Annotated in this window: 42 protein-coding genes and 1 riboswitch (1 of these 43 running past the window's edge); of the genes, 12 read left to right on the top strand and 30 right to left on the bottom strand. The window is 72.7% G+C overall.

Going from position 1 to position 57,671, the window contains the following annotated elements:
- The 4 genes from AC07DW_RS26710 to AC07DW_RS26695 form a co-directional block, all read right to left on the bottom strand.
- A protein-coding gene (locus AC07DW_RS26710) for a GntR family transcriptional regulator (protein WP_478860236.1) crosses the window boundary here: on the bottom strand, positions 1-470 show its 5' portion. Its footprint begins 229 nt before the window's first position; only the first 470 of its 699 coding nucleotides appear in the window; its start codon is at positions 468-470; the stop codon falls past the left edge of the window.
- Positions 471-674: 204 nt separating this feature from the next.
- Positions 675-1,463 carry a M23 family metallopeptidase gene (locus AC07DW_RS26705; RefSeq protein WP_478860235.1) on the bottom strand — a complete coding sequence of 263 codons (789 nt, stop codon included), beginning with the start codon at positions 1,461-1,463 and terminating at the stop codon, positions 675-677.
- Positions 1,464-1,476: 13 nt separating this feature from the next.
- Positions 1,477-1,640, bottom strand: a riboswitch (cyclic di-AMP (ydaO/yuaA leader).
- Between the two features lie 210 nt (positions 1,641-1,850).
- Positions 1,851-3,215 carry a M16 family metallopeptidase gene (locus tag AC07DW_RS26700; RefSeq protein ID WP_478860240.1) on the bottom strand — a complete coding sequence of 455 codons (1,365 nt, stop codon included), beginning with the start codon at positions 3,213-3,215 and terminating at the stop codon, positions 1,851-1,853.
- Positions 3,216-3,241: 26 nt separating this feature from the next.
- Complete coding sequence (locus AC07DW_RS26695) at positions 3,242-4,579, bottom strand: M16 family metallopeptidase (RefSeq protein WP_478860239.1); 1,338 nt, start codon at positions 4,577-4,579, stop codon at positions 3,242-3,244.
- 266 nt (positions 4,580-4,845) lie between these two features.
- Here AC07DW_RS26695 and AC07DW_RS26690 point away from each other — a divergent pair, with 266 nt between their 5' ends.
- On the top strand, positions 4,846-7,299 hold the full coding sequence (locus tag AC07DW_RS26690; RefSeq protein WP_478860234.1) for a DNA gyrase/topoisomerase IV subunit A: 2,454 nt from the start codon (positions 4,846-4,848) through the stop codon (positions 7,297-7,299).
- A gap of 78 nt (positions 7,300-7,377) precedes the next feature.
- Here the strand turns inward: AC07DW_RS26690 and AC07DW_RS26685 are convergent, their stop codons facing one another.
- Positions 7,378-8,460, bottom strand: a complete 1,083-nt coding sequence (locus tag AC07DW_RS26685; protein WP_478860238.1) for a CobW family GTP-binding protein — start codon at positions 8,458-8,460, stop codon at positions 7,378-7,380.
- Between the two features lie 181 nt (positions 8,461-8,641).
- Between AC07DW_RS26685 and AC07DW_RS26680 the strand changes: the two genes are divergently transcribed.
- On the top strand, positions 8,642-10,582 hold the full coding sequence (locus AC07DW_RS26680; protein WP_478860233.1) for a sensor histidine kinase: 1,941 nt from the start codon (positions 8,642-8,644) through the stop codon (positions 10,580-10,582).
- Complete coding sequence (locus AC07DW_RS26675; RefSeq protein WP_478860232.1) at positions 10,579-11,256, top strand: DUF7342 family protein; 678 nt, start codon at positions 10,579-10,581, stop codon at positions 11,254-11,256. Before AC07DW_RS26680 ends, AC07DW_RS26675 begins: the two co-directional genes overlap by 4 nt.
- Positions 11,257-11,277: 21 nt before the next feature.
- Here the strand turns inward: AC07DW_RS26675 and AC07DW_RS26670 are convergent, their stop codons facing one another.
- The 3 genes from AC07DW_RS26670 to AC07DW_RS26660 all read right to left on the bottom strand — a co-directional run bounded on the left by AC07DW_RS26670 (position 11,278) and on the right by AC07DW_RS26660 (position 15,623).
- Positions 11,278-12,873, bottom strand: a complete 1,596-nt coding sequence (locus AC07DW_RS26670) for a solute symporter family protein (protein WP_478860231.1) — start codon at positions 12,871-12,873, stop codon at positions 11,278-11,280.
- On the bottom strand, positions 12,870-13,343 hold the full coding sequence (locus AC07DW_RS26665) for a DUF485 domain-containing protein (protein ID WP_478860230.1): 474 nt from the start codon (positions 13,341-13,343) through the stop codon (positions 12,870-12,872). Before AC07DW_RS26665 ends, AC07DW_RS26670 begins: the two co-directional genes overlap by 4 nt.
- Before the next feature lie 162 nt (positions 13,344-13,505).
- On the bottom strand, positions 13,506-15,623 hold the full coding sequence (locus tag AC07DW_RS26660) for a DNA gyrase/topoisomerase IV subunit B (protein ID WP_478860229.1): 2,118 nt from the start codon (positions 15,621-15,623) through the stop codon (positions 13,506-13,508).
- A 440-nt stretch (positions 15,624-16,063) separates the two neighbouring features.
- Between AC07DW_RS26660 and AC07DW_RS26655 the strand changes: the two genes are divergently transcribed.
- The gene (locus AC07DW_RS26655) at positions 16,064-16,291 is read left to right on the top strand and encodes a DUF7455 domain-containing protein (RefSeq protein WP_433113307.1); all 228 of its coding nucleotides are present in this window, start codon (positions 16,064-16,066) and stop codon (positions 16,289-16,291) included.
- 209 nt (positions 16,292-16,500) lie between these two features.
- Here AC07DW_RS26655 and AC07DW_RS26650 read toward each other — a convergent pair whose 3' ends face one another.
- Together AC07DW_RS26650 and AC07DW_RS26645 are read right to left on the bottom strand one after the other, a co-directional pair.
- Positions 16,501-17,325 carry a serine protease gene (locus AC07DW_RS26650; protein ID WP_478860228.1) on the bottom strand — a complete coding sequence of 275 codons (825 nt, stop codon included), beginning with the start codon at positions 17,323-17,325 and terminating at the stop codon, positions 16,501-16,503.
- 152 nt (positions 17,326-17,477) lie between these two features.
- Entirely contained in the window at positions 17,478-19,025 is a 1,548-nt protein-coding gene (locus tag AC07DW_RS26645) for an RNA polymerase sigma factor (protein ID WP_478860227.1), read from the bottom strand.
- Between AC07DW_RS26645 and AC07DW_RS26640 the strand changes: the two genes are divergently transcribed.
- Positions 18,958-19,125: a hypothetical protein gene (locus AC07DW_RS26640; protein ID WP_189553811.1), complete on the top strand. Its 168-nt coding sequence runs from the start codon at positions 18,958-18,960 to the stop codon at positions 19,123-19,125. The two genes, AC07DW_RS26645 and AC07DW_RS26640, sit on opposite strands and share 68 nt — an antisense overlap.
- A 311-nt stretch (positions 19,126-19,436) precedes the next feature.
- Here AC07DW_RS26640 and AC07DW_RS26635 read toward each other — a convergent pair whose 3' ends face one another.
- The 5 genes from AC07DW_RS26635 to AC07DW_RS26615 form a co-directional block, all read right to left on the bottom strand.
- Complete coding sequence (locus tag AC07DW_RS26635; protein WP_478860226.1) at positions 19,437-20,378, bottom strand: FadR/GntR family transcriptional regulator; 942 nt, start codon at positions 20,376-20,378, stop codon at positions 19,437-19,439.
- Positions 20,379-20,517: 139 nt separating this feature from the next.
- The gene (locus AC07DW_RS26630) at positions 20,518-22,401 is read right to left on the bottom strand and encodes an ATP-binding cassette domain-containing protein (RefSeq protein WP_478860225.1); all 1,884 of its coding nucleotides are present in this window, start codon (positions 22,399-22,401) and stop codon (positions 20,518-20,520) included.
- Positions 22,402-22,509: 108 nt separating this feature from the next.
- Positions 22,510-23,280, bottom strand: a complete 771-nt coding sequence (locus AC07DW_RS26625; RefSeq protein WP_478860224.1) for an NUDIX hydrolase — start codon at positions 23,278-23,280, stop codon at positions 22,510-22,512.
- Positions 23,281-23,398: 118 nt separating this feature from the next.
- Positions 23,399-25,438 carry a glycogen debranching N-terminal domain-containing protein gene (locus AC07DW_RS26620; RefSeq protein WP_478860223.1) on the bottom strand — a complete coding sequence of 680 codons (2,040 nt, stop codon included), beginning with the start codon at positions 25,436-25,438 and terminating at the stop codon, positions 23,399-23,401.
- A 115-nt stretch (positions 25,439-25,553) separates the two neighbouring features.
- Positions 25,554-26,924: a DUF4192 domain-containing protein gene (locus AC07DW_RS26615; protein ID WP_478860222.1), complete on the bottom strand. Its 1,371-nt coding sequence runs from the start codon at positions 26,922-26,924 to the stop codon at positions 25,554-25,556.
- A gap of 202 nt (positions 26,925-27,126) precedes the next feature.
- Here AC07DW_RS26615 and AC07DW_RS26610 point away from each other — a divergent pair, with 202 nt between their 5' ends.
- Positions 27,127-29,307, top strand: a complete 2,181-nt coding sequence (locus AC07DW_RS26610) for a RecQ family ATP-dependent DNA helicase (RefSeq protein WP_478860221.1) — start codon at positions 27,127-27,129, stop codon at positions 29,305-29,307.
- Positions 29,308-29,523: 216 nt separating this feature from the next.
- On the top strand, positions 29,524-30,153 hold the full coding sequence (locus AC07DW_RS26605) for a hypothetical protein (RefSeq protein WP_478860220.1): 630 nt from the start codon (positions 29,524-29,526) through the stop codon (positions 30,151-30,153).
- A 374-nt stretch (positions 30,154-30,527) separates the two neighbouring features.
- Here AC07DW_RS26605 and AC07DW_RS26600 read toward each other — a convergent pair whose 3' ends face one another.
- The 6 genes from AC07DW_RS26600 to AC07DW_RS26575 all read right to left on the bottom strand — a co-directional run bounded on the left by AC07DW_RS26600 (position 30,528) and on the right by AC07DW_RS26575 (position 37,328).
- Positions 30,528-31,172 carry a hypothetical protein gene (locus AC07DW_RS26600; RefSeq protein ID WP_478860219.1) on the bottom strand — a complete coding sequence of 215 codons (645 nt, stop codon included), beginning with the start codon at positions 31,170-31,172 and terminating at the stop codon, positions 30,528-30,530.
- A 128-nt stretch (positions 31,173-31,300) separates the two neighbouring features.
- A complete protein-coding gene (locus tag AC07DW_RS26595) occupies positions 31,301-32,011 on the bottom strand; it encodes a ribonuclease HII (RefSeq protein WP_478860218.1) in 711 nt (236 codons plus the stop codon).
- A gap of 646 nt (positions 32,012-32,657) precedes the next feature.
- The gene (locus AC07DW_RS26590) at positions 32,658-34,415 is read right to left on the bottom strand and encodes a DUF4153 domain-containing protein (protein WP_478860217.1); all 1,758 of its coding nucleotides are present in this window, start codon (positions 34,413-34,415) and stop codon (positions 32,658-32,660) included.
- 565 nt (positions 34,416-34,980) lie between these two features.
- On the bottom strand, positions 34,981-35,895 hold the full coding sequence (locus tag AC07DW_RS26585) for an ADP-ribosylglycohydrolase family protein (protein ID WP_478860216.1): 915 nt from the start codon (positions 35,893-35,895) through the stop codon (positions 34,981-34,983).
- A gap of 12 nt (positions 35,896-35,907) precedes the next feature.
- A complete protein-coding gene (locus tag AC07DW_RS26580) occupies positions 35,908-36,567 on the bottom strand; it encodes a histidine phosphatase family protein (protein ID WP_478860215.1) in 660 nt (219 codons plus the stop codon).
- 155 nt (positions 36,568-36,722) lie between these two features.
- On the bottom strand, positions 36,723-37,328 hold the full coding sequence (locus tag AC07DW_RS26575) for a YdbC family protein (RefSeq protein ID WP_478860214.1): 606 nt from the start codon (positions 37,326-37,328) through the stop codon (positions 36,723-36,725).
- 119 nt (positions 37,329-37,447) lie between these two features.
- Between AC07DW_RS26575 and AC07DW_RS26570 the strand changes: the two genes are divergently transcribed.
- Positions 37,448-38,407: a DUF1152 domain-containing protein gene (locus AC07DW_RS26570; protein WP_478860213.1), complete on the top strand. Its 960-nt coding sequence runs from the start codon at positions 37,448-37,450 to the stop codon at positions 38,405-38,407.
- 73 nt (positions 38,408-38,480) lie between these two features.
- Positions 38,481-39,011 carry a TerD family protein gene (locus AC07DW_RS26565; protein ID WP_478860212.1) on the top strand — a complete coding sequence of 177 codons (531 nt, stop codon included), beginning with the start codon at positions 38,481-38,483 and terminating at the stop codon, positions 39,009-39,011.
- 148 nt (positions 39,012-39,159) lie between these two features.
- Here AC07DW_RS26565 and AC07DW_RS26560 read toward each other — a convergent pair whose 3' ends face one another.
- Together AC07DW_RS26560 and nrdR are read right to left on the bottom strand one after the other, a co-directional pair.
- The gene (locus tag AC07DW_RS26560) at positions 39,160-42,060 is read right to left on the bottom strand and encodes a vitamin B12-dependent ribonucleotide reductase (protein WP_478860211.1); all 2,901 of its coding nucleotides are present in this window, start codon (positions 42,058-42,060) and stop codon (positions 39,160-39,162) included.
- Between the two features lie 153 nt (positions 42,061-42,213).
- A complete protein-coding gene (nrdR, locus tag AC07DW_RS26555; protein WP_478860210.1) occupies positions 42,214-42,726 on the bottom strand; it encodes a transcriptional regulator NrdR in 513 nt (170 codons plus the stop codon).
- A gap of 597 nt (positions 42,727-43,323) precedes the next feature.
- Here nrdR and lexA point away from each other — a divergent pair.
- Complete coding sequence (lexA, locus tag AC07DW_RS26550; RefSeq protein ID WP_478860209.1) at positions 43,324-44,109, top strand: transcriptional repressor LexA; 786 nt, start codon at positions 43,324-43,326, stop codon at positions 44,107-44,109.
- A gap of 90 nt (positions 44,110-44,199) precedes the next feature.
- On the opposite strand, the gene AC07DW_RS26545 is transcribed toward lexA, so the two are convergent.
- From AC07DW_RS26545 to AC07DW_RS26520, 6 genes are read right to left on the bottom strand one after another with little or no spacing between them, the layout of a single operon-like run.
- A complete protein-coding gene (locus AC07DW_RS26545) occupies positions 44,200-44,748 on the bottom strand; it encodes a GNAT family N-acetyltransferase (protein WP_478860208.1) in 549 nt (182 codons plus the stop codon).
- Positions 44,749-44,795: 47 nt separating this feature from the next.
- Complete coding sequence (locus tag AC07DW_RS26540) at positions 44,796-46,775, bottom strand: ATP-dependent DNA helicase (protein WP_478860207.1); 1,980 nt, start codon at positions 46,773-46,775, stop codon at positions 44,796-44,798.
- Between the two features lie 37 nt (positions 46,776-46,812).
- Entirely contained in the window at positions 46,813-48,723 is a 1,911-nt protein-coding gene (locus AC07DW_RS26535) for an IucA/IucC family protein (protein ID WP_478860206.1), read from the bottom strand.
- 60 nt (positions 48,724-48,783) lie between these two features.
- Entirely contained in the window at positions 48,784-49,518 is a 735-nt protein-coding gene (locus AC07DW_RS26530) for a GNAT family N-acetyltransferase (RefSeq protein WP_478860205.1), read from the bottom strand.
- Between the two features lie 39 nt (positions 49,519-49,557).
- Positions 49,558-51,453, bottom strand: a complete 1,896-nt coding sequence (locus AC07DW_RS26525; protein WP_478860204.1) for an IucA/IucC family protein — start codon at positions 51,451-51,453, stop codon at positions 49,558-49,560.
- A gap of 29 nt (positions 51,454-51,482) precedes the next feature.
- Positions 51,483-52,850, bottom strand: coding sequence for a diaminobutyrate--2-oxoglutarate transaminase family protein (locus AC07DW_RS26520; protein WP_478860203.1), 1,368 nt, complete (start codon positions 52,848-52,850; stop codon positions 51,483-51,485).
- A 297-nt stretch (positions 52,851-53,147) separates the two neighbouring features.
- Here AC07DW_RS26520 and AC07DW_RS26515 point away from each other — a divergent pair, with 297 nt between their 5' ends.
- Positions 53,148-54,323, top strand: coding sequence for a trypsin-like serine peptidase (locus tag AC07DW_RS26515; RefSeq protein ID WP_478860202.1), 1,176 nt, complete (start codon positions 53,148-53,150; stop codon positions 54,321-54,323).
- Positions 54,324-54,738: 415 nt separating this feature from the next.
- Positions 54,739-55,914 (top strand): trypsin-like serine peptidase, encoded by a 1,176-nt coding sequence (locus AC07DW_RS26510; protein ID WP_478860201.1) that lies wholly within the window; start codon positions 54,739-54,741, stop codon positions 55,912-55,914.
- A 73-nt stretch (positions 55,915-55,987) separates the two neighbouring features.
- On the opposite strand, the gene hflX is transcribed toward AC07DW_RS26510, so the two are convergent.
- Positions 55,988-57,481 carry a GTPase HflX gene (gene hflX / locus AC07DW_RS26505; RefSeq protein WP_478860200.1) on the bottom strand — a complete coding sequence of 498 codons (1,494 nt, stop codon included), beginning with the start codon at positions 57,479-57,481 and terminating at the stop codon, positions 55,988-55,990.
- Between the last annotated feature and the right edge of the window lie 190 nt (positions 57,482-57,671).

The following is a 57,671-nucleotide window of genomic DNA, read 5'->3' as shown; positions in this document are numbered from 1 at the left end:
ATCCACGCGATCTTGTGCCGCAGCTGAGTCAGCAGCGCCGTCAGCGCGGGGCTGCCGGACGCCTGGGCGAGCGTCTCGTGGAACCAGCCGCCCAGCGAGCGCAGATCCTCCCCCTGGCCGCGGCGCGCCCGCTCCTGGCCCAGCCTGACCAGCCCCCTGAGCACCTTGAGATGGGCATCGGTCCGGCGCTGGGCGGCGCGGGCGGCGCCCAGCGGCTCCAGCAGCGTCCGCATCTCCAGCAGGTCGGCGGCCTCCTGCTCGGTGGGCTCGGCGACGCACGCGCCGACATGGCGGCGGGTGGTGACGAACCCCTCCGACTCCAGGGTGCGCAGCGCCTCACGGACCGGTACCCGCGAGACCCCGTAGCGGCGGGCCAGCTGCTCCTCGGTGAGCCGGCTGCCGCGCGCGAACACCCCGGTGACGATGTCGTCGCGGATCGCCGTGCATACCGAGGGCGCGGGAATGCGCATACCAGAACCCCCAACTTTATCCGCGCGAAACTCCGCCGATTGACGCCTGTCGAGTGACTCTATTGCAGAGAACCGCACTTTCCGACAGCCACCCGGAATCCATTGAGTTCTTTTTGGCCAGCAGGCCCGCACCGGGAGACCCCGGCACGCCGAAGGCCCCGGTTCGGGTCATGAACCGGGGCCTTCGGCGACGGGCGGAAGGGGTCAGACGTTGACGCCGTGGGAGCGGAGGTACGCGACGGGGTCGATGTCCGAGCCGTAGTCGGCGCTCGTGCGGGCCTCGAAGTGGAGGTGCGGCCCGGAGGAGTTGCCGGTGGAGCCGGACAGGCCTATCTGCTGGCCCGGCATCACGGTCTGGCCGGCCGACACGCTGACGGAGGCGAGGTGGCCGTACTGGGTGTAGGTGCCGTCGTTCATCCGGATCACGACGTTGTTGCCGTACGCGCCGCCCCAGCCCGCCTCGACGACGGTGCCCGCGCCCACGGAGACCACGCGGGAGCCGGAGGCGGCGTGGAAGTCGACGCCGGTGTGGCTGCCGGAGGACCACATGGCGCCGCCGGTCTGGTACCCGGTGCTGACGTAGCTGCCCTCGACCGGCAGCTGGAAGGCGTTCAGCCGCCGGCGCTCGGCCTCGCGGTCGGCGCGCTCCTTGGCCTCCCGGGCGGCCTCCACCCGGATCTCGGCCCTGCGCTTGGCCTCGGCCTCCGCCTTCGCCTGGGCGGCCGCCTTGGCGGCGGCCTCCTGGGCCTCCAGCTCCTGGGCCTCGGCCTGGGCGTCGATCTGCTCGGCGAGGGTGTCCGTGATGACCGCCTGGGTGAGGCCGGTGTCCTCGAGCGAACCGGGAGCGGTGTCCGGGGCGGCGGCGAGGGCCGGGGAAGCGAGGGTTCCGATGACGCCGGTGGTGGCGAGGGCGGCGACTCCGGCGACGTGTGCGCTCTTGCGGCTCAGACGGCTCGGGGCACGGTGCTTCCCGGTGGCACGGGTGAACGCCATGAAGTGGCTGATCCTTTCCTTCCTTCTCGCCTACCGGGTTAGCTGACGGGTTCGGAGCAGGAAGGTCTCCTACGGGCCCCTCCGCACGGGTGCGAAGGCGTCCGATTCACCCCAGGGACTACGTGGGTCCCCGGCTCCCCAGGCTCGCGCCTGACGGGGACTCGGCGATGGCTGCCCGGTGCCGCGGGTGCGACGGGTACCGGTCGGGCAGCGCATCAGACGCTAAGCGGCCGATCTTTCAATCACCAAACAGACACGGTTTTTTGTAGCGCACGCCACAGGTCAGACACTGAATCTCCGCAACAAACCGGACATACGACAGGGCCCCGGCACCGAACGGTACCGGGGCCCGCAACGCGTTCCGCCCAGGGGGCGAGGCCGCGCCAATCAGCCGGAGACGACCGTCACTTCGCCGATCCCGAGCGCTTCCACGGGCTCCTTGATCTGAGCCGCGTCACCGACGAGGACCGTGACCAGACGGTCCGTCGGGAACGCGCTGACGACCGCCGCGGTGGCCTCCACGGTGCCCGTCTCCGCGAGCCGGGCGTACATCTGGGCCTGGAAGTCGTCCGGGAGGTGCTGCTCGACCTGGTCGGCGAGGGTGGCCGCGACGGAGGCGGCCGTCTCGTACTTGAGCGGGGCGACGCCCACCAGGTTCTGCACGGCCGTCTCCCGCTCGGCGTCGGTCAGGCCCTCGGCGGCGAGGGTGCGCAGCACCTTCCACAGGTCGTCGAGGGCGGGGCCGGTGTTCGGGGTGTCGACCGAGCCGCTGATGGCGAGCATCGCGGCGCCGCCCTCGGGGCCGGAGCGCAGCACCTGGCCGAAGGCCCGTACGCCGTAGGTGTAGCCCTTCTCCTCGCGCAGGACCTTGTCCAGGCGGGAGGTGAGGGTGCCGCCCAGGCAGTAGGTGCCCAGCACCTGGGCCGGCCACACCCGGTCGTGCCGGTCGGCGCCGATACGGCCGATGAGCAGCTGCGTCTGCACCGCGCCGGGGCGGTCGACGATGATGACGCGGCCGGTGTCGTCCGCCGTCACGGGCGGGACGGGGCGGGGCTCGGCCGTGTCGCCGGTCCAGGCTCCGAGCGTGTCGGCGAGCACCGCGTCGAGGTCGACGCCGGTGAGGTCGCCGACGACCACGGCGGTGGCGGTCGCGGGCCGTACGTGGGCCTCGTAGAAGGCGCGCACGGCCGCGGAGTCGATGCCCGCGACGGTCGCCTCGGTGCCCTGGCGGGGGCGCGACATGCGGGAGGTGGCCGGGAACAGCTCCTTGGAGAGCTGCATGGCGGCACGGCGGGCCGGGTTGGCGATCTCGTGCGGGATCTCGTCGAGCCGGTTGCGGACCAGGCGCTCGACCTCGCTGTCGGCGAAGGCGGGGGCCCGCAGCGCCTCGGCGACCAGCCCGAGGGCCTTGGAGAGGCGGGAGACCGGCACCTCGAGGGAGATCCGGACACCGGGGTGGTCCGCGTGCGCGTCGAGGGTGGCGCCGCATCGCTCCAGCTCGGCGGCGAACTCCTCCGCCGAGTGCTTGTCGGTGCCCTCCGACAGGGCCCGCGCCATGATCGTGGCGACGCCGTCGAGACCCTCGGGCTCGGCCTCCAGCGGCGCGGCGAGGAAGATCTCGACGGCCACGACCTGCTGACCGGGGCGGTGGCAGCGCAGGACCGTCAGGCCGTTGTCGAGAGTGCCGCGGTCGGGGGCGGGGAAGGCCCACGGCCTGGCGGTCCCGGGCCGGGGCTGCGGGTGGAACTCCATGGACGTCAGGGACACAGCTGCGTCGCTCACTGGTCGGCCCCCTCTTCTTCCTGGTCGCTGTGGGCGGTGCCGGCGGGTTCGTAGACCAGCACCGCGCGGTTGTCGGGGCGGAGGCGGGCCTGGGCGACCGCCTGCACCTCCTCGGCCGTGACGTCCAGGACGCGCTGGACGGCGGTCAGGGCGAGCTGCGGATCGCCGAACAGCACCGCGTACCGGCACAGTTCGTCGGCGCGGCCGGCGACGGTGCCCAGCCGGTCCAGCCACTCGCGCTCCAGCTGGGCCTGGGCGCGCTCCATCTCCTCGGGCGTGGGGCCCTCGGCGGCGAACCGGGCCAGCTCGTCGTCGACGGCCGACTCGATGTCGGGCACCTCCACCCCGCCGGACGTCTTGACGTCCAGCCAGCCGAGCGAGGGCGCGCCCGCCAGGCGCAGCAGGCCGAAGCCGGCCGCCACGGCCGTGCGGTCGCGGCGCACCAGGCGGTTGTGCAGCCGCGACGACTCGCCGCCGCCCAGGATGGTGAGGGCGAGGTCGGCGGCGTCGCACTCGCGCGTGCCGTCGTGCGGCAGCCGGTAGGCGGCCATCAGGGCGCGGGCCGGGACCTCCTCCTCGACGACCTCGCGCAGCTGCTCGCCGATGATCTCCGGAAGCGTCCCGTCGCGCGGCGGCTGCTTGCCGTCGTGGGAGGGGATGGAGCCGAAGTACTTCTCGATCCAGGCGAGCGTCTGCTCCGGGTCGATGTCCCCGACGACCGACAGGACGGCGTTGTTGGGCGCGTAATACGTACGGAAGAAGTGCCGAGCGTCCTCGAGGGTGGCGGCGTCCAGGTCGGCCATGGAGCCGATCGGGGTGTGGTGGTAAGGGTGGCCCTCGGGGTAGGCGAGGGCGGTCAGCTTCTCGAAGGCGGTGCCGTACGGAACGTTGTCGTACCGCTGGCGGCGCTCGTTCTTGACGACGTCCCGCTGGTTCTCCATGGACTCGTCGTCGAGCGCGGCGAGCAGGGAGCCCATCCGGTCGGCTTCCAGCCACAGCGCCAGCTCCAGCTGGTGGGTGGGCATGGTCTCGAAGTAATTGGTGCGCTCGAAACTGGTCGTGCCGTTGAGGGAACCGCCGGCGCCCTGCACCAGCTCGAAGTGGCCGTTGCCCTGGACCTGCTTCGAGCCCTGGAACATCAGGTGCTCGAAGAGGTGGGCGAGCCCGGTGCGGCCCTCGACCTCGTGGCGTGAGCCGACGTCGTACCAGAGGCAGACCGCGGCGACCGGGGTCAGGTGGTCCTCGGAGAGCACCACGCGCAGGCCGTTGGCCAGGCGGTGCTCGGTCGCTGTCAGGCCGCCGGAGCCGGCCTGGGCTGTGGCCGTGTGACCCATGGGCATGTACGTCCCTTCGATCGCTTGAGAAAAAGCCCGCCCGCGGGTCGCGGCGGACGTCCTCCGCCACTGTATGCAGCTGCTGCGACCTGCTGCGGGACCGCTGTGGAAGTCCTGCCACTGTATGCAAGCGGACCGGCACCCGGCGAAGTTCCCGGATTCCGCCGCCGTCCCTCTTCCGGGTCGCGGTCGGCGTTGTCAGTGCGACGGTCCACAATGGTCGGCGTCAGATCAACCTTGTTGGTGAAGAAGGAGCCGCAGCCGCGATGGCCCGCCGCAGCACGAAGACCACGCAGCCCGACGACTTCGAGGAGCGGATCCTCGACATCGACGTCGTCGACGAAATGCAGGGCTCCTTCCTCGAGTACGCGTACTCGGTGATCTACTCCCGGGCCCTGCCGGACGCCCGCGACGGCATGAAGCCGGTGCACCGTCGCATCGTTTACCAGATGAACGAGATGGGACTGCGGCCCGAGCGCGGCTTCGTGAAGTGCGCCCGGGTCGTCGGCGAGGTGATGGGCAAGCTGCACCCGCACGGTGACGCGTCGATCTACGACGCGCTGGTGCGCATGGCGCAGCCGTTCTCCATGCGCCTGCCGCTGGTGGACGGGCACGGCAACTTCGGTTCGCTGGGCAACGACGACCCGCCGGCCGCGATGCGGTACACCGAGTGCCGGATGGCCGACGCGACGTCCCTGATGACGGAGTCGATCGACGAGGACACGGTCGACTTCAACCCGAACTACGACGGGCAGGAGCGCGAGCCGGTCGCGCTGCCCGCCGCCTTCCCGAACCTGCTGGTCAACGGTGCCTCCGGGATCGCGGTCGGCATGGCGACCAACATGCCCCCGCACAACCTGGGCGAGGTCGTCGCCGCCGCCCGCCACCTGATCAGGCACCCGGGCGCCGACCTGGACACCCTGATGCGGTACGTGCCGGGTCCGGACCTGCCGACGGGCGGCCGGATCGTGGGCCTGTCCGGGATCAGGGACGCGTACGAGAACGGCCGCGGCACCTTCAAGATCCGCGCGACGGTGACCGTGGAGAACGTGACGGCGCGCCGCAAGGGCCTGGTCGTCACGGAACTGCCCTTCGCGGTCGGCCCCGAGAAGGTGATCGCGAAGATCAAGGACCTGGTGGCGGCCAAGAAGCTCCAGGGCATCGCGGACGTCAAGGACCTCACCGACCGCGAGCACGGGCTGCGGCTGGTCATCGAGGTCAAGAACGGCTTCATCCCGGAGGCCGTGCTGGAACAGCTCTACAAGCTGACGCCGATGGAGGAGTCCTTCGGCATCAACAACGTGGCGCTGGTCGACGGGCAGCCCCTCACGCTGGGCCTGAAGGAGCTGCTGGAGGTCTACCTGGACCACCGCTTCGAGGTGGTCCGGCGGCGCAGCGAGTTCCGGCGCGGCAAGAAGCGCGACCGGCTGCACCTGGTCGAGGGCCTGCTCGTGGCGCTGCTCGACATCGACGAGGTCATCCGGGTCATCCGCTCCAGCGACAACTCGGCGCAGGCCAAGGAGCGGCTGATCGAGCGCTTCTCGCTGAGCGAGATCCAGACGCAGTACATCCTGGACACCCCGCTGCGCCGGCTCACCAAGTTCGACCGGATCGAGCTGGAGGGCGAGCGCGACCGGCTGCGGAGCGAGATCGAGGAGCTGACCCGGATCCTGGAGTCGGACGCCGAGCTGCGCAAGCTCGTGTCCTCGGAACTGGCGGTGGTCGCCAAGAAGTTCGCCACCGAGCGGCGCACCGTGCTGCTGGAGTCGGCGGGCGCGCCGGTCGCGGCGGCGTCCCTGGAGGTCGCGGACGACCCGTGCCGGGTGCTGCTGTCGTCGACGGGCCTGCTGGCCCGTACGGCGAGCGGTGAACCGCTGCCGGACGGCGGCGGCAAGCGCACCAAGCACGACGTGATCGTCTCGGCGGTGCCCGCGACGCAGCGCGGCGAGGTCGGCGTGGTGACGTCCACGGGGCGGCTGCTGCGGCTGTCGGTGATCGACCTTCCGCAGCTGCCGGACACGGCGTCCGCGCCCAACCTGTCGGGCGGGGCCCAGGTGTCGGAGTTCCTGACGCTGGAGAAGGACGAGACGGTGATGTGCCTGACCACCCTCGACGAGTCCTCCCCGGGCCTGGCCATCGGCACCCTCCAGGGCGTGGTCAAGCGGGTGGTGCCGGACTATCCGGCGAACAAGGACGAGTTGGAGGTCATCGGCCTCAAGGAGGGCGACCGGATCGTCGGCGCGGCCGAGCTGCGCACGGGCGAGGAGGACCTGGTCTTCATCACCTCCGACGCGCAACTGCTGCGGTTCCCGGCCTCGGCGGTGCGACCGCAGGGCCGTCCTGCGGGCGGTATGGCCGGTATCAAGCTGGCGGCGGGCGCCGAGGTGATCTCCTTCACCGCGGTCGACCCGGCGGCGGACGCCGTGGTGTTCACGGCAGCCGGTTCGTCCGGCGCTCTGGACCCGACGGCGGCCACGTCGGTGAAGCTCACGCCGTTCGACCAGTACCCGCGCAAGGGCCGTGCGACGGGCGGTGTGCGCTGCCAGCGGTTCCTGAAGGGTGAGGACGCGCTGGTCCTGGCCTGGGCGGGCGCGGCCCCGGCCCGCGCGGCGCAGAAGAACGGCACGCCGGTGGAGCTCCCGGAGATGGATCCGCGCCGGGACGGCTCGGGCACGCCGCTCGTCAAGCAGGTGGAGGTGCTGGCGGGGCCGGCGTCGTAACGGGGTCGTCGCGCGAAGCGCGCCCGCCGGAGGGCGGGCGCACCGGCGCGGTCGGGGGAACCGCTGCCGGGGGGGGCGCTAGGGAGCCGCTTCGGCGGGCGCGTCCACCGGCTCCGGCGTCTCGGCGGGAGCGTCCTCGGGGTCCGGTACGTAGCGCAGGACGCCCCACATGCTGTGCTCCTCCGGTACGTCCTGGGGGCCGGTGACCCGGCAGTCGTCCAGGGCCTTGTGGAGGGCGTCGCCGTCCGTGCCGGCGCCGATGAGGACGAGCTGGGTGAGGCGCTGTGCGCCGCGCGGCCAGGGCTCCGGGTGGAAGCGGAGGAAACGGCCGACCGAGTGCAAGGTGTAGCGGTTCGCGGGATCGGCGGCGCCGAAGTCGACGAAGCCCTTGATGCGGTAGAGGCCCTCGGGGCGCGAGTCGAGGAAGTCCAACAGCCGGCGGGGGTGCATCGGCTCGCCGGCGGTGAAGGACACGGTGTCGTACGCCGCGTGCGGGTGGACCTTCTCGGCGACGTGCAGTTCGTCCAGGTCCTCGAAGGTCAGCTGGCGCGGCCCGCCGTCGTCGGCGCGGGCGGCGCGGTCGAAGAGGAGCTCGGGGTCGACCCTGCCGTACGCGGCGTCGATCACCGCCGCCCGGCCGGCGAGGTCCGCGACCGCCGTGTGGACACGCCGCAGCTCGTCCGGGCCGACGCGGTCGGCCTTGTTGACGACGACGAGGTCGGCGATGGCCAGGTGCCGGTCGGTCTCGGGGTGGCGTTCGCGGGTGGCGTCGAACTCGGCGGCGTCGACGACCTCGACGAGGCCGCCGTACACGACGCGCCGGTTGTCGCTGGCGAGGATCATCCGCACCAGTTCCTGCGGCTCGGCCAGGCCGCTCGCCTCGATGACGATGACGTCGAGGCGGGAGGAGGGCCGGGTAAGGACCTCCAGGTAGGTGTCCAGCTCGCTCGCGTCGACCGCGCAGCACAGGCAGCCGTTGCCCAGGGAGACGGTCGAGCCGACCTGTCCGGCGACGGTCATGGCGTCGATCTCGATCGAGCCGAAGTCGTTGACCATGACACCGACGCGCGTCCCTCTGGCGCTGCGCAGCAGGTGGTTGAGCAGGGTCGTCTTTCCCGACCCCAGGAAGCCCGCGAGGACGACGACGGGGATCTGCTGCACGCTGCTCAAGGGGTTCCCTTCTCGGCCGGCTCCGCGTACGGCGGTTTCGCGGCACCAGGATAGGCGGGAGACAGGCGGCTCCGACGGGGCGGGGGACGGCCGGCGAACGGGCACCGGAGCGGACGTTCCGGACGTGACGCCGGACATTTCCTCCACGGCGGAGCTCGCTTACCGTTCCTGCATGAGTTCCGCACCGGCCTCGCCGCCCTCCCCCGCCGCCGCGCCGCCCCCGCGCGGGCCGGCGGGGCGACGCCTGCGGCTGGGCTGGCCGCGGCGAGTTTTCTCGCAGGTGCTGTTGATGCAGCTGGCCATCGTCGCGGGGGTGACGGTGCTGGCCACCGGCCTGTTCCTGGCGCCGCTGAGCGCCCAGCTCGACGACCAGGCGATGCGGCGGGCCCTGGCGATCGCCGAGACGGCCGCGTCGAGCGAGGTCGCCGGGGAGCTGACGCGTACGCCTCCGAGCGCCTCCGGGCCGGTACAGGCGGAGGCCGAGCGGATCCGGCGGGCCACCGGCGCCGAGTACGTGGTGGTCATGGACCGGCGCGGGGTGCGGTGGTCCCACACCGACCCCGCGCAGATCGGCAGGGTCGTCTCCACCGACCCCAGCGAGGCCCTCGCGGGCAAGGACGTGATGGAGATCGACGACGGCACGCTCGGCCGCTCGGCCCGCGGGAAGGTGGCGCTGCGGGACGGGGCGGGCGTGATCGTCGGCGCGGTGTCCGTCGGCATCGAGTACGACAGCGTCCGCGCCCGGCTGCTGGCCGCGATCCCCGGTCTGCTGGCGTACGCGGGCGGGGCCCTGGCCGTGGGGGCCCTGGCCGCCTACCTGATCTCCCGGCGGCTCCAGCGCCGAACCCATGACCTCGCCTTCTCGGACATCTCGGCGCTGCTGGCCGAGCGCGAGGCGATGCTGCACGGCATCCGCGAGGGCGTCGTGGCGTTCGACCGGGCCGGGCGGATCCGGCTGGTGAACGACGAGGCGCAGCGGCTGCTGGGTGTCGGCCCCGAGGCGACGGGCCGGCCCCTGGAGGAGGCGCTCGGCCCGGGCCGCACGGCGGACGTTCTGGCCGGCCGGGTCACGGGCGAGGACCTGGTGACCGTACGCGGGCACCGGGTGCTGATCGCCAACCGGATGCCGACCGACGACGGGGGTGCCGTGGCGACCCTGCGCGACCGCACCGAGCTCGAGCGGCTCGGGCGCGAGCTGGACTCCACGCGCGGGCTGATCGACGCGCTGCGGGCGCAGGACCACGAGCACGCCAACCGGCTGCACACACTGCTGGGGCTGCTGGAGCTGGAGATGCACGAGGAGGCGGTGGAGTACGTCACCGAGGTGGTGGGGGTGCACCGGGCGACGGCCGAGCAGGTCACCGAGAAGGTGCACGACCCGCTGCTGGCGGCGCTCCTCGTCGGCAAGGCCACCGTGGCGACGGAACGCGGCATCTCGCTGCGCCTGGCCCCCGGGACGCTGTTGCCCGACCGGCTGGTCGAACCCCGCGAAGTGGTGACGGTCCTGGGCAACCTCGTGGACAACGCGGTCGACGCGGCGGCCGGCTCGGCGGAACCGCTCGTGGAGGTCGAGCTGAGCACGGAGAGCCGCACGGTGGTGCTGCGGGTGACGGACAGCGGGCCCGGCGTTCCGCCCGAGCGGCGGGACCTGGTGTTCACCGAGGGCTGGTCCACCAAGGACCTCCCGGCGCACGGGGGGCGTCGCGGGCTGGGTCTGGCCATGGTGCGCCGCCTGGCGGAGCGCCAGGGCGGGAGCGCCCGGGTGGCGGAGGCCCCCGGCGGCGGCGCCCGGTTCACGGTCGTCCTCCCGGAGGCGCTGACGGACCACGCCCCGGCTCCCGGTGAGGCCGAGGGGCGCGGGGCGGCGCCCGGTCCGGTGCCGCCGGTGTCACGGCGCGCCGCGGCACGGCGGTCGAGGGGGGCCACCGGAGCGGTGCCGCTGCCGCAGGCGGGCGCGCAGGGGCCTTCGCGGGGCCCGGAAGCCGCGACCGGCGCGCCCCCGGACGACACCCGCCCGCCGGCGGGCAGCGCCGGTGCTGTCACCGGCGCCCCCGCGGGCGGCCCGGACGCCGCCGCGTCCGACCGGCCCGCCCGGCTGGGAGGTGCGCGGTGATCGGCGTGCTGGTCGTGGACGACGACGTGCGGGTCGCCGAGATCAACGCCGCGTACGTGGCCAAGGTGCCGGGCTTCGGCGTCGTCGCGCTGGCCCACACTGCGGCGGAGGCGCTCAGCCGGGTCGAGGAACTGCCGGTCGACCTGATCCTGCTCGACCACTACCTCCCGGACGGAAACGGCCTGGCGGTCGTGCGCGAGCTGCGCCGGCGGGGGCACCAGACGGACGTGATCATGGTGACGGCGGCCCGCGACGTGGCCACCGTCCAGGCGGCCCAGCGCCACGGCGCGCTTCAGTACCTGGTCAAGCCGTTCAACTTCGCCGGCCTGCGCCCCAAGCTGGAGGCGTATGCGGCGCTGCGGCGGACGCTGGACGGCGGGGGTGAGGCCGAGCAGGCGGAGGTGGACCGGATCTTCGGCGCCCTGTCGGTGGGTTCGGGGGCGCCGGACCTGCCCAAGGGCCACTCCCCGACGACGGCCGAGCTCGTACGCCAGGTGCTGCTCGCCGCCGACGGCCCGCTGTCCGCGCAGGAGATCGCGGAACGGGCGGGGGTGAGCCGGCAGACGGCGCAGCGGTACCTGAAGCTGCTGGAGCGGACCGGCCGGGTGCGTCTGTCGCTGAGGTACGGCGAGACCGGCCGGCCCGAGCACCGGTACGCCTGGGCCCCGTCCTGAGCCCGCCGCCCCGCCTCCGCCCTATGCCGCGCCCGCGCCCGTCAGTGCCCGTACCTCCGTCTCGGCGTGCCGGGCCTCGTCCGGGGCCTCCGGAGAGGTGACCGTGCCGAGCCAGCCGGCGAGGAAGCCCAGCGGGATGGAGACCACGCCGGGGTTCTGCAGCGGGAACAGCTGGAAGTCCGCGCCGGGAAAGAGCGCCTCGGGGCTTCCCGACACGACCGGCGAGAGCAGCACCAGCAGCACCGCGGGGACGAGCCCCCCGTACACCGACCAGACCGCCCCGCGCGTGGTGAAGTTCCGCCAGAACAGGGAGTACAGCAGCACCGGCAGGTTGGCGGAGGCGGCGACCGCGAAGGCGAGCCCGACCAGGAAGGCCACGTTCAGGTCCCGGGCCAGCAGCCCCAGCGCGATCGCGACCGCGCCGATCCCGACGGCCGCCGACCGCGCCACGGCCACCTCGCCGAACCGCCGCTTGCGGTCCGGCCGCTTCAGCGAGGCGTACAGGTCGTGCGCGACCGACGCGGACGAGGCCAGTGTGATGCCCGCGACGACGGCCAGGATCGTCGCGAAGGCCACCGCGGCGACCACGGCGAAGAGCACCGCGCCCCCGGTCGTGTCCGCTCCCCCGCCCAGGTCCAGGGCGAGCAGCGGCACGGCCGTGTTGCCGGCGGCGTTCGACGCCCGGACTTCCCGGGTGCCGACGATCGCGGCCGCGCCGAAGCCCAGCACGATGGTCATCAGGTAGAAGCTGCCGATGAGACCGATGGCCCAGACGACCGAGCGGCGGGCGGCCCGCGCCGTGGGCACGGTGTAGAAGCGGGACAGGATGTGCGGCAGCCCGGCGGTGCCCAGGACCAGTGCCAGGCCGAGGCTGATGAAGTCCAGGCGCGCGGTCCAGTCGCCGCCGTACTTGAGACCGGGCGCGAGGAAGTCCTCGCCGTGGCCGCTTCGTTCGGCCGCCGCGGTGAGCAGGTGGTTGACGTCGCCGTGGAACCGCAGCAGGACGAGCACGGTGAGCGCGGCCGCACCCGCCATCAGCATCACGGCCTTCACGATCTGGATCCAGGTGGTGGCTCGCATCCCTCCCAACGACACGTAGATCACCATCAGCGCGCCCACGCCGATCACGGTCCACGATCGGGCGGCCTCGCCGGTGCCGCCGAGCAGCAGGGCGACCAGGCTGCCGGCCCCCACCATCTGCGCCACCAGGTAGAGAACGGACACCGCCACGGAGGAGGTTCCGGCCGCGATCCGCACCGGCCGCTCGCGCATCCGCGCCACGACCACGTCGGCGAGCGTGAACCGGCCGCAGTTGCGCACCAGTTCGGCGACCAGGAACAGCACGACGAGCCAGGCCACCAGGAAGCCGACCGAGTAGAGCATCCCGTCGTAGCCGAACAGCGCGATCAGGCCGGAGATGCCCAGGAAGGACGCGGCGGACATGTAGTCGCCGGCGATCGCGAAGCCGTTCTCCAAGGGCGAGAACAGCCGCCCTCCGGTGTAGAACTCCTCCGCCGATCCGCGCCGGTGGCGGCTCACCCAGGTGGTGATGGCCAGGGTGCCCGCGACGAACGCGCCGAAGAGCAGGAGGGCGAGGGTCTGGTGGTCTCCGGTCAACGCTCGGCCGCCTCTCGCGTCAGCTCCTGGGTGTCCCAGCGCAGGTCGAGCGCGGCACGGTCGCGGTGCAGCCGGGCATGGCGGGCGTAGGCCCAGGTCAGCCCGAAGGTGGTGAGGAACTGGCCGAGGCCCGCGACCATCGCCACGTTCACGGCCCCCGCCACCGGGCGGGCCATCAGCTGCGGAGCCGTGGTCGCCGCCACCACGTAGGCCAGGTACCAGGCGAGGAAGACCAGGACGGCCGGCACGACGAAGCGCCGGTAGCGGGCGCGCACCTCCTGGAAGGCGGCGCCGCGCTGCACCTCCAGGTAGATGTCGGCGGCGGCGCGCCGTTCCTGTGGCGGCCGGGCGGGGCCGGGCACCTCCCGCGCCCCTCCACCGTCGCCCTCGCCCCAGCCGGAGGCCGACGCGTCGTACCACGGGTCGTCGATCCGCACGGCGGCGGCGTCGAGCCCTTCCCTGTTCTCCACCGGTCAACTCTCCTTGTCGGCGCACCGTTCCGGCCGCGTGCACAAGGATGGGCAGACCGGGAAGATCCCGGACTCCTCTCTCCCCCACTTCACCCCATCAGGTGATGTTGGAGGCCGATGTCCCGGTCCGCCTCCGCGGAGCCGGGACATCGGGGAGGCGGGTCAGGCGTCGATGCGGGAGCGGTCGAGGGTCGCGGCGGAGCTGGTGATGAACTCCTTGCGCGGCGCCACGTCGTTGCCCATCAGCAGGTCGAAGACCTGCTCCGCGCCTTCCAGATCGCCGATGTTGATCCGGCGCAGGGTGCGGTGCCTCGGGTCCATCGTGGTCTCCGCGAGCTGGTCGGCGTCCATCTCGCCCAGGCCCTTGTAGCGCTGGATGGAGTCCTTGTACCGGACGCCCTTGCGCTGGAACTCCAGCAGCGTCTGCCGCAGTTCGTTGTCCGAGTACGTGTAGACGTACTTGTCCTGGCCCTTCTTGGGCTGGACGAGCTCGATCCGGTGCAGCGGCGGTACGGCGGCGAAGACGCGGCCCGCCTCGACCATCGGCCGCATGTAGCGCTGGAAGAGCGTCAGCAGCAGGCACCGGATGTGCGCGCCGTCCACATCGGCGTCCACGAGGAGGACGATCTTGCCGTACCGGGCGGCGTCGATGTCGAAGGTCCGGCCGGACCCGGCTCCTATGACCTGGATGATGGCGCCGCACTCGGCGTTCTTGAGCATGTCCGAGACGGACGACTTCTGAACGTTGAGGATCTTTCCGCGGATCGGCAGCAGGGCCTGGAACTCGCTGTTCCGCGCGAGCTTGGCCGTGCCGAGGGCGGAGTCGCCCTCGACGATGAAGAGCTCGCTGCGCTCGACGTCGTCGCTGCGGCAGTCGGCCAGCTTGGCGGGCAGCGAGGAGGACTCCAGGGCGGTCTTACGGCGCTGCGCCTCCTTGTGCTGGCGGGCCGCGATGCGCGTACGGGCGGCGGCGACGGCCTTGTCCAGCACCGCGCGGGCCTGCGCCTTGGCGTCCCGCTTGGTGGAGGTCAGGAAGGCCTTCAGCTCCTTGGCGACCACGTTGGCGACGATCCGGTTGGCCGCCGACGTACCGAGGACCTCCTTGGTCTGACCCTCGAACTGCGGCTCGGCGAGCCGCACGGTCACCACCGCGGTGAGGCCCTCCAGGGCGTCGTCCTTGACGATGTCGTCCTCGGCGACGCGCAGCAGCTTGCTGGAGCGCAGGACCTCGTTCACGGTCTTGGTGATCGCGCGCTCGAAGCCGGTGACGTGGGTGCCGCCCTTGGGAGTGGCGATGATGTTCACGAACGACCTGACGGTGGAGTCGTACCCCGTGCCCCAGCGCAGCGCGACGTCGACGCCGAGCTCGCGGGTGACCTCGGTGGGGGTCATGTGCCCGCGCTCGTCGAGGACGGGCACGGTCTCCTTGAAGGTGCCCTGGCCTGTCAGCCGCAGCACGTCGCAGACCGCCTTGTCCTGGGCCAGGTACTCGCAGAATTCACTGATGCCGCCGTCGAAGCGGAACGTCTCCTCGCTCCTGCCCTCGCCCTCGAGGTCGCGCTCGTCCCGCACGACGATCGTGAGGCCGGGCACCAGGAAGGCGGTCTGGCGGGCGCGCTGGTGCAGGTTCTCCAGCGAGAGCTTGGCGTCCTTGAGGAAGATCTGGCGGTCCGCCCAGTACCGGACGCGGGTGCCCGTGCGGGCCTTGGGGACGCGCTTGGTCCTGCGCAGGCCGTTGCCGGGGTCGAACGGGGCGTCCGGACCGGACTCGGTGAAGATCCCCGGGACGCCGCGGCGGAAGCTGATGGCGTGGGTGGAGCTGTTGCGGTCGACCTCGACGTCGAGCCGGGCCGACAGTGCGTTCACCACGGAGGCGCCCACTCCGTGCAGACCGCCGGAGGCGGCGTACGAGCCGCCGCCGAACTTGCCGCCGGCGTGCAGCTTGGTCATGACGACCTCGACGCCCGAGAGGCCGGTCTTGGGCTCGACGTCGACGGGGATGCCGCGGCCGTTGTCCCGGACCTCCACCGAGCCGTCGTGGTGGAGGATCACCTCGATGTGGTCGCAGTAGCCGCCGAGAGCCTCGTCGACGGAGTTGTCGATGATCTCCCAGAGGCAGTGCATCAGGCCACGGCTGTCGGTGGACCCGATGTACATACCAGGCCGCTTGCGAACCGCCTCGAGCCCCTCAAGGACGAGCAGGTGCCGCGCGGTGTAGTTGGAACCGTCACGGTCTGCGGTCAGCAGCGCACTGGACGGCACGGACGTATCGGCGGTCACGCGGTTCGCTCCTCGCTGAATTTGGATGGTGGCCTGTGGGGGTAAAGGCCCGGCGTCTGTCACCGGTCAGAGGGTACAGAGGCCTGGTAGAGCCGTTGTAACGCCACCCACGTGGAAACTCATGCTAGTCCAGAGTCGCAAGGGTGTTCGATCCCTCGATGGGGTGACGTGGACATCACGTTCCCTTCCAGGCATGAACCATTTAGGCTCCGGGCACGTCCTCATGAACAACCGGCATCCGCCGGGAGGGCTGAACGAGACTGAACGAGACAAGCAACGCGAAACCCGTAGAGCACTGCAATACGGCTCATTCGCCGCCAACCGGCAGCAGACAGCCTCCTTGGAAAAACTTTCAAGGAAAAGGCACGAGCGGGAACGTTTTCGGCCTGGTTGGATGTTGACCCTGGTACGACAGCTCGTCGAGCTAGAGAAGAGGCGACGTGACTACTGTTCTGACCCCCGCGAGCCCGCTGACGGCCGCCGACCGCTGCGACCGCTGCGGCGCCCAGGCATATCTGCGCGTCGTGCTGACCAGCGGTGGTGAACTGCTCTTCTGCGCCCACCACGGGCGCAAGTTCGAGCCGGAACTCAAGAAGATCGCCGCGGATATACAGGATGAGACGGACCGGCTCACCACCGTGCCGAACGCAGTCGACGAAGATCGCTGACACTCGCATCCACGACGAGCCAGGGGCCGGTCCCGGACCGGCCGACGGGCGGCCGCCCTCCACCAGGGGGCGGTCGCCCGTTCTCATACCGTTGCCGGGCGACCTCGGACCGTGAGCGGCGGCCATCCGGCAGCCCGACCCCCGGGAAGGACCCAGCGGGCCGCCGGACGCCCGTAACGCCCGGCGGCCCGTGACCGGACGGCGGGCGATCAGATGGTCGCCGGCAGCACGGCCGAGACGCGCGTATAAACCCCTGGGCTGCCCGGCTCCCCGCAGCCGCTCCCCCAGGACACCAGGCCGATGAGCCGCCCCTGGGCGACCAGTGGCCCTCCACTGTCCCCCTGACAGGCGTCCCTGCCGCCCTGGGGGTCCCCCGCGCACAGCATCGTGGCGGGCAGGTACCCACCGCCGCCCGCCTCCGCCGGATAGGCGCGTGAGCACGCCTCGTCGGGCAGCACGCTCACGCTCGCCGCCCGCAGCGTGTACGCGTAGGCACCACCGCCCGTCGTGTCGCCCCAGCCGTACACCGCGGCGCTCGTCCCGGGCCGGTAGGCCGGGTCGCCCCGGCGGGCCGGCTTGATGACGTACGAGCGCGGCAGCGCGCTCGCCAGCGTGAGCACGGCCAGGTCACCGGACTGGGTGTCCGGGTCGTATTGGGGGCTGATCCACGCGCCGGTCACCGGAACCTCCCGCCCGCCCGCCTCGCGCAACTCCGTGCGGCCCGCGATGACCTTGAGGTCGCTCAGCTCCCTCGCGTCCGTACCGAGCACCGTGGGGCCCAGACAGTGCGCGGCGGTCACCACCTTGGTGGGGGCGACGACCACCCCGCCACAGAACTGTCCCGCGCGCATACCCCCGAACCGGTCACGGCTGGAGAGGGCCACGGCCCAGGGGCTGTCGGAGACACGCACCGGTTCCCCTCCGACGACGACGCTGTCGGCGGCAGCGGGCGCGGGCGTACTGAGCGGCAGGACGGCCGTGGCCACGAGGGCGGCCACGGCCGCGGTCCGCTTCCGGCTGATGGGACGACGCATGCGGTCTCCTGACTCTCCGGTGAACCAGCTTCACCCAGGGTCGACCAGCGCGCCACGGCCCGCACCCCAACGGCGTGGGTACGCCGCGCATGCCGGAGGGCCCGGCTCCCTTCCGGGATCCGGGCCCTCCTGGCTCGTACGACCGCCCGACCTCAGTCGAGGTAGTCCCGCAGCACCTGGGAGCGGGACGGGTGACGCAGCTTGGACATCGTCTTGGACTCGATCTGGCGGATCCGCTCACGGGTCACGCCGTAGACCTTGCCGATCTCGTCCAGCGTCTTCGGCTGGCCGTCGGTCAGGCCGAACCGCATGGAGACCACGCCGGCCTCACGCTCGGACAGCGTGTCGAGCACCGAGTGCAGCTGCTCCTGCAGCAGCGTGAAGCTGACCGCGTCGGCCGGCACGACGGCCTCGGAGTCCTCGATCAGGTCACCGAACTCGCTGTCGCCGTCCTCGCCGAGCGGGGTGTGCAGCGAGATGGGCTCGCGGCCGTACTTCTGGACCTCGATGACCTTCTCGGGGGTCATGTCGAGCTCCTTGGCCAGCTCCTCCGGGGTGGGCTCGCGGCCCAGGTCCTGGAGCATCTGGCGCTGGACGCGCGCGAGCTTGTTGATGACCTCGACCATGTGCACCGGGATACGGATGGTGCGGGCCTGGTCGGCCATGGCCCGGGTGATCGCCTGACGGATCCACCAGGTGGCGTAGGTGGAGAACTTGTAGCCCTTGGTGTAGTCGAACTTCTCGACCGCGCGGATCAGACCCAGGTTGCCCTCCTGGATCAGGTCCAGGAAGAGCATGCCGCGACCGGTGTAGCGCTTGGCCAGGGAGACCACGAGACGGAGGTTGGCCTCCAGCAGGTGGTTCTTGGCGCGGCGGCCGTCCTCGGCGATGATCTCCAGCTCGCGCTTGAGCTTCGGGGCCAGCTTGTCGGAGTTCGCCAGCTTGTCCTCGGCGAACAGGCCGGCCTCGATGCGCTTGGCGAGCTCGACCTCCTGTTCGGCGTTGAGGAGCGGGACCTTGCCGATCTGCTTCAGGTAGTCCTTGACCGGGTCGGCGGTGGCACCGGCGACGGCGACCTGCTGCGCGGGCGCGTCGTCCTCGTCCTCGTCCGAGAGCACGAAGCCCTTGTTCTCGCCCTCGGCCTCCTCGTCCTCGCCCTTCCCGGGCGCGACGTCCTCGAGCAGTTCCTCGCCCTCGACGACCTCGTCGGCGTCCTTCTTGGCCGTGGTCTTCTTGGCGGCGGTCTTCTTGGCGGCGGTCTTCTTCACCGCCGTCTTCTTGGCGGCGGCCTTCTTGGCCACCGCCTTCTTGGCAGGGGTACCGGCCTCGTCGGCCGGCGCGTCCGCGCCCTCGGCCGCCGGAGCCGCGGCGGCCGCGACGGACTTCGTCACGGTCGTCTTGGCGGTGACGGTCTTGGTGGCGGTGCGCTTTGCCGGGCTCTTCGCTGCGACGCTCTTGCGGGTGCGCTTCGGCGACTCCGCTGCACTGACCATCAGCGTCACACCCTCTTCCTCGAGGATCTGATTGAGGCTGCGCAGAACATTCTTCCACTGGGTTGGCGGAATCTGGTCAGCTTCGAAGGCCCGACGCACGTCATCGCCGGCGATCTGCCCATCAGCCTTTCCCCGCTCGATGAGCGCCATCACAGACTCGGACTCGGCGATCTCCGGCGGGAGCGTACGGGATGTGCTGGCCGACACGAACAACCTCTCGGAACGATGGAAACGGCTTCCGGCCCCGCCCATGATCGGGCCGGAGCCGACGACCGCCGGCTGGGGATGTGCCGACGACGCGGGCTGAACCTCGGAGCTGCACAGCGCCATGAACGGCGGCTGTATTCCCTCCTCGGCTGTCACCTCTTAGGTCATCGCAGGGCATCGAGGAGCGTTACGCCCAATCCGCGTGGCCCGAGTCACACCCCGTATGCATCCAAATACCCCCAGACCAGGAGGTCACCCCCTATCGCGCCACCGAATCCCCTGTTCCGGGGCCCGCCACCAGTCGTCCGGCGAGGGCCTTCCAGGCCCGCCGGGCTCCCGGGACGGTGCCCGGGGCCCGGCGACACACGCCGGGTACGCGAGGGTGAGCGCGCCGTGGGACCGTGGGGCGGCTCAGTGCTCGCGCGGCGCGGGAACGACCCGCTCCACCTCGGGGTGCACCGTCAGCAGTTGGCGCATGGCGGCCTCGGCGGCCGGACCGTCGCCGGCGGCCAGGGCGTCGACGATGCGCGCGTGGTGGGCGACGCAGGGCTCGCTGGGGCGGTCACAGCTGATCGTCGGCGAGCCGGACACCTGAAGGGCCGCCGAGACGATGCCGGAGAGGTGCTCGAGCATCCGGTTGCCGGCGAGCTGGATCAGCAGGTTGTGGAATTCGGCGTCGGCGCGGGAGAAAGTGATCGCGTCACCCTGCGCCAGGGCGTGGCCCATGATCTCGACCATGTCGCCCAGACGCTGCTGGACGTCCTCACGCCCATGGCCCGCCGCCAGGCGCGCCGCCAGCGGCTCGATCGTCCAGCGCAGTTCGCCGAGCTCCCGGCGCTGATCATCACGCTGGGGGCCGAACGCCCGCCATTCGATGATGTCGGGGTCGAGCAGATTCCAGTCGCTGACCGGCCGGACCCGGGTGCCGACGTTCGGGCGGGCGCTGACCAGGCCCTTGGCCTCGAGGACGCGGAGCGACTCGCGCACCACGGTGCGGGACACCTCGAACCGCTGGCCGATTTCCTCGGGTACGAGCGGCCGGTCGGCGCCGAGGTCGCCGGAGACGATCATCTGACCGAGCTGCTGGACGAGTTGGCCGTGCAATCCGCGGCCGCGACTGCCGCCCGCCCGCCGGCCCACCCGGCCCAGCTCCGTGTCGGCGCCGTCCCAGGAGGAAGGCCTGACGCGGTCGGCGACGGGGGCCTCCGGGTAGGCGTAGCGGTCCAGTCCGCCCGGGGCCGTGAGGCCGGTCTCCACGGGGCGGGCGGCGGTCATCATGGTGTGCGCAAGGGTACTCACGCATCCTTTGTCGGCGTCGCTTCCACGTCCCTTGAGGTCTTTGGTGAAAAGCACACGAAAGGGTGATCGGCGCTCGCTCTTCAATTGACGCCTTATCGGAAGGAACCGGGCAATTTCCAAGTGAGTTGTGACCGTTTGCCGCGCTGCGGTCACCGCACGGTCACTGCCTGTTCACCCTCGGCCGCGCAACGGGCTACCAACGTGCCCGGCGGCGCAATCCGGTGAACAGATAAGCGCACGTAAGGGCGGTGACCGACAACACCAGCGCGGTGCCCACCGGTTGAGCGATCACCCGCGCCACGGCCAGGAGCCAGCGGTCCGCCTCGAGGGGCCACTGCGTCCAGGACAGTTCGCGCAGCCGGGCGGGAAGCCCCGTGACGGAGCGCACCGACGGCCCCGCCAGCGCCTTCTGCACCAGGGGCGCGACGATCACAGGCACGGCGAGCACGGCGGCGACTCCCGCCAGGGTCGCCCGGAAGACCCCGGCCGCCAGGAGGCCGGCCCAGGCGCAGCCGACCGACAGGCCGGCCCAACCGGCACAGAGGCCCGGCCAGTTCTCCGGCACGGGGATCGCGTCGCCGCCGTAGAGGAGGCGGAGCGCCCCCAGGCCGGCGGCCGGGACCAGGAGAGCGAGCAGCAGGGCGGCGCCTGCGGTGACGGCGAGCTTGGCGAGGAGCAGGCCCAGGCGGCGCGGGACGGTGCCCGCGCCGGAGGAGAGGACGGGGTAGCGGTATTCGTCGCCGAACGACAGCGCGCCCAGCAGGCCGGCCCCCAGGGCGGCGGGCGGCAGCGGGAGGAGGCCGGGCCAGGCGGCCAGCACGGCGGGCAGAGGGGTACTGCCGGAGCGGGCGAGGAACGCGGCGAGGACGATGGACGTGACGAGGACCGCGGCGGCGATCAGGCGGGCGGTGGGCACTCCGAGCAGGCGGCACAGCTCGTACCGGAGCGGGCGCAGGGGACTTCGGACGGGCCTCACGGCGAGCGGCGGCGGGAGCGGGCGGGGCGGCCGGCGGGGTTCGGGGTGGGGTTCCGGGTCCGGGGCCGGGTGGGGGTCCGGACCCGGGTGGGGGTGCCGGTCCGGGCGGGGGTGCGGCGCTTCGGCCGTGGGACGGGGGGCCGGTGGGGGTACGGGGGCGGGCTCGATCGCCTGCGCGGGGGTGGAGGCGCTGGTGGAGGTGGGTGGGGACGCCGGTGTCGGTTCCGGGGCCGTGTCGCCGATCTCGTCGGCGAGTTGGTGCAGGAGGACGCCGTGCCGGAAGGCGGTCTCCCCGATCTCGGCGCAGTCACTGCCGTAGACGCACAGCCGGTTGCCCTCCTCGGCGACCACTTCGACGGAGCGCTGCGCGGCGCGCGCCTCCCGGCTGACCAGGGCGGCGAGGCGGGCTGCGTGGGGTGTGCGGACGGCGACGCGGGGCCGCAGCCTGGTGCGGGCGAACACGGCCGCGTCCTGGTCGGCGACCAGCCTGCCCCCGCTGATCGTGACCACGTGGTCCGCCGTGCGGGCGGCCTCCTTGGGGTCGACGGTGGTGTAGAGCACGGTGCCGCCGTGGGCGGCGTGGGCCCGCAGCAGGCCGAACAGCCAGCTGTTCTCGCGGGGGGAGAGGCCCGTGGCCGGCGCGTCGAGCAGGAGGGTGTGCGGGTCGCCCAACAGGGCGGCGGCGATGCCGAGTCGGCGTTCCATTCCGAGGGAGAGGGTCCCGAGCCGCTCGTCGCGCAGACCGGCGAGACCGACGATGTCCAGCATGGCGTCGGCGCGGGAGGCGGGTACGCCCGCGGCCGCGCACAGCATGCGCAGCTGACCGCGGCAGGTTCTCGCGGGGTGGCCGGGCACGTCACCGAGGAGTACGCCGACCTCGCGGGCGGGGTGGGCGATGCGATGGAGGGGGCGGCCGCGGAAGTAGGTGACCCCTCGGCCCGGTTCGCGTTCGAGCATCATGCGCAGGGCGGTGGTCTTGCCCGAGCCGGGGGCGCCGAGCAGTGCGGTGACACTGCCCGGCCGGGCCTCGAAGGTCAGATCGTCCACGGCGGGCGGACGGTCACGGCGGGGAGTGCTGGTCAGTCCGATTGCCTGGAGCATCGCTTCTCCCGCGGTAGAGGAAACCGCTCGGCGGCAGGGCGGGTACCGCAGCAAGATAACGCGATATTTCGGACTTTTGGTGCAGGGTTGGGGGTTGGCGGCCGGGTGTCAGACCTCGGGGCGCAGCATCGGGGGGTTGAGCAGGGTCGCGCCTCCGGCCCGGAAGAGCTGGGCGGGCCGGCCTCCCTGACGCGTCGTGGTGCCGCCCGAGGGGACCAGGAAGCCGGGTGTACCCGTCACCTTGCGGTGGAAGTTGCGCGGGTCGAGCGCGACTCCCCACACCGCTTCGTAGACCCGGCGCAGCTCGCCGACCGTGAACTCGGGCGGGCAGAAGGCGGTGGCCAGCGACGAGTACTCGATCTTCGACCGGGCGCGCTCCACCCCGTCGGCGAGGATGCGGGCGTGGTCGAAGGCGAGCGGCGCGGGCTGCTCGTCCTCGCGGCCGAACCCGCCTTCCTGGTCGAGAAGCTCGTCGACGGGTGCCCAGCGGGCGCTGTTGGCGTCGCCGCCCGCGCGCGGCGCGGGGAGGTCGGGGGCGAGCACCAGGTGGGCGACGCTGACGACCCGCATGCGGGGATCCCGCCGGGGGTCCCCGTAGGTGGCGAGCTGTTCGAGGTGGGCGCCCTTGCCGGCCTCGGGCAGGGGGGTGCCCGGGTCGTGGGCGCACAGGCCCGTCTCCTCGACCAGTTCGCGAGCCGCCGCCGCGCCCAGGTCCTCGTCCGGTCGCACGAACCCGCCCGGCAGTGCCCAGCGCCCCTGGAACGGCGGCTCCCCACGGCGTACGACCAGTGCGCACAGGGCGTGGCGGCGAACCGTGAGCACCACCAGGTCGACGGTCACGGCGAAGGGCGGAAAGGCCGACGGGTCGTAGGGCGACATGCCGCGATCATAGTCGTCTTCCTGACGATAAACACCTCCTCCGGCGTCTCCGGCGGGCACTTCCCGCTCCGTGCCGGCAGGCCCGGCGCCGGGTTCCGTCCATGCGGCGCACACCGGGTCACACGCCCAGCTGGAGACCGGCGGCGGCCTCCTCGACCATGCCCAGCCCCAGCCTGCTGACCCGTACGGCGAAGGGGGCGCCCGCCACGCACAGCCCGGCGAGCCGGACCGCTCCCAGCGGGGCACCGCGCATCGGGTACAGCGCCACCGTGTGCGCCGGTACGTCGGGGCGGACCCCGGCCACCGTGGTGAGGAGGTGGACGCCGGCGGCCGAGGCCACCGCGGCGGGGCGGCAGGCGGCGGGGTGCGGCACGGGCTTGCTGCCGGTCGTCCGCTGGTCGCCCGCGTACATCTCGGGCAGCCGGTACCCGAAGTCCTCGGCGGCGTCGAGCAGGCCGCACAACAGGGACGTGGCCTCCCTCTCGTACCCAGCGGCGGCCAGACCGGCGACGGCGACGGCCGTCTCATGGACCCGGACCGCCCCCGAGCGGTGCCCGAAGGGGTTGTGCGCCGGTTCCCTGGCGCCGAGGCTGCGCAGGCCCCATCCGGTGTCCATGGCGGGGCTCCCGAGCAGTCGGGCCAGCTGCTCGGTCTGCACCTTGTCGAGCAGGCCGTCGGCGAACCGGCCGCCGCCGAGGAGTCCGGTGTCCAGAAGGTGCGCGGCGCCACCGCCCAGGTACGGCAGGGGGCGACCCGCCGGCGTGCGGGCGGCCGCGGGACGGCCACCGGTGTGGTCGGCGAGCCAGAACCGCTCCCGGAAGCCCTCTCGCAGGGCGTGGGCCCAGTCCCGCCAGTGGTCGGCGCCGGGGCGCCCGCACGCCTCCAGCAGGTCGGCACCGAGGACGGCGGCCCGGTGGGCGTGGGCCTGCGTCTCGGCGCGCTGGAGCCCCGCGGGGCCGGGCTCACGCAGCAGGCCGCTCTCTCCGGCGGTGGTGCGCAGCCAGTGGAGGCACCGCTCGGCGGCCGGGAGCAGCTCCGCGAGGTCCTGCTCCGGCAGGCCCCAGCGCCGGGCCTCCGCCAGCACGACGGGAAAGGCGAGCGTCGCCTCGGTGCCCGTGCAGCTGGGCGGCAGGTGGGGGCCGGTGTCGCGCATCGGCCCGGGGATGCGGCCGGCACCCGGGACGGGGCCGGGGAGCATGGTGCGGGCGAGGGCCCGCAGGGTGCCCGCGGCGAGCCGGGTACCGAGGGGAAGGGCCATCCGGGCGGCCCACAGCGCCTCCGCGGGGGCCGGACCGCAGCGCCACGGCACGCCCGCCGCAGGATGGAGGTCGGCCGGGTGGGCCGGATCGCGGACCAGCAGGGCCCGTAGATCGTCGAGGCCCGCCCGCAGGAGCCTCTCGACGCGCGGATCGTCGCCTTCGGCGCGTGCCTCGCTGAGGGTGCGTACCCGTGTCCGGCCCGGGGGGCGGGCGCTGTGGGAGGCGAGGACCCGCACGTCGATGGCGATGGTGCGGGCGGCGCCGGGGCGGAGCTCCAGCTCCCAGCGCAGGAGCCCGGTGGAGGCCAGGGTGTCCTTGGGCGGCGGGTCGGCGGTGACGGTCGCGTGACCGCCGTCGGGGGCCGACCAGCGCAGGCCCGAGTCATGGACCGTGGCACGCGGTTCGGGCGTGGGGCGGCCGGACGCGACGGCGCCCAGGTCGGCGAGGTCGCTGCCCAGGGAGATCTCGACGGGCAGCCGGACGGTGCGCCCCAGCGAGCTGCGGAACGTGATCCGCTCGGTCCCGTCGGCGTCACGGAGCCGTTCGACGGTGACACCCGGGTCGGGGCCGGGGTCGGCCGGTGTGCGCACCACCGCGAGGAACCGGGCGCGGTCGGCGGAGAGGAGCCGCCCCTGCACGGTGACCGGGTCCCGCCCCGCCACCCGCAGATGGCAGCGGGAGAGGACCCGGCGGCCCGAGTGATAGACGCCTTCGAGACCTTGGCCGGTGAGCTGGCCGTCCCGCGAGGAGACGGCGAAGGACGGCAGGGCGACGCAGACCAGTGCGTCGTGGACGGCCGGCAGTTCGCCCGGGCCCCCGGGGACCGGAGGTGCCGGTCCGGTGGCCGACGGCCGTCGGAACGGCGGGGCGGTGGGCCGGGTGGAGACGGTGAGGTCCATGGGTGGGGTGCTGAGCCTTCTGTGCGCTCCGGACAGCCGCTGGAGGTACGACGGCACGGGTCGGGCGACTCCGCCACTGAGGGGAACGGCGGCACCGGCGTCATGGTCACGGCCGTCATCGTCCGCTCCTGCTGCCGCGCCCTCCGCTCCGGCGGACCGCGCCGGTGCGGGCACGGGCCACGGCGCCTTCCGGCCCGGCGATGCCACGCGGGGCGGCCGAGACGCCCTTCCCGGTGGCCGGCCGCGCCGTCCGGCGCCTCGTGCGCCGGCCCGGCGGACGCGCACCGGGCACACCCCTCCCCCGGGAGCCCGCCCGCGCGCCGGAGCCGGCCCGCGCCTCGGCGGCGGCCCGCGCGTCGCGTTCGTCCCGGAGGCAGCGGCGGAGCGACTCCGGGTCCAGTGCCTCGTTGCACGCCTGGTGCAGGAGCCTGGCGAAGACGTACTCCGGGTCGGCCTCCAGCGCGAGCCCCAGCGCCACCCGGGCACCGGGCTCGTCACCGGTCGACCAGGAGACCCAGCCGGCGAGCGTCAGCGGTGCGGCGGAGTGCTCGACGTAGGCCCCCACACAGCGGCGGGCCAGTGCGCGCCAGAGCCGCAGGGCGGGTGCGGCGTCGGGGCCCTCCATCCACTCCGCGGCCCGGTCGCGGGTCTCCCGGTCCTGAAGCCCGAGGACGACCGCGGCTGCCTCGTCGTGGCCGAGCAGCGCGTCGTCCTGGGCGTCGGCCTGCGCCGGGTCCATGACCCGCGGGGCGTCCGCGAGGCGCCGCACGAGCTCCTCCGCCAGCCGGATCGTCTCGACGCGCACCGTCTCGCGCCCGGCCGCGTCGAGGATCCTGGGCACCAGGGCGGCACCGGCGCGGTCGAGTGCCCGCAGCTGGGCGGCCGTGCCGGTCGCCTCGTACGGCCACGGTCGCAGCCGCGCCTCCATGTCGCGCAGCGAGCCTCGTACCTGGATCCCGGCGTACGCGGCTGCCGCCGCCATCACCGACGTACCGGCCAGGGCCAGGGGGTTGCCCTCGGACGGGCAGCAACGGGTGTCGGGGCAGCAGTAGGACCAGAAGCGGCCGTCGGAGATGCAGAGCGCCTCGTACACCGGCACGTCGAGCGTGCCGCAGGCCGTGCGCAACCGCTGGGCGAGCGGACGCAGCCGCTCCATGACCCCGCGGCCGGTCTCGCCCTCCGCCGGGTCCTGGCACAGGAAGACGACGATGCCGTCGGGACGTGCGCCGCGCCGCTCACAGCCCTCGACGAGACATTCGGCGAGCTGCTCGGCGACGGCCGTCCACTCCCGCGGCGAGCGCGGGATGCCGAGCCTCAGCCGGCCCCCGAAGCGGCCGCGGTCGCCGTGGAGCGCGACCATCACGATCGAGTCGGTCGGGTGATAACCCATCATGTACGGCAGCGCGTCCGCCAGTTCGGCGGGGCCGCGCAGGGTGATCTGCTGCTGGTCGTCGGTGGGACCGGTGGTGTCGCGGTGCTTGTTCATGGCCACGACGGTCCCGCGAACGACGCCGGCCGTCGACCCCTGTGGATAACCGTGGAACAGCGCCGATCGGCGTCGTCCACAGGCCGGGCCGTCCACTCGCGGCCGGAGCCGCCGGCTGGTATACGCGCCTGGTGCGGGCGCGGCGAACCGCTGCCCGGCCGCTGGTTCGCCGGTTGTCAGACCTGTGCTGTTGCATGGAGTCATGGAGCACACGAGCAACGCAGGATCCAGCACCCTTCGCGCCGCCGCCGATGCCGTGCTCGCCCGTCTCGTCGGGGACGGCAGCGGTACCGCACGGCTGCGGGAGGACCAGTGGCGTGCGATCGAGGCACTGGTCGCCGAGAAGCGGCGAGCGCTGGTCGTCCAGCGCACCGGCTGGGGCAAGTCGGCCGTGTACTTCGTGGCGACCTCGCTGCTGCGCGAACGGGGCAGCGGCCCGACCGTGATCGTCTCACCGCTGCTCGCGCTCATGCGCAACCAGGTGGAGGCGGCGGCCCGGGCGGGCATCCGCGCCCGGACGATCAACTCGTCCAACACCGAGGAGTGGGAGACCATCCAGCAGGAGGTGACCGACGGCACGGTGGACGTGCTGCTGGTCAGCCCCGAGCGGCTCAACAACCCGGACTTCCGCGACCAGGTCCTGCCTCGGCTCGCCGCGGCCACCGGCCTGCTGGTGGTCGACGAGGCGCACTGCATCTCCGACTGGGGCCACGACTTCCGGCCCGACTACCGGCGGCTGCGCACCATGCTCGCCGAGCTGCCGCCCGGGGTGCCCGTCCTGGCCACCACCGCCACGGCCAACGCCCGGGTGACCGCGGACGTCGCCGAACAACTGGGCACGGGGGCCGGCACGGACGCGCTGGTGCTGCGCGGCCCACTGGACCGGGAGAGCCTGAGCCTCGGGGTGCTCCGGCTGCCGGACGCGGCGCACCGGCTGGCCTGGCTGGCCGACCATCTCGGCGAGCTTCCCGGCTCGGGGATCATCTACACGCTCACGGTCGCCGCCGCCGAGGAGGTGACCGCCCATCTGCGCCAGTGCGGTCACACCGTGGCCTCGTACACCGGCCGCACCGAGAACGCGGACCGTCAGCAGGCCGAGGAGGACCTGCTGGCCAACCGGGTCAAGGCGCTGGTGGCGACCTCGGCGCTCGGCATGGGCTTCGACAAGCCGGACCTGGGCTTCGTCGTGCACCTCGGCTCTCCCTCCTCCCCCATCGCCTACTACCAGCAGGTGGGCCGCGCGGGGCGCGGGGTGGAGCACGCGGAGGTGCTGCTGCTGCCGGGCAAGGAGGACGAGGCGATCTGGCAGTACTTCGCCTCGGTGGCCTTCCCGCCGGAGGAGCAGGTGCGCCGCACCATCGACGTGCTGGCGCACTCCGACCGGCCGCTGTCCCTGCCCGCCCTGGAGCCGCTGGTGGACCTGCGCCGCACGCGCCTGGAGACGATGCTCAAGGTCCTCGACGTCGACGGTGCGGTGCGCCGGGTGAAGGGCGGCTGGACCGCCACCGGGCAGCCCTGGTCGTACGACTCCGAGCGGTACGCGTGGGTGGCGCGGCAGCGGGAAGCCGAGCAGCAGGCGATGCGTGACTACGCGTCGGCGACCACGTGCCGTATGGAGTTCCTGCGGCGGCAGCTGGACGACGAGGAGGCGGCACCGTGCGGGCGCTGCGACAACTGCTCGGGGCCCCGGTTCGACGCGAAGGTGTCGGCCGTGGCGCTGGACGCCGCGCGCGGTGAGCTGGGCCGCCCCGGTGTGGAGGTCGAACCGCGCAAGATGTGGCCGACCGGGCTGCCGGCCGCCGGGGTGGACCTCAAGGGCCGGATCCCCGCCGGTGAGCAGTCCTTCCCGGGGCGGGCGCTGGGACGCCTTTCCGACATCGGCTGGGGCAACCGGCTGCGGCCGATGCTGGCGGCGGGGGCCGCGGACGGACCTGTGCCGGACGACGTGGTGGAGGCCGTGGTGCGGGTTCTGGCCGACTGGGCCAGGGGCCCCGGTGGCTGGGCGTCCGGAGCTCCGGACGCGCCGCCCCGTCCGGCGGGGGTCGTCATGGTCGCCTCGCACAGCAGGCCGCAGCTGGTGGGCTCACTGGGTCGCCGGATCGCGGAGGTGGGCAGGATGCCGCTGCTGGGTTCCGTCGAGTACGTACCGGAGGCCGCGGACGCCCGGATCTCCCGGACCAACAGCGCGCAACGGGTCCTGGGCCTGCACCGGGCCCTAGCCGTGCCGCCCGCGCTCGCCCGGGAGTTGGCCTCGGCCGGCGGTCCGGTGCTCCTGGTGGACGACCTCTCGGACAGCGGCTGGACGCTCGCGGTCGCCGCACGGCTGCTGCGACGGGCCGGGGCGGACGGAGTGTTTCCGCTGGTCCTCGCCGTTCAAGGGTGACAGGACGAGTCATCCTCCGACGATGGGGAAGGATATGAGTGTCATACCAACCCATACCCGGCAGCAGCCTCAATTGCTCGTTGCCGCTTGCCCGTTCCGCCAGCAAGAATTGGAATCCGCTCCCCGCACGGCCCGTTCGCGGTCCGGAAGGGCTGTGCCGGTGCGTCCCTCACTCGACCCTGCCCGCTCTGTGGGCGCGTATGCGAAGGGAGGACCGTGACCTTCGGATTCGCTTCGTCCGCAGCCACCTCGATCAGCACGCCCGCCGACTCCGCCAGCCGCCTGGCCCGCATGCTCGAACCCGCCGAGTGGGCAGCGGCCGGCATCCCGCTGCTGCGCAACCCGCGGGAGGTCGTCAGCGGCCTGCACGCCCGCCACCGCCCGACGCCCACCACCGCTGTCGTCGCCGTCCTCGATCATGAGGAACGGCTGGCGGCCAGCGCCTCCTTCACACGCCGTGCCGTGCCCGCGGACGGCTGGGAGTTCCGCAACGCCCTGCTGGCGCACCTTCGCAGGGTCATCCCGCACGACCTGCGGCGCCGCACCCCGGTGCGCACCGCCGTCCTGTTGTACTGCCGTGACGGGGACGAGCGGTGGACGGAGGAGGACGGCGCCTGGATGTGGGGGCTGCGGGACGCCTGCACCTTGCACGGGCTGCGCTGCGGGGCGTACATCACGCTGACCCGGGGCGGCTGGCAGGTGCTGGGCGAGGGACGCGGCGGGCGGCGCCCGCATCTGGCGTCGCCTCCCGGCGACCTGGCCGACGCCTCGGCCGACGAGGTCCTCCCGGCCCCGCGCACCGCGAGTGGCGCGGCGGAACCCTTGCGTCGCACCGCGGCCCGCTGACCCGCGCCCCAGGGCGCGGGGCGCGGGGACCGACCGAGCACAGCGGCGGGCGGTCCGCCCCCGGTGGCCGGCCAAGGGGACCGGTAGCCGGGCACCACGGTCGGCGACGGGGCGTCCGGCCGTCGGCCGGGGGTCCGTGAACCGCCGCGCCGCCGGTTCCGGCAGCCCCGGTCCACCGCGGGAACGGTGACGCCGACCGGCACCCCAGCGGTTGCCGCAACCCCGGCCTGACGCAGCGTCAGGCCGGGGTGACGGGCAACGCGAGGCGGCCGGGTCACGGCACGCACCGGCAGCGGCCGCCCGGTCAGCGCGGGGGTACCCGCGAGCACGGGCCCGTTCGCGCACGCACCGCGCGTACCGCTGCCCGGTACGGCTCAGACGCCGGCGCCGAGCACCGGGTTGATCCGCTGAGGGTCACCGCACACGATCAACAGCGCGCTCGCCCGGGCCATGGCCGCCGGCAGGGCGCGGGCGAGGGTGTCGTCGCCGCCGTTGACCGCGACGACCACCACCGGCCGGGCCGACGCGCGCTCCGCGGCGGCCGCGTCCGCGAAGAACACGTCGTCGCGGGCGTCGTGCTGGGCCCAGTAGGCGGCGTCACCGAAGGACAGCTCGTGGGCCGCCCACGGATGCTGGTCGCCGGTGGTCAGAACCAGGATGTCGCCCGGCGCACGGCCGGTCTCGAGCAGCAGGTCGACGGCCTCCTCGGCGGCGTCGAGCGCGCCGTCCGCGGGGGCGGGGATCAGCTGGATCTGCGGCTCGGCCGACGACGGGGGCCGCGGCGCGGAACGATTCTCCGGCCGGGGGGTCGGGGGCTGCGCCGCACCGGTGTGCTGGCGCGGCGACGCCGGCGGCGTGGGCCTGGCCGGGCCGGGGCCGGGACGGCCGGGGCGCGGCGAGGCCGCGTTACGCGGTCCGGGTACGGGTCGGGGGGTCGGCGCGGGGCGGCCGGCGGCCGGAGTGGCGCGGTGACCCTGGGCACTCTCGTGAATCTGAGGCTCCTCGGGGATGAGAGGCATAACGGGATGTTTATCAAACGCCGGTGCGAGTGGCACCAGCGGGTGGCACATACATGCGATGCGTACGGAAGACTCGGGTACGCGACGCTTACCTGTGGTCTGTTGTGCGGCGGAGCGACGCCGGGTGTTCAGAATTCGAAGCCGAGTTGGCCCCCGCTTTCCAGTGCGGCCGCCTCCGCGGAGATACGGACCTTCTTGAGGTGCCGCCACTGGGGCAGCGCGTCGAGGTACGACCAGCTCAACCGGTGGTAAGGCGTGGGACCCCACTCCCGGAGCGCCGCCTTGTGCACGGGCGACGGGTAGCCGGCGTTGGCCCCGAACCCGAAGACGGCGCACTGGGCGGATTCCGACTCCAGTTCGGCCATCATCGCGTCCCGCCGCACCTTGGCGATCACCGAGGCGGCCGCGACCGCGACACAGGACTGGTCGCCCTTGATCACGGTTCGGACCTGCCAGGGACCGCCGAGGTAGTCGTGCTTGCCGTCCAGGATCACCGCGTCGGGGCGCACCGGGAGGGCGTCCAGGGCCCGGATGGCGGCCAGGCGCAGCGCGGCCGTCATCCCGAGCTCGTCGATCTCCTCCGGAGAGGCGTGCCCGAGGGCGTGCGACGTGACCCACTTCTCCAGCTCCTGGGCCAGTTCGGCCCGGCGCTTGGGGCTGATGAGCTTGGAATCGGTCAGTCCGGCGGGTGGCCGGCGCAGACCGGTGACGGCGGCGCAGACCGTGACCGGACCGGCCCACGCTCCGCGTCCGACCTCGTCGACTCCGGCGATGATCTTGGCGCCGGTGGTCGCTCTGAGCGAGCGCTCGACAGTGTGGGTGGGTGGTTCGTACGGCATGGCGCCAGACAGGTTACGCCGCCCGACCCCGCCCGCGATACCCGGATTGCGTTCCTCCCGCCGGGCCGCTCGCCGTGGGGCCGGCCGACGACCGACCGACGGAGCCGCGAGGCGTCTCCCCCGAGGTGGGAGCGGAATCCTCGCGCGGTCGACCGTCTTCGTCACGCCGCCATAGCGACCTTCGCTGCTGCACACCTCGTAGCGATACCCGCCCAGGTTCGGTGCCGTGTCGACGGTGCCTGTCATCAGCCACATCGAGCCCGACGTGGACGAGCCGATCCCCGGACCACCGATGCTTCCGGAGTAGCCGGACAAAGCCCTCGAAAGACCAACCACCACCGAATCGTCGCATTCGTGAATGATCGAGGAACGCACGGAAGCAGGACCTGAAGCACCTGCCGACGCGCATCCGGAAGGCACACCAGGCGGTGACGCCCATCGGATGCCGCCATGGTCGGGCGGCCCGGTCCGACGGCGAACCCCGCACGGCCCCCGTTCCGTTGGCGGCCCCCGGCCCGGCCGGACCAGGCGCGGCCGGGCGGGTGGGGGCCCGGCCCGTCCCCGTACCGGACGGGGCGGAGCTCCACGGGCGCAGCGTGAACCGCAAACCCCGGGCCGCTGCCCGACGGCTGCCGGCCGCCGCCCGCTAGTAGCCGTAGCGGTCGTACTCGTCGACCCCGCCGCCGTACGGGTCGCGCTGCGGCGTGCAGGCGTAGCCGGTGTAGGACACGGCGCGCCGGTCGAGGATTTCGCGGGCCCGCGACTCGGCCAGGCTGACCGCGTACCAGGGGGGTCCTTCCCCGAACACGTCGCCTGCGATCTTGCGGAGGGCACACGACCGCAGGGGCTCGGGGAGCCGGTCGAGGGCGGGTACGGCGTCGGCCGACAGGCCGTCCAGGTAGCCGACGTCGATCTTGCCGGTCGTCTCGTAACGCTGCACGTTCCGCTCCGCGACGAGTCCGTCCGGCGACGCCAGCCCGAAGGCGAGGACACCGGCCGCCGCGCTCACGGCGACGGCGCGAGGCAGGTGCAGCCGACGCGCGCCCACGACACCGGCCGCCATGATCAGCACGAGGACGACACCGAGCCACAGCTCCATGGCGGCCACCGAGACCCGCAGCCGCGTGAGTCCGTACGCATCGACGTACAGGTCCATCCGCCGCAGCGCCGACGCCACCACCACCAGGGTGAGCAGGCAGAGGGTGCCCAGCACCGAGCGGACCAGCGTGCGGTCGCGGGCGCCGCCGCGGGGTGCCCACCGCAGCGCCAGGCCGATGACGGCGATGGTGAGCAGGGTGGCCCAGAGGAGCTGCCAGAAACCCTGACGCGCGTACTCGGCGTAGGTGAGGCCGGTCTGCCTCAGCACCTTCTCGTACCCGCCGAAGAGCACGGTGAGCTGGACGGCGTTGAAGACGGCGAAGAGCAGGTCGAGCACGATGAGCGGAAGCGCCCACTCCAGGCGGGCTCGCGGGCGGCCCGGCCGGGCCTTCAGGCGGTCCCACCGCAGCGGGGCGGCGGCCGTCCGGGCGGCGGCGAGCGCGCCCAGCAGCCCGAGGACGAACAGGAGGGTCCGCCAGGGTCCCTCGGTGACCGACACGTCCGGAGCGAGGGAACCGAGCAGGTCGGCGAAGGCGGCGTCGGCGCCCGCGAAGAGCGCGCCGAACACGACCAGCAGGCCCACGGCCACCGCGACGGTACGCAGCATGGGACCCACGCGCCCCTGGGCGCCGCCGGCCCGCTCTCGCAGTCCGCGCCAGGCCCAGAGCAGGCCGGGGACGATCGAGTCGAAAAGGCCGAAGGGGCTGAAGAGGATGCCGCGCCAGTCGCGGCTCCCGTGCAGGGCGAGCGACCCGAGGCCCAGGGCGGAGACGACGGCGAGGAAGGTGGGCCAGCCGGCGTCGCGGAGGGCGGGCACCGCGAGGAGGGCGAGACCGCCGAGCCCCCAGACCAGCGTCCAGGGCCGGACGCGGCGGCCGGCCGCCACGGCGGCGAAGTAGGCCGTGAGGCTCGCCGGCAGGGCGACCAGCAGCAGGTTCAGTCCGAGGCCGTCACCGAGCAGGAGCGCGCTGAGGACAGCGGTGGCCAGGGCCGACCAGAGGGCGGCCACCGGTACGGGGCCGGGCGGGCGCGGGCGTATGCGGGTCAGCCAGGTGTCGACCGGTGGCGGTGACGAGGGCCGGTACCCCGGCTGAACCGGAGCCTGCGGGCCGGGCGCCGACGCGGGCCCGGACGCGGCTCCCGCACGCGCCCGGGCGTCGGCCGTGGTCGCCGCCGGGGACGCTGTGACCCCTGTGGCCGCTGAGTCTGGTGGCGCCGGGGCCGGTGGGGGCGGCGGGGCCGGGGTTGCGGGTGGCGGCACCGGGGCCGGAGTGGCCGGTAGGGCCGGAGTGGCCGGTGGCGGCACCGGGGCCGGGGCCGGTGGGGGCGACGCAGACGGAGTGGCGGGTGGCGGCGCCGGGACCGGAGTGGGCGCCGGGACCGCTGGGGTCGGCGAGACATGAGGGGTGGCCGAGGCCGTCGGGGCTTCCGGTGGCCGTGAGTCCTCCGGTACCGGCGCGGACGGCTGTGACTGCTCCTGCGGTCGGGGCTGCTGCGCGGCCGGCTGCGACCCGGCGGCCGGCGACGACGGCGTTCCCTGCGTTCCCCGCGACGGCTGCGATTCAGGGGACGGCGATGGCGATGGCAATGGCGTTTCGGACGGCGTGTCTGGCACGGGACCCCCTCCCGACCGGGGCCCGCACACCTCGAAGCGGCAATGCCGTACGGCCCCGGCGTCTGGTCAGCGCGCACTTGTCATGATCAAAGCGGCGGCGTGGCCGACAGGGTAGCCCGGAAACGGTCCCGATCCCGGTCGGCCTCCGCGCTGTGGCAGGACCGTGACACTGACGCCGAAACGCCCACCCACCGCCGAACACGCACCCGCCACCCGAGCGCCCACCGCCGCCGAACGGCGGCCCGGCGGGCAGCCGTCAGCGACCGACCGGTCCGGCGGGCAGCCAGTCGGGCAACGCCTCCGTACGGTCCAGCCACGTGGCGGGCGGTGCCCCGGCCGCCGTCGCGGCCACCACGCCCCCGGCGATGGCGCACGTCGTGTCGACGTCACCGCCCACCTGCGCGGTGGTCCAGAACGCCCGCTCGAAGTCGCCGAGGGCACGGGCGGCGGACCACAGCGCGAACGGGACGGTGTCGTGGGCGCTCGTGCGCCGGCCGCTGCCGAGCACGGCGGCGACCGTCGCCGCGTCGTCGTAGTCGAGCATGTCGCGGGCGCGGCGCAGCCCGGCACCGACCGCGCTGCGGGGCACCAGCGCGACGACTCCGTCGAGCAGGTCCCCCGGCTCGGGCGGTCCGGCCGGGTCGGCCGCGAGGGCGGCGGCGGCCGCGACCGCCATGCAGCCCACGACGGCCTCCCGGTGCTGATGGGTGGTGTACGAGGAGATCTCGGCCTGGTGCGTCGCCTGCTCCGGATCGTCGGCGTACCAGGCGCCCAGCGGGGCGATGCGCATGGCGGCGCCGTTCCCCCAGGATCCCTGCCCCTTGAAGAGGCCGGCGGCCAGTTCCCGCCAGTCGCCGCCCTCCCGGATCAGCCGGAGCATGCGGTTGACCGCGGGCCCGTACCCCCGGTCGAAGTCGTGGTGGTGGGCGAACGACAGGGCGAGGGCGTCCTGGTCGACGCGGCCGTGCTCGGCGAGGACGGCCAGCACCGAGCAGGCCATCTCCGTGTCGTCGGTCCACTGCCAGGGCTCGGGCGGCAGCTCGCGCCGCTTCAGCATCGGATAGTTGGCGGGTACGAAGAACTGGGAGCCCAGGGCGTCTCCCACGGCCAGCCCGCGCAGGCTGGCCAGGGCGCGTTCGAAGCGCCGCTCGGAGGAGGAATCAGCGGTCATCGCCCTGCCACTCTATCCGGTGGTGCCGTACGGCTCGGGGGCTCGCCAGCGCTCGAACGGCCGGTCAAGGGCGTACCGCCCGTCCTCACCGAGGAGAAGCATCCGGGTGTCGCCGTTGCGCGGGTTGGTCAGCGACTCGAAGTCGGCGACCGTCCAGTGGAACCAGCGCATGCAGAAGAGCCTCATCGTCAGGCCGTGCGTGACCAGCAGGACGTTCGGCGGGTGGTCGGGCGCCTCGAAGCTGCGGTGGAGGCTCTCCAGGAACGCCCCGACCCGGTCGTACACGTCCGCCCCCGACTCGCCCTGGGCGAACCGGTAGAAGAAGTGACCGTACGCGCCCCGGTACGCCTTCTGGAGCCGGACGTCGTTCCGGTCCTGCCAGTTCCCCCAGTCCTGCTCGCGCAGCCGCGGCTCCTCCCGGACCCGCACGAGCGCCGGGTCCAGCCGGAACAGCCGGTAGGTCTCGTGGGTGCGACGGTACGGCGAGATGTAGACGCTCACCCGTTCGTCCCCGAACAGGGCCCGCAGCCGCTCGCCCGTCTTCTCGGCCTGGCGCCGTCCCAGGTCGGTGAGGGCCAGCGCGTGGTCGGGCTCGCGTTCGTACACGGTGTCGTCGGCGTTGCCCTCCGATTCGCCGTGCCGTACGAGAACGATGCGCCGCGGTCGTGCCATGTCCCGACCCTAGATCGCCCGCTCCGGCGGGGCCCCACCGGCCCCGTGTCCGGGCGCCATCCGGCGTACCCTCCGGGCCGCCGGCTCCACCCGCCTCACCCACGCGTGGTTCCGCCCCGCCTCACGCGCCCACTCGCGCTGCCCTCCCCGGCGCCTCACACCGTCCACGCGGCTTCGAGGTCCACGACGTCCCCCGTCAGCGCCGCGACGTCCGCCTCGATCTGGGCGCGCAACGCCAGCCGCTCCACCCGCTCCGTGCGGTACTTGCCGTGCTCGGCCGCCGACCGCCACATCGACAGCACCAGGAACTCGTTGCCCGGTGCCTCCCCGAACAGCCCGCGCAGCATGCCCGGCGAACCGGCCATCGCCGGGTTCCACACCTTCTCCTGCATCAGCGCGTAGTGCTCGACCCGGTCCTCGCGGATCCTGCTGTGCGCGACGCGGACGACATCGGCGTCCGTGAACCTTGGCTCGAACCCCGTCTTCACGTCGAAGCGGTGATCGAACAGCTTGACCTGCGTGTCCTTGTACGTGCCCGACTGCGTGGCCGCCAGCCGATCGTGGGAGCGTGCCATGAACGAGTCGTAGAAGGGCCGGCTCTCCCAGAACGAGAACACATGGGCGACACCGGGTCGGCTCCGGCTCCAGCCGCCCCCCTGCCCCCGGAACCCCGGCTCACCCAGCAGCCCCGCCCACTTCCGCTGCCCCCGCTCGAACCCACGACGGTCCACCACGGTGCAGCGAATCCACTTGACCAGCACCGCGCCATCGTACGGCGCCGGGCCCCGCCCCGGTCCCGGTCCCGAGCACGCACCCCCATCGGCCACCGGCCTCGCACGAACACCCGTTCCCGGATCGATCGCCCCGGCACAATGACCGGATGACCGCGCTGCACCTGAACCCGCTCTTCGCACGCCTCGAATCCGCCGAACGCGTCCTCGTGGCGGGCGCCGGGGGCGGCTTCGACATCTACGCGGGCCTCCCGCTGGCCCTGTCGCTGCGCCACCAGGGCAAGGAGGTCCACCTCGCCAACCTGGCGTTCAGCTCGATCGAGGGCCTCCCCCCCGACTCCTGGCTCGCGCCGGACGTCGCGGTCGTCACCCCCGGTTCGGCGCCGCACCAGACGTACTTCCCGGAGCGCACCCTCGCCCAGTGGCTCGCGCTCCACAACCTCCCCAGCACCGTCCACGCCTTCGCCCGCGTCGGGGTACAGCCGCTGCGTGCGGCGTACCGGGCGCTGATCGAGCACTACGCCATCGACGCGGTCGTCCTGGTCGACGGCGGGACCGACATCCTCATGCGGGGTGACGAGTCCGGGCTCGGTACCCCGGAGGAGGACCTGACCAGTGTCGCCGCGCTCGCCGGCCTGGAGGTGCCGGAGCGTCTCGTCGCCTCGATCGGCTTCGGCGTCGACGCGTACCACGGCGTCAGCCACGGCCTGGTCCTGGAGAACATCGCCGCCCTGGAGCGGGACGGCGCCTACCTGGGCGCCTTCTCCGTGCCGCGCGCGACCCGTGAGGGTGCTCTCTTCGTGGACGCGGTCGCCCACGCCCGTAGTCGTACGCCCGATTTCCCGAGCATCGTCAACGGTTCCATAGCGGCCGCCGTCGAGGGCTCTTTCGGGGACGTTCGGTTCACGTCCCGTACCCGGGGCAGTGAGCTGTTCGTCAACCCGCTCATGGGCATCTACTTCGTCTTCGAGCTGGCGGGCGTGGCCCGCCGCTGCCTGTATCTGGACCGTATCGAGGACACGCATCTCATCCGCCAGGTCGGCAGCCGCATCGAGGCCTTCCGGGACGAGCTGCCGCGGCAGCGACCCGCACGACGGATCCCGCACTGACCGCGCGTGACACCATGGGCAAGCAGCCGTGTGCGACGGGCAGTTGACCGCCCGTACGAGAGAGGGGTATCCCGTGAGCAGTGCCAACAAGGGGGTCGGCAAGGTCGAGGTGACACTCAAGTGGGATCCGAGCCCGGCCGGATCCCCCGATCGTGACCTCGACATCATCGCCGCCGTCTACCGGGCCGAGGAGCCCCATGGCGCGCCCGCCTACCTGGTGCATTTCGGCAGCCGTTCCCCGGACGGGACCATCACCCTCCAGAGGGAGAGCCGCAACGGTCAGGGCTTCGGTTTCGACGAGGCCATGACGCTGGAGCTGAACCGACTGTCCCCCGCCTACGCGCGCGTGATGGTGGGCGTGGCCATACAGCAGGGCGGCGGCCGCACCACGTTCGGCGAGGTAGCGAACGCCCTGGTCCTCGTGAAGGAGGGCTACCGGGAGCTGGACCGCTACGACTTCGCCGATCTCGGCGACGCCACTGCCGTGACGGTGGCGGAGTTCCTCCGTGACGGTACGGGGGGCTGGGGCTGGCGCCGTGCCGTCCGGGGCTTCGACGCCGACCCGCAGTCGTTCACCCGGCTCATGGGCTCGGAACCGGCCTGATCCGGCCTGAGCCCCCGGCCCGACCTGGCGGCCTGATCCGGCCGGACGCACCGAGCGGAACGGGAGGACCGGATGTCCCGGTCCTCCCGTTCCGCTCATCCGACGGGCGCGTCGGCACACACCACCGGCCGACCGTCCGCGAACGCTGTCAGCTGCAGCCGCTGGTGGAGCCGCAGCCCTCGCAGATGTAGCAGGAACCGGCCCGCTGCATCTTGGTACCGCACGAGAAGCACAGCGGCGCGTCGGCGCTGATGCCCAGCTGCATCTCGACGAGCTCCGCCGAGGTGTGCGCCTGCTTGGGTGCGGGCACCTCCGCCTCCGCCTTCACCGGCGCGGCGGCCGCGACGGCCTTCGGGGCCTCCTGCTGGCGCGGGGCGGACTGGGCCAGGCCCTCGACGTCCACCTCGTCGTCAGCCGGCTCGTACGAACCGGTCTCCAGGTGGCGCTGACGCTCCTCGGCCGAGTGGATGCCGAGCGCCGAGCGGGTCTCGAAGGGCAGGAAGTCCAGCGCCAGGCGGCGGAAGATGTAGTCGACGATCGACTGCGCCATCCGCACGTCCGGGTCGTCCGTCATACCGGCCGGCTCGAAGCGCATGTTGGTGAACTTCGAGACGTACGTCTCCAGCGGCACACCGTACTGGAGGCCCACCGAGACGGCGATGGAGAAGGCGTCCATCATGCCCGCGAGCGTCGAACCCTGCTTCGACATCTTCAGGAAGACCTCGCCGAGACCGTCGTCCGGGTAGGAGTTGGCGGTCATGTAGCCCTCGGCGCCACCCACCGTGAAGGAGGTGGTGATGCCGGGGCGTCCCTTGGGGAGGCGCTTGCGGACGGGGCGGTACTCGACGACCTTCTCGACCGCCGCGCGGATCGTCTCCTCGGCCTTCTCGGTCACCTCGGCCTTCTCCTGCTCCTTCTTCTTGGCGGAGAGGGGCTGGCCGACCTTGCAGTTGTCACGGTAGATGGCGAGCGCCTTGACGCCCATCTTCCACGCCTCGAAGTAGACCTCCTCGACATCCTCGACGGTGGCCGTCTCGGGGAGGTTGACCGTCTTGGAGAGCGCGCCGGAGATCCAGGGCTGGATCGCGGCCATCATCCGGACGTGGCCCATCGCGGAGATGGAGCGCTCGCCCATGGCGCAGTCGAAGACCTCGTAGTGCTCCTGCTTGAGAGCCGGCGCGTCGATCACATTGCCGTGCTCGGCGATGTGGGCGACGATCGCCTCGATCTGCTCCTCCTGGTAGCCGAGGCGGCGCAGCGCCTGCGGCACGGTGCCGTTGACGATCTGCATCGAGCCGCCGCCGACCAGCTTCTTGAACTTGACCAGCGCGAGGTCGGGCTCCAGGCCGGTGGTGTCGCAGGACATCGCCAGGCCGATGGTGCCGGTCGGGGCGATGACGGACGCCTGGGCGTTGCGGAAGCCGTTCTTCTCGCCGAGGCGGATCACGTCCTGCCAGGCCTCCGTGGCGGCGGCCCAGATCGGGGTGTCCAGGTCGTCCACGCGGACGGCCTTGGCGTTGGCGTCGGCGTGCTGCCGCATGACGCGCTTGTGCGGCTCGGCGTTGAGGGCGTAGCCGTCGTACGGGCCGACGACCGCGGCCAGCTCGGCGGAGCGCCGGTAGGAGGTGCCCGTCATCAGCGAGGTGATGGCGCCGGCGAGAGCGCGGCCACCGTCGGAGTCGTACGCGTGGCCCGTCGCCATGAGGAGGGCGCCGAGGTTGGCGTAGCCGATGCCCAGCTGGCGGAAGGCGCGGGTGTTCTCACCGATCTTCTGGGTGGGGAAGTCCGCGAAGCAGATGGAGATGTCCATCGCGGTGATGACCAGCTCGACGACCTTGGCGAAGCGCTCCGAGTCGAACGACTGGTTGCCCTTGCCGTCGTCCTTGAGGAACTTCATCAGGTTCAGCGAGGCGAGGTTGCACGAGGTGTTGTCCAGGTGCATGTACTCGCTGCAGGGGTTCGAGCCGTTGATGCGGCCGGACTCCGGGCACGTGTGCCAGCGGTTGATCGTGTCGTCGTACTGGATGCCCGGGTCGGCGCAGGCCCAGGCGGCCTCGGCCATCTTGCGGAAGAGCGCCTTGGCCTCGACCTCCTCGATGACCTCGCCGGTCATACGGGCGCGCAGGCCGAACTTGCCGCCGGACTCCACGGCCTTCATGAACTCGTCGTTCACACGGACGGAGTTGTTGGCGTTCTGGTACTGGACGGACGTGATGTCGTCGCCGCCCAGGTCCATGTCGAAGCCCGCGTCGCGCAGGGCGCGGATCTTCTCCTCCTCCTTGACCTTGGTCTCGATGAAGTCCTCGATGTCGGGGTGGTCGACGTCGAGGATGACCATCTTGGCCGCGCGGCGGGTGGCGCCACCCGACTTGATCGTTCCGGCGGAGGCGTCGGCGCCGCGCATGAAGGAGACCGGACCGGAGGCGTTGCCGCCGGAGGAGAGCAGCTCCTTGGAGGAGCGGATGCGGGAGAGGTTCAGGCCGGCACCGGAGCCGCCCTTGAAGATCATGCCCTCTTCCTTGTACCAGTCGAGGATCGACTCCATGGAGTCGTCGACGGACAGGATGAAGCAGGCGGACACCTGCTGGGGCTGCGGCGTGCCGACGTTGAACCACACCGGGGAGTTGAAGCTGAAGATCTGGTGCAGGAGGGCGTAGGCCAGTTCGTGCTCGAAGATCTCGGCGTCGGCGGGCGAGGCGAAGTAGTTGTAGTCCTCACCGGCCTTGCGGTACGTCTTCACGATCCGGTCGATCAGCTGCTTGAGACCGGTCTCGCGCTGCGGGGTGCCGACGGCCCCGCGGAAGTACTTGCTGGTGACGATGTTGACCGCGTTCACCGACCAGAAGTCGGGGAACTCGACGCCACGCTGCTCGAAGTTGACCGAGCCGTCGCGCCAGTTGGTCATGACGACGTCACGACGCTCCCACGCGACCTCGTCGTACGGATGCACGCCGGGGGTGGTGTGGATGCGCTCGATACGCAGACCCTTGTTCACCTTGGTTCCCTTGGTACGGGACCCTCGCGTCGGGCCGCTCGCCGTCTCTGTCATGCCGCCTCCCATATACGGGCAAAACACGCTGAAGTGCCCAGATCTTCCCAAGGCACGCTTTCTGTCTGTTGTCCCGGGCACCACGCACAGCACCCGTGACACGTCTATGTGCCGCTCAGCGGCTGATCGCCGGCCGCACGCCGGACCGGACGATCAGTCCGCGGCGGTCGCGGGAACCGGGACCCCGGGGGTCGCGCCGGTCCCGTCGCCCTCCGCGGGGGGCCGCCGGTCGCGGAGCTCCGCGATGGCGGCCTCGAAGTCCTCGAGCGAGTCGAACGCCCGGTACACGGACGCGAAGCGCAGGTACGCGACGAGGTCGAGCTCCTGCAGCGGTCCGAGTATGGCGAGCCCGACGTCGTGAGTGGTCAGCTCCGCGCTGCCGGTGGCGCGCACCGCCTCCTCGACCCGCTGGCCGAGCTTGGCGAGGGCGTCCTCGGTGACCGGCCGCCCCTGGCACGCCTTGCGCACTCCGGAAATGACCTTGGAGCGACTGAAGGGCTCGGTGACCCCACTGCGCTTGATCACCATGAGCGACGCGGTCTCCACCGTGGTGAAACGGCGGGAGCAGTCGGGGCACTGGCGGCGGCGGCGGATGGCCGTCCCGTCGTCGGTGGTGCGACTGTCGACGACACGACTGTCGGGGTGCCTGCAGAAGGGGCAGTGCATCTCCCAACCCTCCTTCACAGCACGACTGAATAGCCTCGCCAGGGCCGGTGAGGGCCCCTCGAAGCAGCCACAAGCATAGGCGATGGCCACGCCCCCGAAAGACCGGGGGACCACAACTTGTGGGCGGCCGGGCCAATACAACCACTAGATCTGGGGTCGAGCCGCCTTTTCGACACACAGCGCGTGTCGCGCGTCGTGACTTCGGGGACTGCCTCAGAGCCTACGGGAGGCGCGCGGCGCGACGGATCGCGGGGGCCCGCGGCGGCCGGCCGGGGAGGGTCGGAAAGAGTCGCGGATCCGCCCCGCCGGAAGGGCCGGAAGGGCTCCCGGAGACCGCCGCGCGGCCGGCCGAGGAGCCCCCGGAAAGGTGTCACGCGAAGCCCTCACACGGGGGCGCCGGTGTGCTCGGGCGGTGATGCCGTTACGGTGGTGACCGCGGCACGGCGGCCGGAAACAGTCGGCCGGTGATCGCACATACACCTCGGCACACGCACATGTAAGCCAATCTACGATTTTTCACTCGAACGTGTGTTTGGCGCAACCTTTCGAAAGCAACTACCGTTGTCCAGCTAGGGAGACCATTCGAGAGGGGCCGACGTGACCACCACCGCAGACAGTGCCACCATCACTGCCCAGGACCGTTCCCAGAGCCGACTCGAGCCGGTGCATGCCATGAATGAAGCGACCACGAGCGCGGAAGGGCCCAAGCCCACGCGTTCGCTGCCCGGGCGACCTCCAGGCATCCGGGCGGACAGTTCCGGCCTCACCGACCGGCAGCGGCGGGTCATCGAGGTCATCCGGGACTCGGTGCAGCGGCGCGGTTACCCGCCGTCGATGCGGGAGATCGGCCAGGCGGTGGGACTGTCCAGCACCTCGTCGGTCGCCCACCAGCTGATGGCGCTGGAGCGGAAGGGCTTCCTGCGCAGGGACCCGCACCGGCCCAGGGCCTACGAGGTCCGGGGTTCGGACCAGCCGAGCACCCAGCCGACCGACACCACGGGCAAGCCCGCCGCGTCGTACGTCCCGCTGGTCGGCCGTATCGCCGCCGGTGGGCCCATCCTCGCCGAGGAGTCGGTGGAGGACGTGTTCCCCCTCCCCCGCCAGCTGGTCGGTGACGGAGAGCTCTTCGTGCTGAAGGTCGTCGGCGACTCGATGATCGAGGCCGCGATCTGCGACGGCGACTGGGTGACCGTGCGTCGCCAGCCGGTCGCGGAGAACGGTGACATCGTGGCCGCGATGCTGGACGGCGAGGCCACGGTCAAGCGCTTCAAGCGCGAGGACGGCCATGTGTGGCTGCTCCCGCACAACGCGGCCTACCAGCCGATCCCGGGCGACGAGGCGACGATCCTCGGCAAGGTGGTGGCAGTACTGCGGCGCGTATGACACCGCGCGCCGGCTCCGACCGGGCCCCGGGACCCACTGCGCCGGTCCCGGGGCCCTACCTCTGTTCCGACCGGGGCCGCAGCGGCCTGCTCAACCGGACGGAGCGGCCGGGCGCCACACGCCGAACCACTGCTCGGCGCCGTACTCCTCGAACCGCTCCACCTCGGTGAACCCCAGCCTCGCCGCGAGGCGCATCGCGCGGTCGTTGGCGGTCCTGGTGCAGAGCACCACCGGCTCACCGGGAAGGGCGTCGGCGAACCAGCGAAGAACCGCCGCGCACGCCTCGGCGGCGTACCCGCGTCCCCACGCCTCCGGCAGGAACAGATGACCGAGCTCGGCCTCCCCGGCCTCCGGCCGGACGTGACCGGGGCGCTCCGGGCCGCGCCGGCCCAGCGTGACCATGCCGACCATCGCTCCGCCGAGCTCGACCACGAACAGGCCCGGGCGGCACCCCGGCACCTCGGGCACCACGCGTTCCAGCTCATCACGCGGTCGAGAGCCACCGATGTAGGTGCCCACCTCCGGCGATGCGAACAGCTCGATGGACGCCGCACGGTCCCGCGCCTCGGACGCGCGGAGCACGAGCCGTTCGGTTTCTGTCGGGACCGGCGGCCAGGCGGCGGCTCCGAGCCCGGTCATGGCGGACAAGCTCGCACACCCCCATGAAGGTGATCGCAGGAGAAGGGCTAGGCGTCGGCCGCCTTCGCGGCGGCGTCGATGGCGGCGAGGGAGCGACGCACCTGGTTGCGGTCCGTGGTGTACCAGAAGTCGGGCAGTGAAGCGCGCAGGTAGCTGCCGTACCGGGCATTGGCCAGCCGCGGATCCAGCACGGCCACCACCCCGCGGTCGCCCGTGGCACGGACCAGCCGGCCCGCGCCCTGGGCCATCAGCAGCGCCGCGTGCGTCGCGGCGACGGCCATGAAGCCGTTGCCGCCCGCTTCCTCGACGGCCTTCTGGCGGGCGCTCATCAGCGGGTCGTCGGGCCGGGGGAACGGGATGCGGTCCATGACCACCAGCTGGCAGTTCGGCCCGGGAACGTCCACGCCCTGCCACAACGACAGTGTGCCGAAGAGGCAGGTCTCCGCGTCGTTCGCGAAGTTCTTGATCAGTTCGCCCAGGGTGTCCTCGCCCTGGAGCAGGATCGGCTTGTCGAGCCTGCCCCGCAGCTCCTCGGCGGCGGCCTGGGCCGCCCGCATGGACGAGAAAAGGCCGAGCGTACGGCCGCCGGCCGCTTCGACCAGCTCGGCGAGCTCGTCCATCATGTCGCCGCGGCTGCCCTCCCGGCCCGGCGTGGCCAGGTGCCGGGCGACGTACAGGATGCCTTGCTTGGGGTAGTCGAAGGGCGAGCCGACGTCGAGGCCCTTCCACACCGGTACGTCCTCGTCCTCGGTGCCGACAGTGCCCTCCGGGGGCAGGCCCAGCGAGGCCCCGACGCCGTTGAAGTCGCCGCCGAGCTTCAGCGTGGCGGAGGTCAGGACCACCGACCGCTCGGAGAACAGCTTCTCCCGCAGCAGGCCCGAGACGGACAGCGGCGCCACCCGCAGGGACGCGCCGAACCGGTCGTGCCGCTCGTACCAGACGACGTCGTACTCGGAGCCCTGTGTGATCCGCTCGGCGACGTCGTGCACGGTCTCCACGGAGGCCATGGCCTGCTTGCGGACCGCGTCCTCGTCCTGGACCGACTTGTCGCGCGTCGAGCCCAGGGACGAGATGACCGCCCGCGCCGCGTCCCGCAGCGCCATCAGCGCGTACCCGAGGTCCTCCGGGACCTCCTCCAGCCGGCCGGGCAGGGCGAGCTCCATCAGCCGCTCGAACCCCTCGGCGGCCGTCTGGAGCTGATCGGCGACCTTCTCGTCGACCAGCTTGGCCGCCCGGCGGACGGCGCGGTTGACCTGGCCGGGCGTGAGCTCGCCGGTGGCGACGCCGGTGACCCGGGAGACCAGCTCGTGCGCCTCGTCGACGATCAGCACCTCGTGCTGCGGCAGCACGGGGGCGCCCTCGATGGCGTCGATGGCGAGCAGCGCGTGGTTGGTGACGACCACGTCGGCGAGCTTGGCGCGCTCCCGGGCGGCCTCGGCGAAGCACTCCGCCCCGTACGCGCACTTCGAGGCGCCCAGGCATTCGCGGGAGGTGACCGACACCTGCGCCCAGGCGCGGTCGGAGACACCGGGGGTCAGGTCGTCCCGGTCCCCGGTCTCGGTGTCGTCGGACCAGTCGCGCAGCCGCAGCAGGTCCTGGCCGAGCTTGCTGGTCGGCGCCGCCGCCTCGAAGGGGTCGAAGAGGCCGTCCTCCTCCTCCTGCGGGACGCCCTCATGGAGCCGGTGCAGGCACAGGTAGTTCGACCGCCCCTTGAGCATGGCGAACTCCGGGCGCCGCCGCAGCTGCGGGTGGAGGGCGTCCACCGTGCGCGGCAGGTCCCGCTCGACCAGCTGCCGCTGGAGGGCGAGCGTCGCGGTGGCGACCACGACCCGGTCCCCGTGCGCGAGCGCGGGCACCAGGTAGCCCAGCGACTTTCCGGTGCCGGTGCCGGCCTGGACCAGGAGGTGGGAGCCGTCGTCGATGGCCTGCGCCACGGCCTCGGCCATGGTGACCTGGCCTGGTCGTTCCACGCCGCCGACGGCGGTGACGGCGGCGTGGAGGAGCTCGGGGAGGGATGGCTTCGTCATAGCGCGTCCACCCTACGGCGCGGCACTGACAACCGGGTCACGCGAGGGGATTGGGGACGGTGCCGTGCACGGCGGCGTGCGGTCGCTGCGCCCGGTCGCGGTAACCGTCCAGGTGCAGTCGGTTGCGGTTCAGGCACAACCGCTCGATACGCGGTGTGAGCAGGTCGAACAGCTCGTAGCGGTCCTTCAGCTCGGGGAAGCGGGCCTGGTGGCGGAGGATCTCCGCCCGTACGAGTGACCAGAAGTCCCGCTCCAGGACACCGAGTTGCTCTTCGCAGAGGGGCGCCAGGTAGCGGAAGACCCCGACGAAGAGCCCGGAGTGGATGAACTGGGTGAGGAAACCCGGCTCCTCGGTGAGCAGCACGGCCCGTACGTCGTCCGGCATCGTGTCGTGCTCGGGGACGGGATGGGCGCTGACGTTGATGTCGTCGACGAAGTCCTTGATCGCCAGTCGTACGGGGACGTCCTGGTCGTTGAAGACGACGATGGTGTTCTCGCCGTGCGGGGAGAAGACGGTGCCGTAGCGGTACAGGAAGTGCAGCAAGGGGGGCAGCAGGGCGGCGAACAGGTGGCGCAGCCACGCGCTGGGGCCGATTCCCGACCGGGCCACCAGCTCCGCGGTGAAGGAGCGGCCGTCGGTGTCGGTGTGGAGGAGGGAGGCGAGGGTACGGGCGCGCTCACCGGGCGGCAGGCGCAGCGGTTCGCGCCAGATCGCGCCGAGCAGCTCCTTGTACTGGTACGGCGCCTCGGGGAGGTGGTCGTACAGGGGGTGCTCGACCGCGACGGAGGCGACCTCGCCGAGGAGGATCACCCCGCACTCGTCGCGCAGGAAGGGGTCGGTGTCGCGCAGCGCGTGGACCCAGGAGGTGACGGCGGGCGCCGCGAGGGTGCGCTCGGTCGGCAGCCCGCGCCAGACGAGGGTGTTGAGGACGGACAGCGGCAGCTTCACGCTGAACCGGTCGGGTCGGCTGACGTTGAGGAACGTGCGGATGGACTGCTGCGGCAGCCGGAGGTCGCCGTCGGCGGGGAGCGGCACGATCGCCCCTTCGGCGATGGCGGGCGCGTACAGCGGCAGCAGCACCTCGTCCCACTGCCAGGGGTGCACGGGGAGGTAGAGGTACGCGGCGGGGTCGAGGCCGCGGGCGCGGAGCTCGGCGGCGAACGCGTCGCGCACGGCGGGGCCGAGCTCCCGCTCGTAGAGGTGCTCGGGGGTGTCGAGCGCGGGGACGCCCCGGTAGGCGGCGAGTGCCGTGCTGACCGCGATCCAGGGCAGCGGGGCCGCCCGGCGGGCCTCGGGCGCCCACCGGGCGGCGTCGGCCGCGGAGAACCCGATGCGGCCCTTGTTGAACACGATCCAGGGGTGGCCGGTCTGGTGGCCTTCGAGCTCCGCGTAACCGAGGTCGGCGAGGTGGGCGGCCGGGGAGGCGGTGTGGTGCAGCCGGGCGTCGGCGGCGAGGGTGACGGTCAGCTCGCGGAGGAGGTGCCCGAGCGTGGCCCCGTCGAGGCGGAGCAGATGGCGGGCCCGTACGAGGAAGTCCAGCGGGTCGGTGAAGGGGCGTCCGTCACGGTCGATCGAGCGGGGGTCGACCCGCCAGCTGCCGTAGGCGGTGCGGCGTGCGGCGAAGGTGAGCACGGACCCGTCGTCCAGCCGCAGGGTGTACGGGTCCGTCGGCGGCCGGCCCTCCGTCGCGGTCGGGTCGTCGCCGGGGACGGTCCCGCCGCCGTCCGCCGGGGTCCGGTCGCGGCCGGGGACGGTCCCGCCGCCGTCAGGCGTGGTGGTCGGCGGGACCGGCTCGATGATCTCCTCGTAGGCGAACTCGCCGAGCATCTTGGCGAGGAGCTCCCGCGAGGCCCGGCGCCAGGCCCCGGGGTTGAGTTCGGGCGGGCCGGCGGCGGTCGGCGGGGCGGGCGGCTCCGCGGAGTCGGACGTGACAGGGGGTTTCGGCACAGGGACTCCTCCGGGTGGAACCGATGCGGGTCGAGCGATGTATGTGGAGCAGCGTGCTGTTCACAGCAGGTGTCGCAGGGAGCGGTCACGGATCATCAGGGCGGCTCGCTTGTCGGGGAGGTCGAGTTCGGCGGAGAAACGGAAACCGGCGCTCAGGAAGGCGGAGACGGAGGGGGTGTTGCGGAGGTCGGGTTCGGCGATGACACGGGCGCAGCGCGGGCGATTGTCGAGCACGAGGTTCGAGACCGCCTGGAGCAGGGTGGTGCCGACGCCCCGCCCTCGGTCGGTGACGCCCCCGATGAGCAGGTGGATGCCGGTGTCGTGGGGACGGGCCGGATAGTGCCGGGCCAGGGGGTCGAGGTCGGCACGGTAGATCTCGAAGTAGCTCATGGGGGTGGCGCCGAGTACGCCCAGGCAGGGCACGCTGCGTCCGTCGCCGTCGAGTTGGGCGCGTAGGTGGGCGTCGGTGACCGATGCGGGACCGGCCAGTTCCCAGAAGGCCGCGACCGCCGGGTCGTTCATCCACCGGCTGATGAGGTCGCGGTCGCGTTCCCGTCGCACGGGGACGAGCCGGAAGGGCCCGAGGGGCGTGGTGGCGGGGCCCCAGTCGGCGACGGTGTCGAGGAGGTCGTCGTCGGCCCCGACCGGCCGCCGGTGTCCGGGGCCCGGCTCGTCCGCGCGGAACAGCGTGAGGAGTTCGTCGGGCAGCCGGAGTTCCAGGGTGTCCTCCGTGCCGGGGCCGGCCGGCGCGCGGGAGCCGGGTCCGGTGTCGGCACTCGCATCGGTGGGAGGCACGGGCACTGTCCTCTCGGCGGTCGGGGGGTGCGGTTCGCGTCAGCGGCGGAGGGGGTTGGCGACGGCGACGTACACGGACTGGGTGTCGACGGGGCCGACGAGCTCGTCGAGGCCGTGCAGCCGGGTCAGGAGGTTGGCCTTGCAGCGCAGGGTGGGGCTCTCCAGGAGGCGGGTGGGCAGGGGGGAGCCGAGACCGGTGCTGGTGGTGAGGAACTGCCGGAAGGCGGCGAGGAGGAGCTGTTCGTCGGCGAGGCGCTGGGCGCCGAAGGCCCCGATCAGGCCGAGGACGTTGTTGATGCCGAGGTAGTAGGCGAACCGTTCGTCGGTGACGTCGTCGGGGACGAAGGTGTCGCTGCGGGTGCCGATGCCGGGGAGCCTGCGCTCCAGGGCCTCGCGGTGCGACTCGCGGAAGTAGTAGCCCTGGTTGTCGCGGTAGCGGCCGCCCCGGGGCCAGCCGTCCGGGTCGAGGATCACCAGGGTGTTCTGCTGGTGGGCCTCCAGGGCGACCCCGGCCGTGCCGTCGAGCCACAGGACCGGGCGGACGACCTGGTCGAGGTAGCGCAGGAACCACTCGGCGGCGACGGCTCCGGTGGGGCGGCCGGTGCGGGCGGCGAGCCGGGACACGACGACGGCCAGGCGCGACCGCATCCGGGGGCCGCCGGGCCAGGGGCGCGGGGCGGTGAGGCCGGCGAGGCAGACCGCGTCGTCGCCGAGGGCGAAGGGGTTGTGGCGGAGCATGACGTCGAGACCGGGGACGGGCTCGCCGGACGGGGTGTCGACGGCCAGCCACGCCGGGTCGCGCACGATGTCGAAGCCGGGGTGGGCGGCCTGCCACTGCTCGGCGAGGCCGGTGCGCAGCAGCCGGTGCACCTCGACTCCACGGTGGAGTTCCTTGCGGAGGTTCTCGCGGCGGGAGTTGGTGATGCGTACGCCGAGGGACAGCTTGAGCATGACCGGGACGCCGGGCCGGCAAACGGTCCGGACGGAGGAGGTGGGGTGCCACGGGGCGCCGTGGGAACCCAGGTCGTGGAGGAGGCCGGCGGACAGCAGTTCGGCGACGGCGGGCCGGTGGAGCAGCTCGCGTGCCTGCCAGGGGTGCAGGGGCAGGGCGGCGGTGTCGCCGGGGAGGGCGAGGTCGCCGGCGAGGCGGGCGGTGAGGTGACCGGCGGTGCGGGTGCGGCCCTGTTCGGTCCAGGCGGAGTCGGTGGCGAGCACGGACCGGTCGACGGCCATCCAGTGCAGCGGGAAGGAGCCGTGCGCCTCGGGCGAGTAGAGCTCCGCCTCGGATTCGGTGAGCCCTTCGCGGCTCTTGGGCGTGGGGTGGAGCGGGTGGCCGAGCAGCAGGGACTGTTCGGCGGTGAGGAAGAGGTCGGCGTCGGCGGTGGGACCGGGGTGGCGGCGCCGGTGGGCGATGAAGCCGGCGGTGCGGCGGGCGGAGTCGGCGACCCGGGCCACCAGGTCGGCGCTCTCCCGGCGGTCTCCGGCGGGGCCCGACTCACGGCTGATGAGCGCGGCGACGGTCACGGCGTCCACGGGCGGGGCGGTCGGCGGGGCGCCTTCGAGGGCGGGCGGGCCGAAGCGGTGCCAGCCGGTGGCGGACCAGTACTGGACGGGGACGAGGAGGGCGGTACCGCTGGCGTCGAGCGGGACGCGCAGGGTGCGGTCCGCCGGCCGGGCGAGGCCGTTCTCCCGCACCCAGCAGCGCAGGAGGTTCTCGACGGTGGCCGCGTCCGCCGCGCGGTGGGCGTCCGGGTGGTCGAGGGGATCGGGGCCGTCGGCGTGGGTGCCGCTCGCTGCCGGGGCGGGGCCGGGCAGGTCTTCGTACCCTCCCCCATGCTGGCGCGGCACTGTCGTCGACTCGCCCGGGCGGGGGCCGCCGGGGGCGGTGGGCGGGCCGTCGGCGCCGGGTGCTGCGGGTACGGGGGTCGGGTTCACGGCGGGGACTTTCTGGTGAGGGGGCGGGTTCAGCGGGACGGCCCCGGGTCGCTCGGGTGGGGCGGGGTGCGCTCGGCGGCGGCCAGGGCGTCGGCGAAGCGGTCGAGGACGGCCACCGCCTGTTCGTCGGTGAGCGTCAGCGGCGGGAGGAGGCGTACGACGGCGTTGTGGCGGCCGCCCAGTTCGACGATGAGGCCGCGCCGGAGGCACTCGCGCTGGACGGCCGCGGCGAGGGTGGGGGCCGGGGGCGGGACGTCGGCGGTGGTGTCCGGGACGACGAGTTCGACGCCGATCATGAGGCCCCGGCCCCGTACGTCCCCGACGCACGGGTGGCCGGTGGCCAGGCCCTGGAGCTGTCCCAGCATGCGCGCGCCGAGGGTCGCCGCCCGCTCGGCGAGGCGGTTCTCGCGTACGAAGGCGAGGGTGGCCGCGCCGGCCGCCATGGCCAGCTGGTTGCCGCGGAACGTGCCCGCGTGGGCGCCGGGCTGCCACACGTCGAGGCCGGACCGGTAGACGATGACGGCCAGCGGGAGGGAGCCACCGATGGCCTTGGACATGACCATCACGTCGGGGACGACGCCGCTGTGCTCGACGGCCCAGAACGCGCCGGTGCGGCCGACGCCGGTCTGCACCTCGTCGGCGATGAGCGGGACGGAGCGGTCGGCGGTGATCCGGCGCATCCGGCGCAGCCAGGCGTCGGGCGCGGGGATCACCCCGCCCTCGCCCTGGACGGGTTCGAGGATCATCCCGGCCGGGGCGGGGACCCCGGACTTGGGGTCGTCGAGCAGGGTCTCGGTCCAGCGGGCGCCGATCTCGGCGCCGCGTTCGCCCCCGACCCCGAAGGGGCAGCGGTAGTCCTGGGGGTAGGGCAGGCGGGTGACCCGTACGTCGGTGGCGCCGCCGGACGCGGCCAGGGCGCCGGCCGTCATGCCGTGGTACGCGCCGGTGAAGGCGAGCAGGCCCTGGCGTCCGGTCGCGCTGCGCACCAGCTTGAGCGCCGCCTCGACCGCGTCGGTGCCCGCCGGCCCGCAGAACTGGATGCGGGCGTCGTCGGCCAGCCGGCGCGGCAGCGTGGCGAACAGCTCGGTGGTGAAGGCGTCCTTGACCGGTGTGGCGAGGTCGAGGACGTGCAGCGGGGCGCCTGAGTCGAGGACCTTCTTGATGGCCTCCAGGATCACGGGGTGGTTGTGCCCGAGGGCCAGCGTCCCGGCCCCGGAGAGGCAGTCGAGGTAGCGCCGGCCGTCGGCGCCCTCGATCGTCAGGCCCCGGGCCCGCACCGGCACGATGGGCAGGGCGCGCGCGTAGGTGCGGGCGGCCGATTCGCGCAGCGACTGGCGGCGCAGGATGCCCTCCTGTGCGGACGCCGGTGCCACCGGGACTGATTCGGTCACGGCCACGGCTTCGGATCCTCCCGGTAACGGTTGCTCTGCCCCACGCTGGGCGACTCGTCCGCCCCGGGCCGGCGAGGAGTCGGCCCCCGTGTCCCCCGTACGTACCAACGACGACACGTGGTCCCGATCACGGCCTTCGTGAAGATCCTTACGGCTGGGGAACCGTGGCCCTGCCGCGGGCCGTCCGTATCGGCACCGGCATAGTGGGGGCCGCACTCCGGTGCCGAATTCCAGCCGAGTCCAGAAGTGCTCGGACACGCTCAGACGTGTCCTGTCACACGAGGTTCCCAGGGGGATCACGACATGCGACCCATTCGCCCGCTGCTCGCCGCAGCCTCCGTCGCCGCGGCGCTGGCGCTGACGGCCACCGCGTGCGGCCCGAGCGAGGACAACGCGGGCGGTGAGCCGACCGCCTCCGCCGGGCAGACGTCCGACGGCAGGATCACGATTCCGGACGACCTCAAGGACCGGCTCAAGGAGCACGGGATAGACCTGGACAAGTGGCGGGGCGGCGAGTGGAAGAACTGGGACAAGGACACGTGGCTGCGTGAGGCGAAGGACTTCGTCAACCCGATCATCGAGGACCTGTGGGACCCGGACCGCATGCGGGACGCGGAACAGCCGGAGCGGCCGGTCGAGGACGGGGACATCCCGGGCGACGAGGGCGTGACGGACCCGACGCCCGAGCCGGTCGAGGCCACGGCCGTGAAGCCGCCCTACCACGACGGTGTCCCGGAGGCCGGCAAGGTCCTCTTCGACGGGCCCGAGGGCTCGATGGTCTGCTCCGCCACCGTGGTCAAGGACCCGGCGAACCCGGGCAGGTCCAACCTCGTGTGGACCGCGGGCCACTGCGTGCACGCCGGCAAGGAGGGCGGCTGGTACCGCAACATCGCCTTCGTCCCCTCGTACAACGACGGCGGCAGGACCGGGGCGGACCTGGAGAACGCGACCCGCGAGGAGATGGCTCCCTACGGCGTGTGGTGGGGCGACTGGGCGCAGACCTCCGAGCAGTGGATCTCCCAGGGTGCCGCGACCGGTGGCCAGGGCGCCCCGTACGACTTCGCGGTCATCCACGTGACCCCGGAGAAGGGCGGCAACGGCAAGTCGCTGGAGGAGACCGTCGGTTCGGCGCTCCCGGTCGAGTTCGCCGCGCCGGCCGCGCCGGAGATCGCCGAGATGGAGGCGACCGGTTACCCGGCGGCGCCGCCGTTCGACGGCCAGCAGATGTACCAGTGCGCGGACAAGCCGGGCCGGCTGTCCCTCGACGCGCAGCAGCCCACGATGTACCGCATCGGCTGCACCATGACGGGTGGCTCCTCCGGCGGCGGCTGGGTCGCGCGCGGCAAGGACGGCAAGCCGGCGCTGGTGTCCAACACCTCCATCGGCCCGGTCACGGCGGGCTGGCTGGCCGGACCGCGGCTGGCCGCCGAGGCGAAGGGCATCTACGAAGAGGTCAGCAAGAAGTTCGCGGGCCGCTAGACCGCGCACCGGCGGTGCCGCGGGACCTGCGGGGCGCCGGGCCTGCGGGCCTCCGGGGGGTGCGAGCCTCCGGGGGCGCGGGCCTGCGGGCCTCCGGGGGGTGCGGGCCTCCGGGGCCTGCCGGGCGCCGGGCCTGCGGGCCTGCGAGGCGGGTCGCGGACCGCGGGCGGCGCGGCCGGCCGCCGGGGGCGGTGGAGTGCCGGAACGCCCCACCGGCCGGCACGGCACCAACGGCCGTGACCACCGCGTCCGGTGGAGACTCCGCGCAGGTCACCGCGGGTGGCCGCGGCCCCTGCGGGGCCCGGCATAGAGTAGGGGCGCATTCTCACGCGGGCGGTCCCGGAGGACCGCCCGTTCGCGTGTCAGGTTCATGGCATGTCGCACCACACATGCGTTATCAGGGGGAATCGTTCTCATGCGATCCATACGTCCGCTCCTGGCCGTCACCGGCCTGGCCGCGGCTCTCACACTGACGGTCACCGGCTGTGGTCCCACCCAGGACGAGGCGGCCGGTGATGCCGCCGCCTCCAGCCCCTCCGGCTCCGGAGCCGGAGGCGGCGCGGAGCTGGCGGCCGACCTCGCCGACAAGCTCAAGGAGCACGGCGTCGACCCGGAGAAGTGGAAGAACGGCGAGTGGAAGAACTGGGACAAGGACACGTGGCTGCGTGAGGCCAGGGACTTCGTCAACCCGGTGATCGAGGGGCTGTGGAAGCCCGAGCGGATGCGGTCCGCGAAGTCCCCGCAGAAGACCATGGCCGCCGGGGCGGGCCTCGGCGACCAGGGCGCCACCGACCCCGAGCCGCGGCCGGTGGAGGCGGTGGCGGAGCAGAAGCCGTACCACAGCAACGCCGCGCCGGTCGGCAAGGTCTTCTTCGACGCCCCCGAGGGCTCGATGGTCTGCTCCGCCACCGTCGTCAAGGACCCGGCCAACCCGGGCAGGTCCAACCTCGTGTGGACCGCGGGCCACTGCGTGCACGCCGGCAAGGAGGGCGGCTGGTACCGCAACATCGCCTTCGTCCCGGCGTACAACGACCTGGGCAGGTCCCCGGCGGCGCTGGAGCAGGCCCCGCCGCAGGAGGTCGCGCCCTACGGCGTGTACTGGGCGGACTGGGTCTCGACCTCCGGCGAGTGGATCTCGCAGGGCGGCCCGACCGGCGGCGAGGGCGCACCCCACGACTACGCCGTGATGCACGTGAAGCCGGAGAACGGCACCAAGTCCCTGGAGGAGACGGTCGGCGTCGCGCTCGACGTGGACTTCGCCGCCCCCGGGGCGGCGAGCATCCCGGCGATGGGCGCCTGGGGCTACCCGGCCGCCCCGCCGTACGACGGCGCGCTGATGCACAAGTGCGTCGACCGCCCCGGCCGCCTCACCCTGACGCCCGGTACGCCGACCATGTGGCGGATCGGCTGCACCATGACCGGCGGTTCGTCCGGCGGTGGCTGGTTCATCGAGAAGCCGGGCGGGAAGCTGGCGCTGGTGTCCAACACCTCCATCGGCCCGGTCAAGGCGGGCTGGCTGGCCGGACCGCGGCTCGACCGGGGCGCGGAGCAGATCTACACGACGATGAGCGACAAGTTCGCGGGCCGGTAGCGGGCCGGCGCACGAGGAACGACGGAAGGCCCGCCCCCCTCGCGAGAGGGGCGGGCCTTCGATCGTTCAGCCGTCAGTGCGCCGCGGGAACGTAGGGGGCCAGGAAGGCGGCCAGTTCCTCGTGGACGCGTGCCTTGAGCAGCGTGCCCTCCGGCGTGTGCTCCTCGGAGAGCACCTCGCCCTCGGCGTGCGCACGCGACACCAGCGCGCCCTGCGTGTACGGCAGGAGCGCCTCGATCTCCACCTGCGGCCGCGGCAGCTCGGCGTCGATCAGCGCGAGCAGCTCGGCGATGCCCGCACCGGTCCGCGCCGACACCGCGATCGAGTGCCGCTCGATGCGCAGCAGCCGCTGGAGCACGAGCGGGTCGGCGGCGTCCGCCTTGTTGATCACCACGATCTCGGGCACGTCGACCGCGCCCACCTCGCGGATCACCTCGCGCACGGCGGCGAGCTGCTCCTCCGGCGCCGGGTGCGAGCCGTCCACCACGTGCAGGATCAGGTCGGAGTCGCCGACCTCCTCCATGGTGGAGCGGAACGCCTCGACGAGGTGGTGGGGCAGGTGCCGGACGAACCCGACGGTGTCCGCCAGGGTGTACAGGCGGCCGCTCGGCGTCTCGGCCCGGCGCACGGTCGGGTCGAGGGTGGCGAACAGCGCGTTCTCCACGAGTACGCCCGCGCCCGTCAGCCGGTTCAGCAGGGACGACTTGCCGGCGTTGGTGTATCCGGCGATCGCCACCGACGGCACCTTGTTGCGCCGGCGCTCCTGCCGCTTGATGTCACGGCCGGTCTTCATCTCCGCGATCTCCCGGCGCATCTTCGCCATCTTCTCGCGGATCCGTCGCCGGTCCGTCTCGATCTTGGTCTCACCGGGACCACGGGTGGCCATGCCGCCACCGCCGCCGCCACCCATCTGCCGGGACAGCGACTGACCCCAGCCCCGCAGTCGCGGCAGCATGTACTGCATCTGCGCGAGCGCGACCTGCGCCTTGCCCTCACGGGACTTGGCGTGCTGGGCGAAGATGTCGAGGATCAGGGCGGTCCGGTCGACCACCTTGACCTTGACGACGTCCTCGAGGTGGATCAGCTGGCCGGGGCTCAGCTCACCGTCGCAGACGACGGTGTCGGCCCCGGTTTCGAGCACGATGTCACGCAGCTCGTTCGCCTTGCCCGAGCCGATGTACGTGGCCGGGTCGGGCTTGTCGCGGCGCTGGATGACGCCGTCGAGCACCAGCGCACCGGCCGTCTCGGCGAGCGCCGCCAGCTCCGCGAGGGAGTTCTCGGCGTCCTGCACGGTCCCCGAGGTCCATACGCCGACCAGCACCACGCGCTCCAGGCGCAGCTGCCGGTACTCGACCTCGGTGACGTCCTCGAGCTCCGTCGAGAGACCGGCCACACGGCGCAGCGCCGCGCGCTCGGAGCGGTCGAACTGGTCGCCGTCCCGCTCTCCGTCGATCTCGTGGCTCCAGGCGACGTCCTCTTCCATCAGGGCATCGGCCCGAAGGCTCTCGGTGCGGTTGGTGTCCGCGAAGCTCTGCGCGTCCTGGGAAGGGGATGAAGAGGAGGTCATTGGATCCTTACGTCGTGGATGACTCGACCGGCTCACGCCGGTTCGAGCGGCTCGTCAGTCACAACGCGTGACTCCCCCGGATCATTCCCGGAGTGGGGCCCGTCACGCGGGTTTCCACCGGGATCAGCGCTTGGCGGAGGGCGCCGGCGCCTTCGTGGAGCCCTTGGCCGGCGCCTTGCTGCGCCACTCG

The organism is Streptomyces sp. NPDC045701 (assembly GCF_056432045.1).
The sequence above is the reverse complement of the archived record's forward strand: the minus strand, read 5'-3'. Positions and strand labels throughout refer to the sequence as shown.

What these genes read in the sequence shown, in the direction of transcription:
- AC07DW_RS26570 (WP_478860213.1), top strand. Translation starts at nt 37,448, where the DNA reads ATGACCGCGCTGCACCTGAACCCGCTCTTCGCACGCCTCGAATCCGCC.
- AC07DW_RS26700 (WP_478860240.1), bottom strand. Translation starts at nt 3,215, where the DNA reads ATGGAGTTCCACCCGCAGCCCCGGCCCGGGACCGCCAGGCCGTGGGCC.
- AC07DW_RS26620 (WP_478860223.1), bottom strand. Translation starts at nt 25,438, where the DNA reads ATGGACCTCACCGTCTCCACCCGGCCCACCGCCCCGCCGTTCCGACGG.
- AC07DW_RS26515 (WP_478860202.1), top strand. Translation starts at nt 53,148, where the DNA reads ATGCGACCCATTCGCCCGCTGCTCGCCGCAGCCTCCGTCGCCGCGGCG.
- AC07DW_RS26640 (WP_189553811.1), top strand. Translation starts at nt 18,958, where the DNA reads ATGAGCGCCATCACAGACTCGGACTCGGCGATCTCCGGCGGGAGCGTA.
- AC07DW_RS26560 (WP_478860211.1), bottom strand. Translation starts at nt 42,060, where the DNA reads ATGACAGAGACGGCGAGCGGCCCGACGCGAGGGTCCCGTACCAAGGGA.
- AC07DW_RS26585 (WP_478860216.1), bottom strand. Translation starts at nt 35,895, where the DNA reads ATGACCGCTGATTCCTCCTCCGAGCGGCGCTTCGAACGCGCCCTGGCC.
- AC07DW_RS26540 (WP_478860207.1), bottom strand. Translation starts at nt 46,775, where the DNA reads ATGACGAAGCCATCCCTCCCCGAGCTCCTCCACGCCGCCGTCACCGCC.
- AC07DW_RS26615 (WP_478860222.1), bottom strand. Translation starts at nt 26,924, where the DNA reads ATGAACAAGCACCGCGACACCACCGGTCCCACCGACGACCAGCAGCAG.
- AC07DW_RS26595 (WP_478860218.1), bottom strand. Translation starts at nt 32,011, where the DNA reads ATGCCGTACGAACCACCCACCCACACTGTCGAGCGCTCGCTCAGAGCG.
- AC07DW_RS26610 (WP_478860221.1), top strand. Translation starts at nt 27,127, where the DNA reads ATGGAGCACACGAGCAACGCAGGATCCAGCACCCTTCGCGCCGCCGCC.
- AC07DW_RS26625 (WP_478860224.1), bottom strand. Translation starts at nt 23,280, where the DNA reads ATGTCGCCCTACGACCCGTCGGCCTTTCCGCCCTTCGCCGTGACCGTC.
- AC07DW_RS26545 (WP_478860208.1), bottom strand. Translation starts at nt 44,748, where the DNA reads ATGACCGGGCTCGGAGCCGCCGCCTGGCCGCCGGTCCCGACAGAAACC.
- AC07DW_RS26690 (WP_478860234.1), top strand. Translation starts at nt 4,846, where the DNA reads ATGGCCCGCCGCAGCACGAAGACCACGCAGCCCGACGACTTCGAGGAG.
- hflX (WP_478860200.1), bottom strand. Translation starts at nt 57,481, where the DNA reads ATGACCTCCTCTTCATCCCCTTCCCAGGACGCGCAGAGCTTCGCGGAC.
- AC07DW_RS26580 (WP_478860215.1), bottom strand. Translation starts at nt 36,567, where the DNA reads ATGGCACGACCGCGGCGCATCGTTCTCGTACGGCACGGCGAATCGGAG.
- AC07DW_RS26705 (WP_478860235.1), bottom strand. Translation starts at nt 1,463, where the DNA reads ATGGCGTTCACCCGTGCCACCGGGAAGCACCGTGCCCCGAGCCGTCTG.
- AC07DW_RS26510 (WP_478860201.1), top strand. Translation starts at nt 54,739, where the DNA reads ATGCGATCCATACGTCCGCTCCTGGCCGTCACCGGCCTGGCCGCGGCT.
- nrdR (WP_478860210.1), bottom strand. Translation starts at nt 42,726, where the DNA reads ATGCACTGCCCCTTCTGCAGGCACCCCGACAGTCGTGTCGTCGACAGT.
- AC07DW_RS26600 (WP_478860219.1), bottom strand. Translation starts at nt 31,172, where the DNA reads ATGCCTCTCATCCCCGAGGAGCCTCAGATTCACGAGAGTGCCCAGGGT.
- AC07DW_RS26695 (WP_478860239.1), bottom strand. Translation starts at nt 4,579, where the DNA reads ATGGGTCACACGGCCACAGCCCAGGCCGGCTCCGGCGGCCTGACAGCG.
- AC07DW_RS26680 (WP_478860233.1), top strand. Translation starts at nt 8,642, where the DNA reads ATGAGTTCCGCACCGGCCTCGCCGCCCTCCCCCGCCGCCGCGCCGCCC.
- AC07DW_RS26650 (WP_478860228.1), bottom strand. Translation starts at nt 17,325, where the DNA reads ATGCGTCGTCCCATCAGCCGGAAGCGGACCGCGGCCGTGGCCGCCCTC.
- AC07DW_RS26630 (WP_478860225.1), bottom strand. Translation starts at nt 22,401, where the DNA reads ATGCTCCAGGCAATCGGACTGACCAGCACTCCCCGCCGTGACCGTCCG.